The following is a 57,671-nucleotide window of genomic DNA, read 5'->3' as shown; positions in this document are numbered from 1 at the left end:
ATATGGCGATCGCTATAAAAATTCAACGACGGCCGCCCAGACCGATGACCCATATAAATTTCTTTTCCTGGGGGTGTTCCCTCCCGTACAATTGTCGCCACGGGTTTAACGGCAAAATCTTCATTTAACTCCCAAACCCAATAATTAGAAGTAAAAAATAACAATAAAGATACATAGGTTCCCCAAAATAGAACTAGCAAAAATTGTCGATCTTTTTGGCTAATTAAAACCGCTACAAAAGACATTGTTAACATCAACGCTCCGAAGGTGAATTGTAAATCCCGTTGAGGAATAAAATTAGGAATAACCCAAGAAAGCATCCCGCCAAAATAACAATATCCCAGGGCTGAAATAATGGCTAATAGAATAAACAGGGGTAAGAGTTGATCCGGCGTAGGTTTAACAAAATGTTCATACTTGCCTCGCCCCACTTTTCCCAATTTCCATAACCCAATATCCCGATCGCCTTCCTTCCAAACCTCCGCCAAATATCGCCCCACCGCCAACGCCAATACCGGATAAATCGGTAAAACATACCAGGGTAATTTAGTCGTCATCAAGGAAATTGCAGCAAAATAAATCCCAGACCAAACTATAATTAATTTAGCCCAACTTAAATTCCGATTTTGCCAAGCTAATCTTAATCCCTGGGGCAAAAATAATAGCCAGGGCCAGCCATATTTCAAAAGTTCTAATACATAATACCAAATCGGCCCGGAATGGTTCTCAACCGGTTGCCAAACTCGTTGTAAAGATTGATCGACTAAATTTCCCTGAATAAATCCCTGTCCATAATAAATCCATTGCGCCCCATACCAAACACCTACAGGTACTAAACCCAACCCTAAACCCAACCATAGATAGGGACTAGTTAATAACCGGGGCGTATCCCATAAGAGGAAGAAAAACGCGATCGCCCCTAATAATAATCCTAAGAAAATCCCCTTAGTTAAACATAATAATCCAAAGGCAATTCCCGACCCTAAAGCAAATCTTAAATCCCGTCGAGAGCGCAATACACACCAAACTAAAACTAACCATAAAAATATCACTGTGCCATCTAACATTGCTAACCGCCCTTGACGGATAACAGGCATTAAGGTTAGATAAACTAAAGCTGAAAATAAAGCCGAGGTACGATGGCGAAATAACTCTAAACCAATCCCATATAAAATAGGCACAGAAATCGCCGTTAATAAGGCAGAAGGAAGCCGCGCCATCCATTCATTTACCCCCCCCATTTGATAGGCAAAAGCCATTAACCAATGCACTAAAGGAGGCTTATTCAAATAGGGAATTCCATGCAAAGTTGGATGCAGCCAAGTTTGTTGTCCCCTGCCCATTTCCCGCGCCACTTGAGCCACTAAGCCCTCATCCCAATCTCGCAGGGGGACTCCTCCTAAATGCAGTCCATAGAGGGTCAGCGCCGCCACTAATAAACCTAAAACCCATAATAAATCCACCCAACGATCAACGGGTCGCATTTGGCGCAAAGGACTATCCCCAGTAAAAATTTGACGTGACATAGTTTCGATGTTAACTGTTGACTGTTCCCCAATTCCCGCTAAAATTAAAAGTGTACCTTTTCGTGTTGAAAGACGGTAAGTGATCGCAATGGATGTTTTAGAAATTAAACGGGAAATCGAACTGTTATCTGAGCACCTGGGTAAAACCCAGGACTATCTTTGACCTGCCTGCACTTCAAGCTAAAATTCAAGATTTAGAGCAAGTTTGTGCCCAGCCCGACTTTTGGGATGAACAAAAAACCGCACAACAAACCCTTCAACAGTTGAATGATCTTAAATCAATTGTGCAGCAGCAGGAACACTGGCGACAAGCTATTGAAGATACCAAAGCTATCTTAGAACTTTTGGAGTTAGAAACCGATGACTCCCTGTTAGAAGAAGCCACCACCACGGTTTCCCGACTTAATCGAGAATTTGATCAATGGGAATTGCAGCAACTGCTCTCGGGGATTTACGATCAACATGGTGCTATTTTAACCATTAATGCCGGAGCCGGGGGCACCGATGCCCAAGACTGGGCGGAAATGCTCCTGCGGATGTATACTCGCTGGGGGGAAGCTCAAGGATATAAAGTCCATTTAACCGAAATTTCTGAAGGGGATGAAGCCGGAATTAAATCGGTTTCTTTGGAAATTGACGGCCGTTATGCCTACGGGTATTTAAAAGGAGAAAAAGGCACGCACCGTTTAGTTAGAATTTCACCGTTTAATGCCAACGATAAGCGACAAACCAGTTTTGCTGGGGTGGAAATTATGCCAATTTTGGATAATTCTATTGAGTTGGATATTCCTGATAAAGACCTAGAAATTACCACCACTCGGTCTGGGGGAAAAGGCGGACAAAATGTTAACAAAGTGGAAACCGCCGTGCGAATTGTTCATCTACCCACGGGAATTGCTGTGCGTTGTACCCAAGAACGATCTCAGTTACAAAATAAAGAAAAAGCCCTAGCGTTGTTGAAGGCAAAATTATTAATTATTGCTCAAGAACAACGGGCAAAAGCGGTGGCAGAAATTCGCGGGGATTTAGTCGAAGCGGCTTGGGGAAATCAAATTAGAAACTATGTCTTTCATCCCTATCAAATGGTGAAGGATTTACGCACTAATGAAGAAACCACGGCAATTCAGGATGTGATGGATGGCAAACTGGATGCTTTTATTCAATCCTATTTACGTCAGGAACATCAAATCCTAGAACCCCAAACCGCCTAAATTTTAAACCCGTAGGGGCGGGGTTTTCCCGCCCACCCCAATTAATATGACAACATTAAACAACTGTTACGCCCTGATTATTGGAATTGCTAATTATCAAAAAATCAAACCTTTACCATCAACGGTTTTAAATGATTCTAAGGATATTTATAGTTTACTCACCGAACCTTCATTCTGTGGTTATTTAATTGAAAATGTAGAATTATTATTAGATGAAAAAGCCACAAAATCAGCGTTAACTCAAGCATTAACGGATTTATCTACTAAAACCAACGCCGATTCAACGGTATTAATTTACTTCTCAGGACATGGCGGTAGAATTGAATTCGGGCCGACGGCGGGAGAATATTTATTACCCGTTGATACGGTTTATACCTCCGGTGCATCCTTAGCAGAAACCGCTATTTCAGGAATTCAATTCACAGAGGCATTAAGAGCTATTCCAGCCCGAAAATTAGTGGTAATTTTTGATTGTTGTCACTCCGGGGGAATTGGTCAACCCAAAGATCCAACCATCCCGGAAATCAAAGGGGGATTACCGGATAATTATTATGATCAATTAGTTCAAGGAAAAGGTCGGGTAATCTTTGCTTCCTCCCGTGATACGGAACAATCCTATGTGACTACTGGTTCAACTAATAGCGTTTTTACTAAACATTTAATCGCCGGATTAAAAGGCGGAATTACTAGCAATGACGGATTAATTAGAATATTCGATATTTTTGAGTATTTACAACCGAAAGTTACCGGCGACCAACCCAACCAACACCCAATTTTTAAATCTGATATTGAGGAAAATTTTCCCCTCACCCTATATTTAGGCGGACAAAAAGGAGTGAGTCCGGTTTCTCCTTCTGTACAGGAAGAATTTCGCTATGATGTTTATATTAGTTATGTGGATGAAGAACCAGATTCGACCTGGGTTTGGGATGTTTTAGTGCCGAAATTAGAAGCGGAAAACTTAAAAGTTGCAGTTTCAGGAGATGTGGATTTATTAGGGGTCGCACGGGTAATTAATATAGAACGGGGTGTTAAGTTTTCTAAACGAACCCTTGTCATTTTATCGAATTTATACTTAGATAATAGTATGGCAGAATTTGAGAATGTTTTAGTTCAAAACTTGGGAATTAGAGAATGGAAAGCTCGTTTGGTTTGTGTACGAAAAGAGGACGTTGATCCGTCTAAACTTCCCGAACGCCTACAATTAGAAAAACCTCGGAAGCTGGACGATTCTCGACGCGGTGAACGGGATTTTAAACATTTAATTGACGAGTTAAAAAAACCGCTTCCGGGTCACACTGCATCGGGACTTTACGAATAATTGAAATAAATCAATAATTCTGTTATATTGTTGTTATAGAGTTGTGATTAGTCGATCCTAACCCCCAGGGTGAGTTAATAATTTGGGGGTTAAGGATTAGGAAGGTTAACACAGAACCGTCTGCGTCAACTTAATTCTAAAAGCCTTGAAATAAATTTCAGGCTTAAAACTAAAACCCGTTAAAACGGGTTAATGAAGACCGGTGTTTAGTTATCTTTAGATAGCTTTAGCTTTAAGCCCGAACTTTAGTTCCGGGCTAACGTGGGTTAAGTTGACACTAATGAATACATAACCCCCTCCTACAGAACGAGAATATCAGGGAAAGCGATCGCAAAATCATACGGAAAGTTCCTCTAATCATCAGGTAATAGAAAGCAGGTGAATCGATAGTATTAAAGACCCGCTTCACCCACGAAAAACCAGAGGTGTTGCTATGTCCAAAAAATATTCTGTATTTGTCTCCTACGCCGATGAGGATGACGCCTGGGTGGAAGGTTATTTATTAAATGCTTTAGAAGAAGCGGGGTTAACCTGTCATTCCGAGGCGATGTTTCGGTTAGGTGTTCCTCGACTCATTGAATTTGAAAGTGCGGTTAAAAATAGTGAACGAACCTTATTAGTGATTTCCCCCGCCTATTTAGCCGATAATTTTGTAGAATTTGCTAATTTACTGTTCCAATCCTACGGACTTGATACTAATTTATGGCCAGTTGTTGGGATTATTTTGCATCCTGTTCAAGAGTTACCCATGCGTTTAAAAATGTTAGAGTGTTTGGATGCAACGGATGGGAAAAAACAACAGAAAGCTATTCAACGAATTTGTGAAAATTTCCAAAAATCAGTTCCTACTTTAGTCGAAATTCCAGATTGTCCCTATCCGGGGATGGTTGCCTTTAAACAAGAAGATAGCGATCGCTTTTTTGGGCGACAACGAGAAGTTAATGATTTAATTCAACACCTAAGATTATATCCCTTTTTAGCCGTAATAGGAGCATCGGGAAGCGGTAAATCTTCCTTAGTATTTGCTGGGTTAATTCCCCAACTGCAAAAAACTAATTTATTAGGAAAAGAAAAATGGCAAATCTATTCCATGCGTCCGGGTACAACACCCATAACCACATTAACCGCAACATTAGGTTGTGATCCAAATTCAGTTGAAGCTATTACAACAAAATTCCATCCTTCCCAAAAATTCCTATTAGTTATTGATCAATTTGAAGAAGTTTTTACCCTATCTCCTCAAGAAGTAATTCCCTTTCAAGAAATCCTATTAAATCTTTATAAAAAGCCTAATTTTTATGTTGTTTTAACTGTTAGAGCAGATTTTTATCCTCAATTGATGGAATCTCCTAATATCTGGCGAGAAATTAAAGCCCATCGCTATGAAGTCTTACCCTTAGATCAAACGGGATTACAAGAAGCCATTCTTAAACCTGCGGAACAGGCGAATGTTTTTATAGAATCGGCATTATTAGAACGATTAATTACTACTGCTGCAAAAGAACCCGGAGTTTTACCTTTATTACAAGAAACCTTAGTCTTATTATGGGAAAAAATAGAACGGCGATATTTACCATTAAGAGCCTATGAAGCGTTGGTATTATCCTATCATAATAATAAATTAATCGGTATTCAGGTGGCGATCGCGCAACGGGCAGATGCTGCGATCGCTTATTTAAGCGATGAACAACAAATCATCGCCCGTCGCATATTTTTACGGTTAATTCAGTTTGGAGAAGGGCGAGCAGATACCCGGCGACAAGAATCTATAGAAGCCTTAAAAGCCAGGGGAGATAACGATCAAATCTTTGAAGAAACCTTACGGGAATTAGCCAATCGTCGGTTATTAACTTTAAGTGGAAAGGAGGATAAAACCCGAAAAGTTGATATTGCCCATGAAATTTTAATTAGCAGTTGGCCCCAGTTACAAGATTGGATTATTCAACGTCGAGAAGCCGAACAAACCCGCCGCCGACTGATAGCAAAAGTGGAAGAATGGGCGAGGTTAGGGAAGGATAAAGGGGGATTATTAGATGAATTTGAACTGATTGAAGCCCAACGTTGGTTAGAGAGTTCGGATGCAGCAGAATTAGGGAGTGATGATCAATTAGTAGCGTTAGTGGAATTAAGTAGAACTCATATAGAATCTGAACAAAGACGAGAAATAGAAGCTCAAAAACGGGAATTAGAGTTAATTCGAGAACGGTTAGAACAGGAAAAAATTGCCAATGAGAATAAACACCAAGCCTTAAAAGCTGCGAAATCCAAAAATAGAATTTTAGCGATTTCTTTAGTATTTCTAACTGGGTTAAGTGCATTTGCGGTTAATCGCATGATTGATTCTCGGATTCAAACCATTAATGCCTTAAGTAACTCAGCAAAAAGTTTATTCTCATCTGATCAACAGCTAGAAGGAATGATAGAAGCGATCAAAGCCGGAAACATGGTTAAAAAGTCGCTTTTTGTTCCCATTGGAACAAGGATTCGTGCAGCAACCGCTTTACAAGAGATTGTGGCTAATATTCAGGAAGAAAACCGTTTAACAGGTCATACAGGATCAGTTTATAGTTTAGGAATAAGTCCTGATGAGAAGATTATTGCTTCTGCAAGTCAGGATAATACAATTATTCTTTGGAATCGCCAAGGAGAAAAGTTAAGATCTTTATTAGGACATAGTGACCCAGTATCCAGTGTTCGTTTTAGTCCGAATGGTCAAACAATTGCATCTGCAAGTATGGATAAAACAGTCATAGTGTGGGGCTTACAGGGGAAAAAATTGAAAACTTTTCAATTTGATGATGGAGTCTGTAGTGTTGCCTTTAGCCCAAATGGAGAAAAACTAGCTGCTAGCAGTAAAGATGGAACAATTAAAATTTGGACAACTCAGCAATGGCAAGAACAAAAACCTTATAAATTTCTTCCTGTAAAGGACTGTAGATTTGTCATCGATTTTAATCCCGATGGTCAAGTATTAGCCCTAGCTGGCCAAAATAATAATGTACAGCTTTTAAATTTGAATGATGGCAGAATCCAAAACTTTTTAGGGCATAGTGATGCAGTCTATAACGTTGTGTTCAGTCCAGATGGTCAAATGTTAGCATCCGCAAGTTTAGATCGTACAATTAAGCTATGGAAAAAGGATGGTACTCTTATACAGACATTAAGTGGTCATACAGGAGGAGTACCAGGAATTAGTTTTAGTCCTGACAGTAAATTTTTAGTCTCTGGTAGCGACGATAATACCATTAAGCGATGGAAAATAGATGGTACTCTGATACAAACTTTGCAAGGACATAGTGGTGGAGTTACAGCAGTAAATTTTATTAATAATGGCAAAAAATTAGTCTCAAGCAGCTTAGATGGTACAATTATATTTTGGGATTTAGAGAGAAAGAATTTTAACCAAATAGGAAGCCATGATACTTGGATTAATCAAGTTGGTTTTAGTCCAGATGGTCAAATGATTGCTTCCGCTAGTGATGATAAATTCATTAAATTGTGGAGATTAGATGGAACATTAATTAAAGCAATTCCAGGGCATAAAGATAAAGTTACAAGGGTGGAATTTAGCCCTGATGGTAAAAAGATTGTTTCTGCTAGTCGAGATAAAACGATTAAAATTTGGGATATCAAGGGAAATCTAATTCATACTATAACAGGCGAAAGTGGGGATTTTCAAGATTTGAGTTTAAGCTTAGACGGTACAAAAATTGCTGCTCCTAGTGGATATAAAATTATTAAAATTTGGAGTTTAGAGAACTACCAATTATTACAAAACATTCCAGCAGATATTTCTTCAATTTGGGATGTGCAGTTTAGTTCTGATAGCAAAATGATTGCTTCTGGTGGTAAGAGTCGGGAAGTGAAGCTTTGGGCTTTGGATGGGAAATTAATCAACACTTTTCCTGGTCATAAGGATAGTATATTTGAAGTTAACGTTAGTAATTTAGATCAAATGATAGTATCAGCGAGTCGTGATAGTACCGTTAATCTTTGGAATCTTAATGGAAACAAGGTTAAAACCCTGACTGAACATCATGGCAAAGTCAGAGCCGTTAGTTTTAGTCCTAATTACAAAATGATAGCTTCTGCTGGTGAAGATGGAACTATAAAAATTTGGACAAAAGACGGAGAACTTATTGATACGTTAGAGGGAAGATCTGCTATATTAGATATTAGCTTTAGTCCTGATGGTAATAAGATAGTTGCTGCTCACCAAAAAAATCTTAGTCTATGGAATCTAAATTTGGATGAGCTTTTACCTCAAAGTTGTCACTGGTTAAAATTTTATTTGGAAAATAATTCTTCTGATCAGGAACGCCAACTTTGTCCTATTTAGCTATAAAATAATTTCAGGAATAGGATGAAAATTTTAAAATATTAATAGGAGAATATTATGTCAAGTTTCATTAAAATTGAAAAATTAAACTGTGTTCGATTAAACAATAGAAATGAATATGAATGTCAATTAGAAATATTGATAGATAGAAGTATAAAAAAATATTTACAAATGATGTTGAGTGCGGGACAATCATGGAGATCAAATGATCAATATTATCAATTTGAAAACCAAATTGAAGTTAGGATATTAGACAAAAGTGACCAGGAGAATGAATATTTTTCAGGTTTAGTAAATCTTAAACTCAATCCAGTTCATCAAAACCTAAAAGCATTTATTGATAATGAAACAGGTTACTATATTTTAGAATATAGAATTGAGTTAGAAAAACCACCAGAACTTTTACTACCTCCAAAAGTTTCAAATGGAAGACATAATTTTTCAAATGGAAGACATAATTTTCCTGATAGTATTAGGACTCCAGTACCGGAACCTGAATAATTAATGTCACTTCAACCCCGGTAAATTCCAACTTTGAACAACTTTTGTAATCGCATCCCGGGTGGCTTCCGCACCGAAACCCCAGGCCATTAATGCAAAATAATCCTTCCAGGGATTGGCTCCAAAGGTGGGATTATCAATGTATAATTGACTGAATCCGGCTCCGGCTAAAAAGATAACCGCGATCGCATAACTGGTTCCCGTAAATAACTTTAATCGGACTCCGGCTTTGGTTATTTCCGGTGTTGAATTAGTGGAATGGGTGGGAGGCGGAGAGCTAATTCCTCCCATTCCCAATGGATTCTTAGAAATACCAGATCGGGGCGAAGATTGATCATCTAATTGCTCGACTTGCTCCTTTAAATCATTTAATTCTGCTGTTAAACCCTTAAATTGTGTAAAATTAGCCGGAGGTTCAGATCCTATTTTTTCCTCTAATTTTTGAAATTGAGACAGAACAGAATTTTGTTTTTCTAAAGGAATTTTGGCAATTAAAGCCTTTAAATCTTGCTTTTGAGTCTCCAAAATCAACTGATTCATCTGTTGATAAATTTTCTCTAACTGTTCTCGAAATTGTTCGGGAGTTTCCAGTTCTGGCGCATTGTTAATCGTGGCTTCTAAGTTTCTTAATATGGCTTTTATTTCTAAATCATTAGGATTTTTCTCCTCTAACTGGTGTTTGAGTTCTTGAGCGTAATTAAATTGTTGTAACCAATCCGCTCGTCCTTTTATCCAGCGTTTCCAAATGGTTTCTGCTTGTTCTAAAAGGGCGATCGCTTGTTCCCATTTTTCCGTTTGCAACTCCATTTTAACTTCGATCAAACACGCCTCAATATATTGTTTAAATGATGTAATTTTTCCAAATTCTATATCCTCCTGCATCTGAGTTTGTAGTTGTCCTATGCGCACTAAAATTTCATCCCGGGGTCGTCCTTGGGCGCGATATACTGAGACGATAATTCCTAATCCTGTTCCTAAAAATAATACTAATATAGGAAGTAACCAAAAATCTTTAATTTGTAAAGTAATAGGAAGGGTTAATTCTCCTCCGGTATAGGTTAAACGTAAATTGCCGAGATATTCCCCACTACTGGGAGCTTGACTTAAATTAAATTCAAGCGGAACTATAATTTGATTTGATCTAATGGTTTGCCAATTTGACTTATTTGAAATAATACCCGATGCCGGAAATATGGTGACTCCATCCCGACGAGTCAAGTCTAAAGCTAAAACCCGTAAATCCTGAATTGGACTATTTGTTTGGACAAAAATTTGACGGGGGGGCTGTTTTTCTATACGGTTTCCCGCCAGGGTAATTTGAGAGGGTTGAATTGTGGTTTCAACTTGGGCATTTGCCACCAGGGGAGATAGGAAACAAAGAACAGGTAAAAGGATTCCGGCTAAATATTTTTGCATAGGATTGTGTTAAGTTTTAGATTGAGTTCGATGTAAGAGTAATCCTTCATATCCTAATCGGAAATCTTCAGGAATAATGGAAATTTCTTTGGGATTAGTTAACCCTTGGCGACGATAGCGACGAATAGCTTCTAAGGCAGCTTGATTACTTAATAAGGCTAAATCTGCCCCATTCCAACCTTCTGTTTTTGTCGCCCAATCGGTTAAATTAATATCAACTAATGGACGGTTTTTATTATGAACTTGCAAGATCGCTAAACGACTATTAATATCGGGTAAATCGACTTTTAATTGTAAGTCTAATCTTCCGGCTCTTAATAGGGCGGGATCGATGGCTTCGGGGCGATTTGTAGCCCCAATTAATAAGACTTCGGAGGTATTTTGTAGACCGTCTAATTCGGTTAATAATTGTCCCACCACGCGATCGCTGACCCCAGAATCTCCCAGATAAGCCCCCCGAATTGGAGCTAAACTATCAATTTCATCGATAAAAATAACACAGGGCGAGGCTTGTCTGGCTTTAGCAAATAACTCCCGCACGGCGGCTTCGGCGGCACCGACCCAACGGGTTAATAATTCCGGCCCCTTCACTGCAATAAAATTAGCCCGAGATTGGGAGGCGATCGCTTTTGCTAATAAAGTTTTACCCGTCCCCGGTGGCCCCCAAAGTAAAATTCCCCGGGGGGCTTTGGCTCCGGTTTGTTGATACAATTCCGGGTAAAGTAACTGACCTTCCACAGAATCCTGTAAGGTTTGTTTAATGCTTTCTAAACCGCCAATTTGTTCCCATGAAATATTGGGGGTTTCCACTTCCACCGATCGCAAAACTGAAGGCTTAATTTCCGTTAAAGCGGTGATAAAATCCTGTTGATTAATATAGAGTTGATCGGGAATGGGTGCTTCTAAAGCGGGAACCTGACGCCGTAAAGCCGTATAGGCGGCGGCTTGACAAGTGGCTTTTAAATCAGCCCCGACAAATCCCACGGACAAATCCGCAATTTCTGCTAAATTAACGGATTGTAAGGGCATCGATTGTGTTAGAATAGTCAGGATTTCTAACCGTCCATTTCTATCAGGAACTCGAAAGCGAATTTCTTGATCAAATCTCCCCGGACGTCGCAGGGCTGGATCAATCGCATCGGGGCGATTTGTTGAGGCTAAAACAATCACGCCTGGGGTTTTGGCAAAACCATCCATTAATCCTAATAATTGAGCCACTAACCGTTTTTCCACTTCTCCTTCGACTTGGGAACGATGGGGGGCTAAACTATCAATTTCATCAATAAAAATAATACAAGGGGCTGATTTCGCGGCTTTCTCAAAAATTTGTCTTAGTTTGGCCTCGGCTTCCCCATAATATTTGCCCATGACTTCCGGCCCAACAATGGCAATATAACTGACGCCCAACTCCTCGGCAAAAGCCCTGGCGGTTAAGGTTTTGCCCGTTCCTGGGGGCCCGACAAATAACACCCCACGAGGAGGTTCTAGGCCTAATTTTGCTAACAATTCAGGACGTTTTAAAGGGAGTTCTACTAATTCTCGTAATTGTTGGATCACATCTCCTAACCCTCCCACTTCTGAAATATTGCAGGGGGAATGGGAATTTGGAGGGGAAAAATTAGGGTTTTCCGATGGAGTTTGGGCCGAGGGGGGAGTAATAATCACAGAACGGAATTCGGTATTATTTCTGGGTATATTCCCCGTCCTGGGAATACTGGTGCGAGTACCAATTTGTACGTCGGTTTTAATTTCGCCACTTTTTATTTTTTCGTCTAAAGTTTTTGCCAGTTCCAATAATTGATCAAACCCATCAAATAAATTAGTCATTTTAAAACCTGATTAAAAAATAGGCTTGCGGGCGGATTTATTTAAGTTAATTATAACTGAAAAATATAATTAAAACCGCCCATAAAACCGTTAATTATTTTAACTTGAGATCCGATCTAAAGCCCGTCTTCCTCCCCAACGTTCTACAATTTTGTCGTCATAATCATCGGCAATTTCTAACACGGCATTCACGGAGGCTTCTAATTCTAATTTATCGCAGGTGGAGCCAACAATGGTATGCTCAAAAATAATATCTCCCTGTTCATCAATTCCAAAAGCTCCAAATCTCATAATATGATTTTCTCGGAGGAGAAAATGTAATAAATCGGGAGAAAGTTCGACATCTGTGACCACATAAGACCGCGCATTAATGATGGCGTCATCTTTTTCCCAAGGAAACACAAACACCTCAACTAAAGCTGAACCCATGACCATTGCCAGTCCGGGGACATCTTCTCTAGCACAAGGAAATTTGCCATATAACTCTCGCATCCAGGTGGCAACTTTGTTATAACAGGCTTCTTGTATTGCACTTTGAAATTGCATTTTTAGCGTTCTCCCTGAGCTTTTTCCTAAGTTTTAACATCTTTGGGGTCACTAGCAGGGAGGTTTGTATTATTTCTCAACAAGCTGATTGAAGATTAGATCAAATTGGTTCAGTAATCTGTAGAAGCGGGTTATCCTAGATTCTGGAAATATAGGCCGAGTTGATCGGTTACACTAAGATATAGTCAATCCTAAGTCGAGTTTGATTGGAGGAAAAACAATGGATGAAATTGCGATCGCTAATTTAATTGCTCAAGTGGTTACCGCCCTGGGTTCATTGGGCTTTTTCTTTGTCACGTTTCAAGCCTTGAAACAATTAGAAAAATAGAAAAACAGGCGCGCTTAGGCGCGTCTCAAGTCACCAAACAGGGCCAATCATTTAAGGCGAAAGAAAAACCACCCCAAATTCTTTTTTCCTTAATCATTCAAGACCAAGCTCTTGCTTTTTAAGCAGACTGAAATTGAAATCCATTTTCATCTGCATAACGATTCAAAAACCGCATAACTCTTTCAAATACGTCTTCAGAGTAAACCTCAAAGTAACATTCAACTTTAGAAAGATCTTCATTTTCTGCATAGAAGAACTTAACACCAGTGGGGGTAACTTTGATTTGTCCCTCCTCATCGCGTAACCATAAATTCGTGATTTGTTTCCGATAGGCTCTTAATCTTTCTATCGCTTGAAGACGCTCAAATAGCAAGACCACAATTTTTGTTTCGGAGTCTTTGGTTTTCCGTAGACTAATCCCACTAATTTCTTCGTCTAATCCATCGATAAACTGTACAGAGGTTGTCATAATTTTTTCCTCTGGGGACTTTGCTCCATTTTATCCTATTTTTGAGAAAAACTCAATTTTTTTAGGCTTCAGGTGATATTTAATCCTTGAATCGCTGCATCCACTTGTTTAAATAGTTCCCCAGGAGTTGAAGAATTGTATAAAATTATATCCGCCCGTTTACATTTTTCTTCTAAAGACATTTGGCTATTGATTTTAGCTTCCGCTTCTTCCGTGGTTAAATTTCGACCCGAATCAATTTTTTCTCGTTCTATCAACCTCACATACTGCTGTTGCTCAGAACAATAAACAACCCAAATCTCCGTCACTAAATCCGTCATTTCCGATTCAAAGAGTAACGGAATCACTAAAACCCCGTCAGCGTAGGGGTTACCATCGAGAGTCTGGATTTTTCGAGCTTCTAATTGTTGAATATTGTGAACAAAACAATCCCGTACAAAGGGGTGAATCTGTTGCTCTAGCCAGGTTCGCTCCGATGAGTTCGAGAAAATCAAACTCCCTAATTTCTGCCGATTTAAGTTACCATCATAAAGTAGAATCTCCCTCCCATAGCGGTTAACAATTTGTTTGAGAACGGATGAACCGGGTTTCACCGCCTCTCGCGCATATAAATCCGCATCCCAAATGGGAAGTTGGTAGGTCGTGGCGAGATAATTGGAGACGGTGGTTTTTCCGGTTCCTATCCCCCCTGTAAGACCAATTAAACGCATAATTCTGTTTTAAAATCTAAAATACTATTCATCATAGTAATAGAAATAGTTAATCTGGGTGGCTTCTGTCGAAAATAAATAGTAGATTCCCTTTCGATAATTGTTTATTCAAGGCATAAACCCTTATGCAGCCTGGACGTTTTGTTAAGTTAGTTTTCCTCTCCCTGCCTTTAACTGGATTTTGGACGGTGGGGATGAGTGGGTTCTCGGATTTTTTGAGTTATACTTTTAAACTTAATCTTCCCATAAACCGAGTTTTTGCCCAATCCATTGTTCCTGAACCTAATAGTACCAATACCCTGACCAATTCCTTTAATAATCGTGTGGATATTACGGGCGGTCAACGGTCAGGAGATGGAAGAAATTTATTTCATAGTTTTACTCAATTTAATGTTCCACCGGGTCAGATTGCCAATTTTGTTTCTAATAATTCAATTCAAAATATTTTGAGTCGTGTGGTGGGCGGACAACCTTCCTTAATTGAAGGATTAATTCAAGTCACTGGAGGCAATTCTAACCTATTTATTTTAAATCCCTCTGGAATTATTTTTGGGCCGGGAGCGCGTTTAGATGTTCCAGGTTCGTTTACCGCGACAACGGCTACAGGAATAGGATTTAATTCCGGTTTATTTAATAGCTTAGATTCCAATGATTATAACAGCCTTTCAGGAGAACCAAATAGCTTTCTTTTCTCCACATCTAACCCGGGCAATATTGTTAATTCTGGAGAACTTACGGTTTCTCAGGGACAAACCTTAAGCTTAGTTGGGGGAAACGTTATTAATACCGGAACATTGAATGCACCCGCCGGACAAATTACCATTGCAGCTATTGAGGGAAATAACTTAGTTAGAATTAGTCAAACTGGATATTTACTCAACTTAGAAATTGAAACAACTACACCCAATTATGGGAATGATAAATCCGTAATTAATCCCCTAGATTTACCTAAATTATTGACAGGAAATCCAGAGGATAATCAAGCCTCAAATATTAATATTTTACCTAATGGAACAGTAGAATTAACCGCTTCTAATCCACAATTTTCCCCTCAGGGCGGGGGTGCTTTAATTTCTGGTTTTTTGAATACAAGAAACACCAGTTTTAACCCATCTTCATCAAATTTTCCTCAAGTTAATATTATTGGCAATGATATTCATTTATTTAATGGGAAAATTGATGCTTCTGGTGCCAATGGAGGAGGAGTCGTCCGCATTGGAAGTAATTATCAAGAAAATGGTCTTTTTCCCACTGCTTCGCGGACATTAATTAATGATCAATCTACGATTATAGCCGATGCCTTAACCGATGGAAATGGCGGAAAAATAATTATTGGAGCCAACGATTCAACTCAATTTTTTGGGAATATTAGTTCTCAAGGATTTTCTGATTCTAACGCAACTCAAAGATCAGGAGGATTCGCCACTATTTTTAGTCAAAATAATCTGAATATAGCTGGAAATATTAACCTAAAAACAACTAATTCAACTCCTGGAAATTTAACAATTAATGCACCGGAAATTAATATCGGCAATCAAGACAAAACCCAAGAAAATATTACCCTATCCCAGCAAACTTTAGAAAATTTTGCCCCCACAGCAAATGTGGTGATAGAAGCTAAAAATAGTATTAATATTGCTGATTTAACTGACAATGAATTGAACTTTCCAGCTACCAGAGGAACATTAACTTTTACCGCCGATGCCGATAAATCTGGTAGCGGTGGGTTGACAATGAATTCGGGGGATACCATCCGTACTTCCGGGGCTGCAATTGTAATTAATGGGGTAAATTTACTCACAGGAAACATTATTACCCAAGGGGGAAATTTAGACCTAACTGCCAGCAGTAATGGGGGAATTATAACTGAAAACCTATCGACTTCTGCAAGTACCCAAGGCGGGAATATAACCCTTAAAAGTGATGGAGATATTATTACTGATACCCTCTCCACCCGTGCGATAGGAAATGGCACTGGAGGCAATATCAATCTTAACGCATCAAACCGCATTCAAACTAACAGTATTAATACCTCCGGTAGTGCTAAAGCTGGAGATATTAACCTCACCAGTTCACAAGGAGATATTATTTTAGAGGGAAATTCTTATAGTATTGATGCAACTTCTAGTGAAGGTTCGGGAGGGAATATTTTAGTGAATACTCCTCGAACTTTAACAACGAATTTAATAGATACTAGAGGCAAAGAAACCGGAGGAAATATTATTCTGAATGCTGAGTTAGAAGTTGCAGCTAAAGGACTACGAACCGGAACATTTAATCGTTTAGAATCTACCACGGGAAATATTAGAATTACCAGTGATGAAATTAATTTCACCGGGGGTGAAAACTCAATTCAAGGTCAGGGTCAAATTGTCTTACAACCAGCAACAGCGGCTCAAGATATTGAAATCGCAGGTCAAGACAATAACTCAGAACTCACATTAAATTTGAACTCTCGTGATTTAAACAGTTTAGAAAATGGATTTCAAGAAATTATTATCAAGGGAAATCAAGGAAACGGAACTATTTTTATCGCGGGAAATATTACATTCAAAGATCCTGTTATCATCCAATCTCCTCAAGGTATGATTGCCAGTGGAACACCGTTTCGAGAACAATTTTATACCGTTACTGGTTTAGATAATGCCAGCTTAAAACTATCGGCATTAGAAAATATTACCCTGGGAAACCTACTCACAAATGGTGGTAATCTTGCGATTACTAGTGAATCTGGAACTATTTCTACCCAACAGTTATCAACGGGAAATTCTGGCTCTGCTACGATTCATTTAACCGGAACAGACGTGAATTTATTAGGAGGAATAAATTCTGTTTCAGGTTCAGGAGTTCTAATTTTACAACCCAGTCTTAATACCCAAGCTATGACTTTAGGGGAAACAGAAAATGCCTCTAGTTTTGACATAAGTAGTCGGGATTTACAAGCCTTAACGAATGGATTTAGTCAAATTATAATTGGTCGTAGAGATAGTACGAATACCCTAACTTTAGGCGGAGATTTTACCATTTATGATCCGATTAATCTGCAAGCACAATCGATTATTGGAACAGGTCGGATTATGGGAGTTGATAATGGATCGGTCGCCTTAAGCGCCGAATCAAATATTTTAATTGGGGATATTAGTACCCAAGGGGGAAGCATTCAACTCACCAGTTCTCAAGGAGAAATTCGGACGGGAACATTACAATTATTATCAGAAAATCAAAGAAATGGAAGTATTAATATATCAGCATTAGGTCAGATTGAAACGGGGGAAATTCGTGTTATTGCCCAGGATAATAGTAATAAAAATAGCAATATTTTATTGAACAGTCAAGATATTAATTTAATCAGTCGTAATGGTGGGATTAGAGTCAATGGTCAGATTTTTAATTCATCCTTAGTGGGCGACTCCATAGCTATTGAATTATTAGCTAATAGAAACATTACCACCGGAGATATTAAAGCCTATCGAGGAATTAATCTGAATAGCATCACGGGAACAATACAGTCAGGAAACTTAAATTCAGCCGGAAGTAGCAGCGGAGGGGATATTGTTGTCATTGCAGGCGATCAAATTAATACTGGAAGAATTAATGCAAGTTCTTCTGAAGGAAAAAGTGGCAATATTTCCTTAAATGCTTCCCAAGATATTGATGTAGTTTCCCTACGGGGGGAAGGAGGAACTCAAGGAGGTGATATTGGAATTTCAACCCATGGGTTATTTAGAGCAACCGGAATTTTTAATAGTCGTAATCAAATCAACGCCAGTATTTCAAGCGTAGGGGAAGAAAAAGGAGGAGTAATTGTGATTCAACAAGGAGGCGACCATTGTAGCACGGCTGAATGTGGTAATATTCCTTTTACCGTGGGAAATCCCCTTTTAAATGGGACGGCTGGAGCGATTACCGACGGTAATTTAGTCAGTATTTTACCTCAAACTAATTCCCCCTCAAATTCCAATCATTCAACAGGAGAAACCCAGGCTGTTGTTAATCAAATTAATTCCGAATTACAAGGGACGAATCAAGAAACCAAAACCTCACCCATCCCCACTAAAACCGATAATAAAACCCCCGTTTTAACCACAACATCAGATGCTGTGTTAGAGGACACCTCGGATATCTCATCTAATCCCCAGGAACCTGTAGAAACCTTAGAAGCCCCGATTATTCCCTTAAATACTCCCACCATTCCCACGGATCAAATTGCTTCCGGTTCCGTGATTTCCTCTTTGGCTCAAATTGATACGTTTCGCGGAATTGAATTTTCCAACTATTTAGGTTCAGACTCAAAGAATACACCTCTTACGGATCAAAGTATTCGTAAAACATTAAATGAAATTTATAAATTAACCGGATATAAAACCGCCATTGTTTATGTATCCAGTCAATCGAATCAATTAGAATTAAGGTTGATTTTACCTGGAGGACAACCGATATTTAAAAGTATTCCAGTTCCGCGAGAAATGGTATTAAAAACTGCGAGAACTTTTTCCAATCAAATTCGTTCTCCCGAAAATTTAGAGGATACTCGCTATAAAGAAAATGGCAAACAATTATATGAATGGTTAATTGCACCTCTGGAAAGCCAATTAGAAGCAGAAGGAATTAATACCCTAGTGTTTTCAATGGATACGGGATTAAGAACCCTACCCTTAGCCGCCTTATATGATGGGAAACAATTTCTTTTAGAACGCTATAGTTTGGGACTAATTCCCAGTTTAAGTTTAACAGATACTCGCTATGTTAATATTAAAAACTCTAAAATATTAGCGATGGGAGCCTCTACTTTCCCCAATTCTAATCAACTGCCTCTGCCCGCAGTTCCGATGGAACTAGACTTAATTATTAATCATAACACTTGGCAGGGAAAATCATTTTTAAATGAGAATTTTACCGTTGATAATCTTACATCCCAACGCAGTAAACATCAATTTTCAATTGTGCATTTAGCCACCCATGGAGAATTTCAAACCGCCGGGTCTGACCAATCTTATATTCAATTTTGGGATCAAAAATTACGGTTAAATCAACTGAGAAACCTCAAGTTAAATCAACCTCCTGTAGAATTATTAGTTTTGAGTGCTTGTACAACGGCCGTAGGGGATGAAAAAGCGGAATTAGGGTTTGCCGGGTTAGCGGTTCAAGCAGGAGTTAAATCGGCTTTAGCGAGTTTATGGTATGTGAGTGATGCGGGAACTTTGGGGTTAATGAATACCTTTTATCAAGCCCTATCAACCAGTCCGATTAAAGCAGAAGCCCTACGACAAGCTCAACTGGCAATGTTACGAGGAAAAGTTCGTTTAGAACAGGGTTATTTAATCAATGAAACTGGAATAAACACCACCAAAATTTCCCTACCTCCAGAAATTGCTGCCCGGGGAAATGTTAATTTATCCCATCCTTTTTATTGGGCGGGTTTTACTTTAATTGGGAGTCCTTGGTAACAGTATAAATAGCAAGAGTCAACGGTATTGATCAAGATACAGCGTATTGCAGACAAGCTTTAATATTCTCTGCTTGTAAATGAGGAGTGAAAAACTATGACGGCCTTAGCTCAAGAGATTCTTAATACTTTTGATAGGTTGGCTGATGCAGAGCAACTTGAGATTGGGCTAGAAATCTTGAGGCGGCTTGTCCATTTTGACTTTCCACCATTGACAGATGAAGACTTTATCTTAAATGCTGAAGAATTATTCTTAGCATTAGATCAACAAGAAATTGATTATGAATAGTCCTGATCGTGGCGAAGTCTGGCTTGTCGATCTGGGCTATGTGGCAAAAGTTAGACCATGCTTAGTGGTTAGTATCCGGGCTCTCAACCAGGATCGAGCGTTAGCGACTCTAATACCTCATACTACAAGCCCAAGAGGTTCACGCTTTGAGGTAGATGTCAAATCTCAAAGAAATGGACATTGCTATCTCTGAGGGAGCCAATGATTGGACTTGATACCAATATCCTTTTTTCTGCGTGGGTTTGTGCATCCTAACCGAGACTTGATGAAGAAACCCGGTTTCGGCATCGGGTTGTTGTGTTACCCGAAACCGGCGATATGCCTCCCTAAAAAATGCTATTATGGGATTAATCTAAATCATTAAAAAACTGGTTTGAGAACATTTTAATTATTATGATTCAAGAAATTAATGCCATATTTGATGGTAAATCCCTGCAACTGGAATCTCCCTTAAATCTGGATATAGGTACAAGGGTGAGAATTATTGTTGAAACTATATTACCCGAAGAACAACGCCCAAAAACATTTCTTGAAACCGCTCAATCTTTACAGCTACAAGGTAATCCAGATTGGTCTCTTGAAAATTGAATGGTCAAATTAGGATAAATTAAAATGGCAATCAACACCTCTTTAGAAGAACGAATAGCAGCAGTAGAAGCAGCAATTACGGAATTGCAGAAACAAGTGGCAAATCCTCAACCGACAAATTGGCTACAACAAATTACAGGGTCTTTCAAAGATGAACCAGCCTTTGAGGAGGTGCTGGTATTAGGACGAGCAATTCGTCAAGGAGATGAGTCTGTAATGGAATCGGAAGACGAGCTATGAAATATTTATTAGATACAGACCATCTGAGCATTCTTCAACGTCAAACTGGGAAGGATTATAGCAACCTTTCAACACGCATGGCTCAATACTCACTATCAGATTTTGCGGTGTCAATTGTCACCTTTCACGAACAAATGCTTGGCTGTCACGCTTATATTAATCGCGATCGCAGCCTAAATGACATAGTGAAAGGATATGAGATGATGGCGCGACTGGTTAGTGATTTTAAAGTATTGCCCCTCATCTCATTCGATGCGGGTGCAGCCACAACATTTGAGCAATTAAAGTCACAACGGCTCCAACTGGCAAAGATGGATACAAGAATCGCGGCAATTGCACTGTCGCGTCAATTGATTCTGTTAACCCGCAATCATCGAGATTTTGGGAAAGTGGCCGGGTTAGTAATTGAAGATTGGACAATTTAATTATTATGATTCAAGAAATTAATCCCATAATTGATCAATATTGATATGGGGAAACTGTGTTTTGTTTCCTCTATAAAAATAAAGTCTTGTAGGGGCGGGTTCGCCAAAATCTTTGATTTCAACCCCGAATATTCATAAACCCGCCCCGCCTATATTTAAAGTGGGAAAGAGCGAGTTGGAGTAAAGATTATGCAATTTGTCTTTTGCATCAATAACACAGATTATTCAGCTTCCTTAGAAATTCGCAAAATTTATCAAGCCAGAAACCGGGTTTGGTGCGCTGGTTTCTGCATCCTAACCGAGACTTGCTCAAGAAACCCGGTTTCTTTAGAAGCGCGAGACAAGCGATGCAATATTGATTGGATACATAGTATAATAAAAGATTGGTGCAAAAAATTTTATGCGGAGAAAAAGTTAGATGGCTCGATATAGAGGCCCCCGTCTGAGAATCGTTCGTCGTTTGGGCGATTTACCTGGATTAACTCGGAAATCCCCCAGAAAGGCCTATCCCCCTGGACAACACGGCCAAGCCCGTCGTAAACGTTCAGAATACGCAGTCCGGTTAGAAGAGAAACAAAAACTGCGTTATAACTACGGCGTTTCCGAGCGTCAGTTATTGCGTTATGTCCGTAAAGCTCGTCGCGCCGCCGGTTCCACCGGACAAGTCTTGCTGCAAACCTTGGAAATGCGTTTGGATAATACCATTTTCCGTTTAGGAATGGCCCCCACAATTCCAGCGGCTCGTCAGTTAGTCAGCCATGGTCACGTTACGGTGAATGGTCATCGCGTTAATATTCCTAGCTATCAGTGCAGACCAGGTGAAGTAATTGGGATCAGAAATACGGAAAAATCCCGTGAATTAGTGAAAGCCAATTTACAATATCCCGGTTTAGCCAACGTTCCTAGCCATCTGGAGTTAGATAAAGCACAACTGACTGCAAAGGTAAATAGCGTCATTGAACGGGAATGGGTGGCTTTACAAATTAATGAACTGTTAGTCGTTGAATTTTATTCACGTCAAGCCTAATAGTTCCTCACCGTTCTATTTTATGTGGGGCGTTATCGACTAAAAATAACGTACCCCACCTACTTATTATTAAACCCTAAATCAAAAATCAATCAGGCTGCTATCCGCCAATTTGGGACATGGTGCGGGCATAATTTCCCGTTGTACCAGAGTCCCGTTGTTTAAAATTAATATCGGGTTTAATTCCTAATAGGTTACTCACCTTTTCTCTTAACTCCTCAAACGTCGCACCTTGACGCAGGGGAGTTTTTAAGTCGATTTGTCCGGTTTCATTTAATAAACAGGGTCGTAACCAACCATCGGCGGAGAATCTCATGCGGTTACAGCGATCGCAAAAACATTCAGACATCTGACTAATAAATCCTAATGTTCCTTTGGCTCCCGGTATTTGAAATACATCCGCAGGGCCGTTTCCCTTCACCTGTGAGGCTTCTAAACCCCATTTTTCTCGAATTTGTTGGCGTAATTGTTCTGAGGAAATCCAACCGCGATCGGCAAATAAATCGTTATTTCCAATCGGCATAAATTCAATAAATCTAACGTGCCATTGTCGTTCTATGGTTAATTTTGCTAAGTCTAATACTTCATGATCATTCACCCCAGGAATGACTACCACGTTTAATTTTAGGGGATTAAAACCGACTTGATAAGCAGCTTGTATTCCCCGCCAAACCTGTTGCCATCGGCTACGTCCTCGGTTGCCGATAATTTGATCAAAAATATCAGCATCAAGGGAATCTAAACTAATATTAATTCGTCGCAGTCCAGCATTATATAAATCCTCTGCCATTTCTGCCAATAAAAAGCCGTTGGTGGTCATCGCCACATCTTTTGTTTCAGGAAAAGCGTTAATTTGTTTAACTAATTCTACCACCCCAGGACGTAATAAAGGTTCACCTCCGGTTAAGCGAAATTGAGTAAATCCAACGGGGATAAATACCTCTCGCAACAGGGTTAACAGTTCATCCAGAGTTAACAAATTCTGTTGTAGAATATAATCCATTTCTGTGCCTTCGGGCATACAATATTGACACCGGAAGTTACAACGGTCAATCAAACTAATGCGGAGATAATCAACAGGGTTCATGGATTTTTAGGAGAATGACAGAATTTTGTTCCTTCTGTATTATGACGAATTTTTCTGTGTATTTTATCGTAGGGGTTGGGTCTTCCAACCCTCTTTATATTTTATCGTAGGGGTTGGGTCTTCCAACCCTCTTTGTATTTTATCGTAGGGGTTGGGTCTTCCAACCCTCTAAAACTATCCACAAGAATGCGCTTAAGCGCAACAACGGGGGTTAGGGGAGAATTTCTAAATTGAAACCTTTTCCAATTTGAGTTAATTGGTTGTTTTTAGCGTCATAAGTCCAGACTTTCATCTGATTATTTCCTGGGGGTAAAATTGCCGTGGGAACACGAATCATCCAGCCGGATTTTTCTAATTTAGGATTAGATAAAACTTGAACTACATCGGGTCTTGGAATATTAACTTGACCAACAGCAATTAATTGATGGTTTTCCCCTAAACTTAGATAAACTGCATCCGCAGGTTTTGATTGTTTAGGAATAATTGACCAACCACCAATTGATAAATTATCACTTTGATGAATAGGTTGGGTAGGAAAGGATTCTATATTACCATTTAAAGATTGAGTTTGAGTTAATTTTAATGGTTGATTACTACGTTTCCAAAACCAATGGGATTGCACTGTTTTATAGGGTCTATAGGTGGTTAAAACGTTCTGATAAATTAAAGAAGCGGATTCGGATTTTAACACCTCATCCCAAGGATTTTGATACCAGATTTCATTAGTTAATAAGAGGATATTGGGTTTAGTTTCATTAAGTTCTTGAATCACTTCCTGTTGAGCAACGGTAGGTTTAGCATAGAGAACATAACCATATTTAGAACAGGATGGTTTATTAAATAAATAATACCATAATCCCTCGGAAGTTAAGGTGAAAAAGCAAGATTGTTTTTCAATTTCGGGTTTGAGGGTATTCCATGCTTCTAAATAATCGGGTTTTAAAAGTTTAGAGTCGGAAATTGATAAAGATTCAGGGAGTTGCGCCAGTTTTTGGATACCTTTAAAAACATTAAAACTGGGTTCTGTTAAAATAATCACAATTAAGATAAGAACTGTTAAACTCCGTTGAATAGGAGTTAAATTAAATTGGGATAATTGCGGTTCTAGTTTATTTTTATATCCCAGATAAATTAGGTAAAATCCCAAAAATACTGTAATTAATGCGCCCTGATAGGAGTGTCCTAAATCGCTTCTATCAAGGGTAATTCTCATATAAATTGATGCAGAAGTTAGTAATAAAATAATCAGATAATTTTTTTGGATAAAGGGAGGTAGTTTTAAGCCATAATTTTTAAAGTCTAAAATCAGGTAAACTAAAACCGCACTTTGAACAAACATGGATAACCAAAAGGTTTGGGAAGTCCAGGTTAATTCTAGGGGAGGAAGGGGAATAAAGGAAATATAGCGTCCATATTTCCCCCAATATAATACTTGAGAGATAATGGCATTAATTTGATCAAAACCCAGGAATATTAGAATAAAAATAGAAGTAACAATAATCCCAATCAATGATCCTTTTAACCATAGAATAGATGTTTTTTTATTGACCAATAATGATAGAATAGAAGCACAAAGATAAACGGCGATAAAATAAATCGCTCGGTCATAAATATAGAAAAAACTACTGGGAATTGAAGCTCCAATTAACACCGATAGCCATTTTGCTTGATTGGGTTGAGTTTCAGCTATTCTAAAAAATCGTAAGGTTAAAGCTAATTGAATGATAAAACTGGTTCCCCGGCGGCCATCAAATTTATAGAAAATTCCATCGAAAACACAAAAAAGAATACAGGATATTAACCATATTTTTAATCTATTTTTATTGATTTTTGATAGATTAATTAATTCCCAAATTATCCAAAAATAGCCTAAACAGGTAATCACATTTTCTAGGTTTACGAATAACCGAGTTAAAGCAATACCATTATTTTGGGTGGCGAGATTTTTGGCTAACCAACTAGGAAGCACATCAACGCCATATCCATGAATTAAAACCGTATTGATAAAGGGTTGTTTGAGTTGTAGAAAGTTGGGTAAAAAGCCTAAAAATTCTCCTTCATGGAAAGAATCAATTAAGGTAGAATTAATTCTAAATTGGTTAAAGGGAGTATTAATTAACCAAGTTAGTAGTAGAATAGAACCAATTCCTATCCATGTATAACGGTGGTTAATAACCCTTAAAATTATTTCCAGGGGTTTTTGATTCAGATTTAAAACCAGAGTGGCAATTAATGGGGGAGTTAGGAGTAAAATGATATATTTGAGATAGTCTGTATAGGGACTAATATTCTCAATACTGGCTAAAGAAATGACCCCTGTTAGATTTTCTCCAAAGGGAATTTTAATCGAATTAACGAAGGGAACTAGAATTAACCAAGTGGCTAAAGTAATCGTAAAAATAGCGATTAAATTCACTTTAGCTTGTTGTTTTTGTTCAGACATTTTTAAGAAGGGAACAGGTAATAAAAGTTGAATATTTTATCGTAGGGGTTGGGTCTCCCAACCCAGGCGCAAAGAGGGTTGGGAGACCCAACCCCTACAGGTTTTTATCACAAATCCTACACGGATTGCTATAGTTAAGATTGCAGTTCAGAAACTTGATTATTCGATTGATTTGAGGATGAGAAAGAATATAACTTATGTCCGGTAAAACTAATCATAGCGACACAAGCCGCACTCGCTAAACGCGATATAGTTGGATGCCATCCCAATTCATTAATTAACAGTTGTAATAACCCTAAATTAGCCAATAAACTGTTTAAAGCAACCGTCGCAAACACGCCATATTGAACAAACCAGTTTTTCCAATAAATCCCAAATACAAACCGACGACTTAGCCAAAAATTGGTACTTAATCCGATAAAATAACTAATTCCCAATGCAAAAACATACCATAATCCTGAGTGAATGAGAATAGAAAAAATGAGAACATCAACAATAGTAGCCGCACCCCCAGTGAATAAATAGCCCCCAAATTCTCGTAAAGTTTTTAAAGTTTGGCGACGACGGGATAGACGAGTATTGGTAGCGGCGGTTGTGGCGGCTTCTGCACTAGCTTCTTCCACATATTCGCTATCACTATTAACATTCCAGAGGTTATGTTTACCCGGAGTTAAAACGTTCTCCGCCGCAAAAATTCCCATTAATAAACTATGGTCTTGATTATTATACTTAAATGCCCCATAGCGTCCGACTAATTGCAAGTTTTGGAAGGTTTGTAAGTAGCTTTGAATTTCCGATAAAGCCGCTTGATAATTTCCCGCATAGATAGGATAAGTCCGAGGTAAACGAACAATAAATCCATCGGAAACCGCTTGATTTTTTAATAACCCAATTTGGCGTAAGTCTTTTTCAGCTAATATTCTCAATTCATCTTCTGGACATTGCCATAAATCATCGCCAAAATTGCACCAATATTCACAACAGAGGGGAGTTTGTTCGGTATTGGCTAACATTTCCGGCGACCAGTTGGCGAAATTTGTTACCCTTCCCACTTGCACTCGGGGGTCATTAATATATAACCAATTATCGGGGAAAAGATTACCACCTTCTACGATTAAATAGACTAAAATTGTATTTCTAAATTTTAGAGATTTGGCAGCATCAATAATTGTTTCTGGAGGAGAAGATTGCAATTGTTGGACAAAATGGGTTAAAGGAATAGAGGAAATAACACCCCCACAAACTACGGTATTTTCCGTTTTAGTGATACGATTTCTCAGGGTAATATGGCTGACTTGAGAATTATGATGATGAACTTGAATAACTTCTGTATTTAATAAAATTGGTTGCTGATGCTGTTGTAAATAGTCGGCAATTTTCTCATAGAGTTGACCCGAACCCAAACGGGGAAATTGAAACTGGTCAATCAGATTTTTAACTTTGCCATCATTGCCTAAAAGGGCATTTTTAATCGCTTTTGATAAGGATAACCCCTTAATGCGTTGGGCGGCCCAGTCTGGACTAATTTCTGTACAGGGAATACCCCATAATTTTTCGGTATAACCTTCAAAAAATATCTCTGATAGTCGTTTGCCAAATTTATTTTCTACCCATTCGGCAAAATTATTAGCTTCGGGTTTAGGAAATAACCGGACGGCTAAATAAGATAGGACAATTCTTAAACTTTCAACTAACCCTAACGCCGATAAAACTTGTTTAGCTTTTAAGGGATAACTAAAATATTTTCCCCCATAATAAATTCGAGTTAGACGATTAACTGTAACTTGTTCATCGCCTAAAACTTCATCCCAAAGTTGCAAAACCGGAGCAATTTTTGTATAAAATCGATGGGGGCCATAATCTAAGATAAAGCCTTGATATTCTATACTTTTGGCTAGTCCTCCCACCTGACTATCTCGTTCAACCACCACCACGGACTGACCTTGCTTGGTTAAAGTATAGGCCGCCGCCAAACCAGCCGGGCCAGCACCTAAAATATAAATGGGTTCCATCACACCTAAATATTATCGTTTGATAAATTGTCTCTATAATACAAGATTAATTCGATAGTTTAACAAACTTACCCGATGAATACAATAATAAATCCTGAAAACGGCTAGGATTGTTGAGGGTCAGGGTGTAGCTTTGGGGTTGTACATCACCGACTTGATAGTCTTTAGTGACTAATGTATTTTTGGGTGTGGGAAAAAATAGGGTTTGGGGATTGGATAATTGAAATTGAAATTGATTGGGTTTTAGGGTATTAACTATAATTTCGTCGCTGGGTTCTCGGAGGGTATTCATCATCACTAATAAAATTTTATTTGTATAAAATCTCACAGTTTCAAAGGGTTTATCCGTGGATTTCTGTTCAAATTGAACATTAAAACGATTATCAATATCAAAAAGATACAGTCCTTGAATTAATCCGGTTCTGTATAGATAAGCTCCTCTAAAATTATCGGGAACAGTGGTAATAATCGGGGATTCTATGGGCATTTTTTGTATACTAGATAACAGACTTTCAGAAAGTTCCCCTGCGAATTTCCAGTTTTGGTTTGCGGTATTGAGAGATAATCCTAAACTGACTAATAAAATAGAGGATAGAATTAAACAGAGTTTAAAATTACTAACTAAAATAATAAAAATTAAGGCAATATAAATAGAAGTAAAACTAGACGCCCAATATAAATAACGTTCTCCTTGACTATCAAAAGGAGAAACAGAAACATTAATCGCGGGTAAAACACAAATCCAAAATCCTACAATAATTAAAAGTAAGGTTTGAGGAATATTAGACTGGAATTGATGGCGATAATAACTCACAATTACGGCAAATATAGAGATTAAAACTAAACCTATAAAAGCTAAAATCCAGAAGGTTAAACTAGAGTTAAATTGAGCCGACAAGAAACTACGCAATGGATAAATAATTATGTTATATAAAATTTGTATGGGATTAAATTTCAGATGAATGCCTTCTCCATAGCCTCCAACTAAGGTTCCTAATTTGAGATATCGCCAAATAAAATAAAATCCTAAAACTGCCATGTACCATAGAACATTAATCAAAGGTTTTTTGATAGTTCTGGACTTTTTTTGCGAATATTGATAGAATTCATAGGCGATAATTAACCCGGGAAAACTAACAATGGATTCCTTGCATAATAAGGCGGCTAAAAAGGCAATTAAGGAAATCCATAATTTTATGGGTTTACCAAAGTGTCTAAAGTTTAAATAAGTGCAAAAAGAAAGTAAGGCGAAAAAGGTAGCAATAACATCGGTGCGGGCGGAAATCCAAGAAACGGCTTCGGAATGGGAAGGTAATAATAGAAAAATAAATCCAGAAAAATAGGGAATAAACCGTTTTAGTTTTAAATCTATTCCTAAATTTAAACTCAATAAAAATGCTATACTTCCCACCAATAAAGAATTAGCTAAATGAAAGCCAAAATTTGTCAAGTGATAACCCAAAGGGTTCAAACCCCAGATTTTATAGTCTAAAAAACTAATCACTCCCAAGAGAGGACGAAAAAATAACGATTTACCATGCTGTTGATTGAACCATAACCCAAATGGCCCTAATTTAGACAATAATGCAATTAAAACAAAATCATCCGAGAGAAAAAAACTATTCAGGATACTAGAATAAGCAAGGAATCCAGTTAGGGCAATAATTCCGATTAAAAGAATTGAATAAAAAGACGATTTTGGCAAAATTTTTGTGACCATTAGGGTATTCAAAATAAATTCAGATTTTGATCCTTAAATCTTGTAGAATGACAATAGATCAGGAACAGATCAGATAAAATTAGTAAATTTCAACCCTCGTAATATATATCACATCGGTCAAAATCGTTGACCTTCGTTCCCGACGTGCTATGCTCCACATTGAGTGTGTGAATATATATTAAGAGGAGTGAATTTTATGGTCGCAACACCCGCTCGGACTCAGAACTTTAGTTCCCCGCAAAAAGAAGCCCATACCGCCCAATCTCGAACCATATCCCATTTCGGCTTTATCGATCAAGTTGGGGAACTCCCCACCACCCCATTATTTGGAACCGATGGTATCCGGGGACGGGTAGGCGGACTGCTAAACGCGCCTCTGGCTTTACAAGTGGGTTTCTGGGCGGGCCAAGTTCTCCGACATCAAGCCCACCATCCCGGCCCAGTCATATTAGGCCAAGATACCCGCACCTCCGGCAATATGTTAGCCATGGCCCTCTCCGCCGGACTAATTGCTGCGGGGTTGGAAGTTTGGCATATTGGGGTCTGTCCCACCCCTGGGGTTTCCTATTTAACCCTGACCTCCGAGGCTATTGGGGGAGTGATGATTTCCGCCAGCCACAACCCCCCAGAAGACAACGGAATTAAGTTTTTTGGAAAAGATGGTACAAAATTATCTACCGCCTTACAACAGCAAATAGAGGCGGGAATTAGAGGAAATGCGGATTTTCCGATTGTTTATAGCGACTGTGGCCAACACTATTATCGGCCAGAATTGATTAGAAATTATGCCCAATCTCTACATAGGCCATTACTCCCAGCCACGAATTTACAGGGAATGCGGGTGGTTTTAGATTTAGCCTGGGGGGCGGCAGTTCCCTTAGCAACCCAAGTCTTTACAGAAATGGGGGCGGAGGTGATTTGTCTCCACGATCAACCCAATGGCCATCAAATTAATGTTAATTGCGGTTCTACCCATTTACAAGCCCTACAACAGACGGTTTTAGAACACAATGCCGATCTCGGATTTGCCTTTGATGGGGATGCGGATCGGGTTTTAGCCGTCGATAGTCAAGGCCGAACGGTAGACGGGGATTATATTCTGTATTTTTGGGGCCAAACCCTCAGTAAAGCGGGACAACTCCCCGACAATTTAATTATTTCGACGGTGATGGCCAATTTAGGTTTTGAACGGGCTTGGCAACAATTCGGGGGCCAAATGATTCGGACTTCCGTCGGCGACCAGCACGTTCATGCCGAAATGAAACGGACAGGGGCGATGTTAGGGGGCGAACAGTCGGGACATATTCTCTGTCACCATTATGGAATTAGTGGCGATGGGTTAATGACAGCTTTGCATTTAGCCACATTAGTTAAACGTTCCGGTCAGTCTTTAGCAGAATTAGTTAATAATAGTTTCCAAACCTATCCCCAACTATTAAAAAATATCCGGGTTGAGGACGTTCATCAACGGCGCAATTGGAAACACTGTGAACCAGTGATTAAAGCTATTGAAACCGCAGAACAAGCCATGGGAGATCAAGGTCGAATTTTAGTTAGGGCCTCGGGAACAGAACCTTTAATTAGGGTAATGGTAGAAGCCAAAAGTGCCGATTTAGCCGACTATTGGGCTGAACAGTTAGTATTAGTGGTTCAGCAACATTTAGCCATTTAACAGTTGATATTATTTTAAATAAATGATTTATCGCTGGTGGGAAAGGGTTCGATTGAATTCCTATCCCCCTATGATTTGTTTGGCTTTTTTTAACAGTCCCTTGAAACTTGATCTATAATAGGGCTAAATTCACGCCCTATTCCCATGGTTATCAAAGCCAAAAAAAAGCGAAAAACCACTAAAAAAAAATCCCAATCCAAGAAACCAACATTAAGTAAAACAGAGATTAAACTTCGGCAGAAGCAAAGGTCAAAAGCGATTAAGAAAGTTATATCTTCATCGTCAGGAATTATTACTGCTGCTGCTGTTGTGGGAGTGATTTTATTTATTGTTGCTGGCCCGAAATTAGCGATCGCCGGGGGAGGAGGAATTTTAATTGTAGCCCTATCATATCTTTACCCGGATATGGCATTCTGGGGTTTTTTAATTTATTTACCATTTAGTGGCACAGTCACCTACTGGATTGGTGGAGGCAGCCCCATATTTCAACTGGCTAAAGATGGCTTTTATTTTCCCGCCTTATTTGCCAAATATAAGGAATGGAAAAGCAAGCGAATGCCGATGATTGTTCCCAAAGGATTAAAGCAACCTTTGATGGTACTTCTCGCCATTTGTGGTTTAACTTTATTGTTAGTCAATGGATTACAACAACTCAAACCTGAAGGCGGCGACAAACCGATTTTACTCGGACTAATGGGGTTAAAATCCTTTATTGGATACCTACCCTTAATTACCTGTGCCTACTATCAAATTAAAGGCAAAAAAGAACTATTATTTTTAACTCGTTTAACCCTGATTTTAGCCATAATTTGTTGTGTTTTAGGAGTCATACAATATCAATTTCTAGTAAGTGGTCGTTGTAAAGGAACCGATCACCTTACCGGGGATGATTTATTCAAAGCCACTCTGGATGCTAAATGTTTTGTCGGCGGGTCTTTAGTATTTAGTCCCTCTCAAAACATGATTCGTTTACCCGGAACCTTTGTGGCTCCTTGGCAATGGGCCTGGTTTTTAATTGCTAATGCCTTTTTTACCTTTGCTAGTGCCTTTAGCGATCCTTCTCCCCTTTGGCGAATGACTGGTTTAATCGGAATGGTAATGGTATTTATAAATGCCGTAATTTCCGGTCAACGAATTGCCTTAGCATTAGTTCCCGTTGTGACTATTATTCTATTAGTTTTAACCGGACAAGTTGCCAACTTAAAACGATTTCTCCCCATCCTAGCCGGACTAGGTTTAATCTTAGGAATTGCAGCCGCAGCCAGCCCAGCATTTTTACAAGAACGAGTCGATAGTTTTGTCAGTCGTTGGAATGCTTCCCCCCCCACGGATTTCATTTCCGAACAGTTTGGACAAAGTAGTGGCGGGCAAAAAGGGATTTTAGGAAAAGGACTAGGACGAGCTACCAATGCCGCTCGGATCTTTGGGAAAACCGCCTTAATTGAAACCTACTATCCCAAAATGATTTTTGAAATTGGGCCAATTGGAGTCGCAGGTTTTCTCTATTTAGTGACTACCATGGTCGTGATTGGGTTTAAATCCTATCGTTCCGTTAAAGATAAAAATTTACGCAGTTTTGGGGCTTGTTTTTGGGTTTTTGTGTTAATTATTAGCTACAATACTTACTATTACCCCCTAGATGTTGATCCCGTCACGGTTTATTATTGGTATTTTGCCGGGGTACTGTTTAAACTACCCGAAATTGATCGGGAAGAACGAAAAAAACTCATAGAAGCAGGTGAACTAGATCCAGATATCTAAATGATCCTGTTAATAATTAGGTGGGTGCATTTAGAGCAATTTTTTAGATAAACTATCAGATCTATCCTTGAAACCTGATATCAGGAGAAAAATTAATGAATTTACCTTTAATTTCTGTGATTATTCCTACCTATAACCGTGAACAAGTATTGCGTGAAACCTTAGCAGAAGTATTACAACAAACCTATCCTAATTTTGAAGTTTTAGTCGTCGATCAAACCCTAACCCATGAACCCGAAACCCAAACCTATTTAGAACAGTTAACTCAAGCCGAAAAAATTAAATGGTATCGTTTAGATTGGGCGAGTTTACCAGGTGCGAGGAATTACGCCGTCCGACGTTCTCAAGGAGATATTCTATTATTTATTGATGACGATGTGCAACTTCCCGAAGGATTTTTAATGGCTCATGCCCGTAATTATATCCCAGGAGAAACCGCCGCCCCCGAGAAAATTGGCGCCGTTGCGGGACGAGTTTTTGATCGGATGAAATTAAGCGATTCTGGGGGAGAATTAACCATTGAAAACTTACCTGCTGAAGCTCAAGATCCTGGTATTGCTTGGTATCATCTTGATTTAGTTCATACGATTAAACCCCAACAAGTGATTTCTGCCAGAGGATGTAATATGTCCTTCCGGCGAGAAATTTTTGAGCAATTTGGTTTAACCTTTGATGAACGATTTAAAGGTAGTGCGGTGCGAGAAGAATCGGATTTTTGTTTAAGAATAAGACAAACAGGTTATGTTATTTGGTATGATCCAGAAGCCCATTTAATTCATTTAGGAGAAGAAGCCGGAGGCTGTCATGATATGAGTACCCGTTCCGTACAATATCAGATCACATTTTATCATAATCACTTTTTTATGGGGTTAAAAAACCTAACTCCTGGTCAATGTTTCCGCTTTTTTGCTAAACTATTTGATTGTCATGTTTTAGGACATCCCCCCTGTAATAAAAGTGGTTCTCCTCTAAAAATTATTAGTCGTTTCTTCTTCTATAAATTAGGCTTAATTAAAGCCCTAGGAACCTGGATTACCTCCCTTTGGGATCAAGGACAAATCTACACCCAACAAGACCCTTAACCCGTTGTTGCGCCGTTGTTGCGCCGTTGTTGCGCTTCAGCGCAAATCTTCTAAGAGGGGCTAAAGCCCAACAACAGTAACAGGATAAAAACATTAAAAATAGAAAAAACCTATGAAAATTTTAGTAGCCAGCCATACCTATATTGTTGACTTAAACCGAGAAAAATTCAGAGCCTTAGCCCGTTTACAACCCAATATAGAAGTAACAATTGTTGTTCCTAAACGTTGGCGACCTGGAGGAGTTCAGAATAAAATTATTGAATCTGAATATTTAGATGAAGGTAACTTTAAAGTTGTTCCTATTTCTAATTTTAGTCAAAATAATCAAGGCTTACTCACCTTTGGTTTAGATTTAGTCTCTCTTTTGAAAACTTTTAGACCGGATATTATTCAAGTTGAACAGGGTTCTAAAGCCCTAACCTATAGTCAATTTATTACTTTAAATAATCTTTTGGGTTTAAAAGCAAAAAATATCTTTTTTACTTGGTGGAATTTACCTTATGATTTAAAATTTCCCGTTGCTCTCCTAGAAGGATATAACCTTAAATATACCGATGGAATTGTTGTTGGAAATCAAGATGGCAAAGATATTTTACGAGAAAAAGGATATAATAAACCCATTGAAGTTATGCCCCAATTAGGCATTGATGAACATTTATTTAAACCCGAACCTCAACCGGAATTAAGAGCCGAATTAGGGATTAAACCTGATGAATTTGTAGTCGGATTTGTGGGGCGTTTTGTTGAAGAAAAAGGATTGATCACCTTAGCCAAAGCTTTATCTGGATTAAAAGAATATCCTTGGAAATGGGTATTATTAGGTCGGGGAGAATTGCGATCGCAACTCCTAGAAATAGCTGAAAAATTGGGATTTCAAGATCGATTAATATTAATAGAAAGTGTTCCCCATGATCAGGTACAACGCTATATTAACCTGATGAATACCCTGGTTTTACCCTCAGAAACCACCTACAAATTTAAAACCCTAACCGCCGCCGGGTGGAAAGAACAATTTGGTCATGTTTTAATCGAAGCTATGGCTTGTCAAGTTCCCGTTATTGGCTCCGACTCCGGTGAAATTCCCCACGTTATTGCTGATACGGGATTAATATTTCCCGAAGGAAATGATCAAGCCTTGCAAAACAGCCTAAAACAGTTAATCACAAATCCAGAATTAGCCAAACAGTTAGGAGAAAAAGGGTATCAACGAGCCATGACCCACTACACAAATAAAGCGCTCGCTCAAGAATTGCTAATCTTTTATCAACAATTACTTACTGATTAACTATACAATCTTACTATAGCAATCCCTGTAGGGGTTTGGTCTCCAAACCCTCTTTGCGCCTGGGTTTGGAAACCAAACCCCTACGATAAAATATTACTCCCCATTTTTTTGATTTTTTTCTACAATAGTAGTGATCTAATAGAATCAACCCCTATGTATTTTACCTGGCTTGATAGTAATTCTTGGTTACTGGAAATAGGCGGAAAACAAATTTTGATTGACCCTTGGTTAGTGGGTGCATTAACCTTTGGGAATCAAACTTGGTTATTTAAGGGGGAAAGACGAAATCCCCGACCCATTCCCCAAAAGATTGACTTAATTTTATTATCTCAGGGTTTGGAAGATCATGCCCATCCTGAAACCTTAAAACAACTGAATAAAAATATCCCAGTTGTGGGTTCTCCGGGAGCCGCAAAACTTGTCCAAGAGTTAGGATATACTCAAGTTCACGCTTTGGAACATGGAGCCACCTATTGTTTAGAAAATCAGGTAGAAATTAAATCCCTTCCGGGTTCTCCTATTGGCCCAACAACCATTGAAAATGCCTATCTTTTGAAGGATTTAATAACAGAAAATACTGTATATTATGAACCCCATGGATATCATGATGCTCAGTTAAAAGAACTGGCTCCGATTGATGTTGTGATTACGCCATTAATTGATATTAGTTTACCTTTAATTGGGCCGATTATTCGGGGACAAAAAACAGCATTGGAGTTGGCTAAATTAGTCAGTCCCCAGGTGATGTTACCCACCGCAGCCGCCGGGGATGTGGTCTATGAAGGGTTGTTAGTTTCGTTATTAAAGGTAAGTGGTAATTTAGAGGATTTTCGGTCTATGTTAGCGAAGGAAAATCTATCGACTCGGGTACTCAACCCCCAGCCGGGAGAAGGTTTTGAAGTGGTATTAGAGCGGCGTCGGGTGGGTGTTTAATTCACAACCCATAGCAGGGGCGTATTCATGCGTCCTCGCTTCCTAACTGCTTTGCCTTATTCCCAAAAATCTAGGTTAAGAAGGTCATCTAAGGAGCGGGTAAATTGCCAAGTATCAGGAAATTTTGTATTTTTATATTCGGGTTGGAGTTTTTTTAGGCACTGCTGATAAACTGCATCCAGGACTTGGGGATAGTCATTCTGTAAGCTAGGAGAAATTTCAATCAAGTCTTCAATTTCGGGGCGAATGTTGCGAATTCTCCTTTCCCAGCCATGATATTCTAGGGGCATATCAACATAGTAGCGTTTCATGATATGTTCTACTAATGCCCGCATTTGTCCTTTAAAGGCATTTTTCTGGGCTTTCCCTAAAGAATCTATCTCCTCAATTAAGTTGGCAATATCTAATTGTTTAAAGTCTCGATTCTGTAAATGGGTGCTCGTTTCTTCTGTCCATTTTAAAAAGTCGCGATCATACAATAATTTTAGGGGAATTAGGGATTGGGTCATGGGTTGATTAATCCTAATTTATAGGGATTATAGGTTATTGCAACGTGGTGAGGAAGCGATCGCACTTAGTTGATCTCAACTCTATACATATACTCAAATTCTGAGGGGGATGCCATCTCAAGAATGTAGTTTCCTGTTTTAGAGGCAGAATAATTGAATGAAGTTGTCCCCAGATAGCCAAAAATGTTTTTTACTACCCTACTTTGATCATCTCGCAATGTGAAATAAACAATAGGATCATCCACGCTTCGGAATGGAACTTGAACTAAAACAGGAGTGAGGAAAACAGTATCCCCTTCATTTAAGTGAATAAAGATGGGTTGAATCGATCTACTGTTTTGATCACCCGACAATTCCTGAGTCTGTCCTTTTTTGATAGTTACCCTTTGCAAATTTAGTGTAATAAAGCCATCGTTGCTAGTCGGTATACCATCTCGTATTCGGCTATTTTGAGCTAAACAAAGGGAACCCCCGATGACAGAGGAAACTAGATAACTTGATAGAAGTAATGAAAAGAGTTTTTTCATACATTTAGAAAAACAATTACAAATTTTACTCTGTTACTTAGAAACTACTAACTTAACATTAGAATTTATAGTTTCAATCCCTGAAAGGGATTATAGGTGATTTCAACAAAATCTCTCGCGATTCTTTAGGGATTTAAGGGGATGGGGTTTCAATCCCTGAAAGGGATTATAGGTGATTTCAACCAGTTTCTCCCGTTGGTTCGACTGCTGCCATAGCCAAGTTTCAATCCCTGAAAGGGATTATAGGTGATTTCAACCTTCTGATTTAAGTAATTGCGTTGTCCCTAGCGTCCCATTGTTTCAATCCCTGAAAGGGATTATAGGTGATTTCAACACTTATGAAACCCTCAAGAATTGCCGTTGTTTCCCTTCTGTTTCAATCCCTGAAAGGGATTATAGGTGATTTCAACTTAACAGGAATAGCAAAGAAACCAATTATAACTTTAAGTTTCAATCCCTGAAAGGGATTATAGGTGATTTCAACTGGCTACAACAAAATTGGATTTGATGATCTTTCCGATGAAGTTTCAATCCCTGAAAGGGATTATAGGTGATTTCAACCAACGTTCCTGACGAAACCTTAGTAGCCTTGCCTTCGTGTTTCAATCCCTGAAAGGGATTATAGGTGATTTCAACGTAGGAGAGGATGATGACCAAAATCTTGTTCCAACAGTTTCAATCCCTGAAAGGGATTATAGGTGATTTCAACACTTTTTGAGTTTAGCAATGCTAGCAAGCTAATCCTGTTTCAATCCCTGAAAGGGATTATAGGTGATTTCAACTACTGGTTTCGGTCTGAAGTCGTTGTTCCTCTGCCAACACGTTTCAATCCCTGAAAGGGATTATAGGTGATTTCAACCGATTACTATTATCCTAATCGGGGATTTGCCTCGGGTTTCAATCCCTGAAAGGGATTATAGGTGATTTCAACTCGACAGGCAACAATAACCGTGAGCTTATCACCTCGTTTCAATCCCTGAAAGGGATTATAGGTGATTTCAACCGGAAATTTACATAAACCGCCATGTGATTCTAGCTGTTTCAATCCCTGAAAGGGATTATAGGTGATTTCAACAACCCTAATAACAGTTGTAGTTGTAATTTTGTCGTTGTTTCAATCCCTGAAAGGGATTATAGGTGATTTCAACCTCAAAGCAACTGGGTGACTGTCCCTACTAATTATGTTTCAATCCCTGAAAGGGATTATAGGTGATTTCAACATTTCTAATCCGTTTTCTTTAAAGTTATCGCCACCTGTTTCAATCCCTGAAAGGGATTATAGGTGATTTCAACACCCATTAACTTGTTCACCTTGTGTCACATAGCCAATATGTTTCAATCCCTGAAAGGGATTATAGGTGATTTCAACAATAAATCATTAGTAGACAATTTAGGAATTATTTGGTTTCAATCCCTGAAAGGGATTATAGGTGATTTCAACAAGGATGAGGGGAGCATTTTTTTTTACAAATTTATGTTTGTGTTTCAATCCCTGAAAGGGATTATAGGTGATTTCAACTTTTGATTCTCTCACTTTAGTCTGTACGGTTATGTTTCAATCCCTGAAAGGGATTATAGGTGATTTCAACTGGAAATGGTGTGGCAATCTTCCTAAAGGGATTGCTGGTTTCAATCCCTGAAAGGGATTATAGGTGATTTCAACAGAAGCGTTAAAAGATGTACAAACCTATATTAAAGTTTCAATCCCTGAAAGGGATTATAGGTGATTTCAACTAGCATTGACTGTGTTTTTCGGCGTTAAGGATTTGTTTCAATCCCTGAAAGGGATTATAGGTGATTTCAACTTGAAGCCATCGCCGTCTTGCCAGCCCAAGGGCCGTTTCAATCCCTGAAAGGGATTATAGGTGATTTCAACTCGACGAGATGGTCGATCATTTTGAAAGTGTAGGGAAATTAGGTTTCAATCCCTGAAAGGGATTATAGGTGATTTCAACTTATGACGATAAATGCCCTCACCTAATCCCATCTTTAATAGGTTTCAATCCCTGAAAGGGATTATAGGTGATTTCAACCGCAGGCTTCTGAAACCCTTGATATATTTAGTTTTCGAGGTACGATTCTGACAACCTGGATTGAATGTATCATTTCAGCCATCGACTTGTCAACAGGCAAAAACAAAAAAAAGCTGAAACCCTATCTCCATAAAGCATTCAGGAATTCTGACAACCTCCCCAGATAGTCGAGAGGGTTCAAACCCAGAACAGATAGAAGTTTCAGCCATTAATTTAGCCACCCTTTCCCAAACAGCTATAGGTTGTCGCCACTAAGCAAAAAAAATCGTACTATCGCGTAGCTGTTCACCGCCGATACGTTCCACCTTACCCTGACAACAAGCACAGAGGAAATAAAAGCGAATACTATCCGTTTCAGGGTTAATAATTTTGTTAAGACGCGATCGCAATTTCGCATATTCCGTGTTCGTCAACTCGCATTCAAACACACTGTACTGCATCCATTGACCATAGGATTTTAAGATCGAATGAATTTTAGTGCGACGTTTATCCTCGGAAATATCGTAAGACACCACCATATACATAACTATCCTAACACCAAAGGCGGATATTTTTCAATGTCACCCATCAAATATTTGGCCAACAAACGGACTTGAAGTTCAAACGCCTCTTGATAAGTACATTGTTTCCCTAAAACTGGATGTTTGAACTTAGATTGTTTTTTCTGTTCATATAATTTCAGAAAAGTTCGCCGTCCTTCATCACTTAAAAACACCGCATTGCTAATCGCTTCCGTTGTAAAATCATCAGGAGTCAACTGTCTTAAATTAATCGCACTCAACACCATTGAATCCACCACCAAAGGTCGAAACTCCTCCATTAAATCCAACGCCAAACTCGGACGACCATAATGTTGAACATGGAGATAACCCAAATAAGGATCAAACCCAACTAAATTAACCGCACTTTGCACATCATGGCACAATAAAGAATAACCAAAACTCAGTAAAGCATTCACTGGATCGGTCGGTGGGCGACGGTTGCGAGTTTGAAAACTAAAACCATCTCCCCGAATTAATTGATCAAAAGCTCCAAAATAAGCCGCACTTCCCGCTCCTTCTAAACCGCGTAAAGAGTTAATATTATTAGTAGAAGAAATAGGAGCGATCGCATTATCCAAACGAGTCACACTATCATCTAATTGCAAATCAGAATATTTTCGCCCTTGTCGCAATAACAGCGTCCGATAATTCTTCAACTTTCCGCGCACAAATCCCCGCACCAAATGTAACGCTTGTTCCGATTCTCCCGCCGCTTGCCATTGAGCTTTTCTAACAAAAATATTCTTAGTCATTTCTGGCTCCAATCGTCCTAAATAACGCCCTGTTCCCGTTAAAAAGGTTAACGGAATATGCCGTTCTAAAAGTTCCTGAACCACCGCCGGAGACACCGTAGCCCGTCCTAAAATCACGATTCCTTCAACTTTAATTAACGGCACATCCAGAATATTCTTTTTATCCGCTTTTACCATTAATCTTTCATCGGTTTTACCAATAAAAGCATCATCAACCGTAACATAAACCGTCCCCATTCTATTAACCTCCAAAAAATGATGTGGGTTTTATAAAGTTATTACTGATTTATAAAAATCAGCGAGCGAGGACGCTCGCACTACCATAATTTATTCATACAATCACCTCCTGATATCGACTTACCTTTTCGGCAATTTTCGGCAAACAAGATTCATACAAACTGCAACCCAGACAACGTTTTTGATAAGTTGCTAAAGGTTGATTACCTGTTTGTAAAAGATCGAAAACTCGATCAATAATATTAATCGCCTGTTGTCGTAATATTGGAGAAATTTCCACAGGTTGACGTTGATGAGATTGGGCATAATAAATATAGCCCTTGGTTACTATTTTTCCGGTCATTTCTTCCAAACATAACGCTTGAGCAACCACCTGCATTTCATCATTATCCCATTCCCCCTTCCGTCCCCGTTTATATTCTACGGGGTAAAATTCTCCCGATTCCGATTCAATTAAATCCGATTTTCCGATTAATTTATAACGTTCCGATTTCAACCAAATCGCCCGAACTTGCCAAATTTCCTCACGATTTTGTTCTCCAAAACTATGAACGCGATCGTGCAAACTTGTGCCTTCTATGGTATACTGATTATCAACAAATTCCCCAGCACAAAACATTCGCCAACAGCGATGGGGACAATAGGCATATTGATTCAAAGACGAAATCGGAATATAATCAATCTTTTCCATAATTCACCTAACCTTAATTCGGGGTAAAAAATCAACAAAAGTTCTTGATTGAGTCAGCGAGTGAGGACACTCGCACTGCTTTTTTTGAATCAACGTTTAAAAATTCTCCTGACCATCCCCATACCCATCGGTGTTTTGCGTCCCACCCCGCTATAAAGAGCAAAATCCGCCAAAGTATTAATCTGTTTAATTAGCACCGGGTCTACATCTCCCATAATTCTAAAATTCATCATTCCCACACAGCCAATAAACTTACTCCGAGAATCCGCTAAAATCTCCGTTCTAATATTAAAAAAACTGGGAAAAATAGGTTCTAATAGAGTCTCCTCAAACGGAATAGAACTATATTGATTCCACCGTTTTAATAACGACTTAAACACGCTATCTCGCGTGGGTAAAGCTGAATCAAAACTACTTTGCCGAAAAGCTGTTGGAGTACAAAAAATTAAATCCATTTGACGATCTTCCTCCGATGCTTGTGCATATAATTGAGCATAAGATGAAAAATTTGCCCAAGGTTGAGTTGATTGAGAAGTTCCTAAAATACTGGTAATTTGTAAGTTTCCAGGGCCTAAATGCCAAGGTGTTTTAGGATTGAGATTCAACCACAAAGAACTAAGATTTGCAAATAAAGAATCATCCAATAAAGAAACTCGCCACCAACAGGAAGTTCCTTGCGAAATCGGTTGTTTATGTTGCCAAATTAGGGTTGATTCTCGATGAGAATAATTCGGAATTTGTAGAGGACTCAAAGTAAAAGCTTTATCCGCTTTTTGTTCATGTAAATGATTCCCTAAATCGTGGTCAACGGAACTCACCAAGGTTAAAAATAACGCATGAAGATGACGTCCGGTTAAATAGTTTAAAGGAATAGTTGAAAGTGGCAAAAGATTGAGAACAAGACTATGGGGCATAATTTCACCTTGATAATCGGTAGGGGCGGGGTCTTCCCGCCCAAATTCGGGGCATAATTTCATCCGTAGGGGCGGGGTCTTCCCGCCCAAATTCGGGGCATAATTTCATCCGTAGGGGCGGGGTCTTCCCGCCCAAATTCGGGGCATAATTTCATCCGTAGGGGCGGGGTCTTCCCGCCCAAAGGGGTCTTCCCACCCAAATTCGGGGCTGGGCGAGGAGACCTCGCCCCTACGGTTATAGGGTCAATACAAATTAGTTAAAACGGTATTGCATTTGGGCTGGAATTTGCAATTTTAGACATTCAACGGTGTAATATTCCCCTCGCATTCTGATATTACGAATTAAACTAACCGGAGGCATATTAATCGTGTCATAACTCAAAACTTGATGGGTAAACATCACATCCAGAGGATTCAAAGGATAGGGAAAAATAAATTCATTCTCTTGATATCGTTTGAGTTTTGGCAGTTCTTCAACCGTTAATTCTGCCTTACTTGCCCATTTTCCTAATCGAATCCATTTTGGCAGTTTTAAGGAGTTTTCAGTAATGATAAAAAACTCAAACTTGCTTTCGGGAGCAATTTCTTTTGTTCTGCCAAAACTGGGAATATTTTTTTGGGTTTTCTCCATCTCAACATGATAGTTATTATTGGCATATTTCCAAGTATTGAGAACCGCAGTATAGTTAACTGTTCTGGCGGGAGTTATATAAATTCCCTGTTGATTTAAAGGGGTTAAATGTTGCTCATATTTGGGAATTTGTTCAGGACAGAAATAACGATAAGAATCTTCCTCAGAAACCGTTGTTTGATAGAATGGGTTATCAACTAAACCCAAAGCATAACAAAGGGCATAATTATGTACAATGGGTTCGGTTTCATAGAGTCGCCCAATTTCACGAGTGGCAAAATAAAGGCTATCATGCAGTTCTATGGTGCAACGATAGATAATCGTCATGATTTATCCCCTGTTTTTGCTGCTGCTTTTTTCTTGCTGCTAATATGTTCTTTTGCATAGGCTTTTGCTTCCCCATCTGCTTGTTGCAAAAGTTGTTTGATGCCTTCCTCGTTTCCGGTGAGGGATTTGACTTCATTTAATAAGGATTGAAAGCGATCGCCAATCAAATCAGTATGGACAATAAACTCTTGAGACATTAAACCTTCAATTGCTGTTTTTGCAGATAAAATGACCTCATCTTCGTCTAAAGGATCAGGAGAGTTTAACGTATTATTAGCTTTCATGACATCATAAATCGCCTGTGTCCACCGTAAATTACTGGTAATTTCTCCATCAGCAAATATCACCCCGATTAATTCATTTCTAACTCGACCTGTGCGGGTGGTTTGTGCGCCATAATGACGGGTGCGTAAAATGTTATTAAATACATACAAAAATCCGGCTTCTGTTGGATCTTTCAGGGTGACAATACTGGGAAAAAACACTTGCGGACGAATATGATCTTGTTGATTAATTCGACTGGTAATTTCTCCGGGTTTTGAACCTCCTTCTCCTTTCGATGCCATTGTGCCATTTTCATAGGGTGCATTCAGTGTAAAAGTCTCATGAGATTCATCAAATGCAGTAATTGAAAATGCGGTATCAACGACAACTTTTGACTTTTCTGAACCGGAATCTCCAATGGCAAATCCATAAATAATACAGTCGGGATTATTCATGGCAAATTCAACATTATATTCACATTCTTCAGCCGTCATTAATCCATAATTTCGTAATAGTTCTCGACCGACTAAACGTTCTGGTGTGGACTGTTTCCGTTTGAACATTGACAGGCGACTGATGGTATTTTTATTCTCAATTCCTGCCCGAACTCGTGCTTTATTCAATTCTCCATCAGTTTGAAATAAAGGATAGGATTCTGTAATCCGAATAGTGAGAAAATGAACATATTTTCCCATCGGTTTGTAAGGAATTTCTTTATGAAAGAATTTAGACTCAACAGTTTTTAGAAATGTCATGATCGTTCTCCTTAAATACAGGTAAGGTTTTGTAAAAAATTCCCATCCACCGTAGGGGCGGGGTCTCCCCGCCCAAATTAAATCGCGGGCAAGGAAATATTTTTTGATGTTTCTATTTCATCCCCATACAAAATCAAATCGTAGTCAAGGAAATATTTTTATTGATTCCTATTTCCTGGTTATGGGAAGGAAATGTGATGTGATTTTTGGGTGGGGGTTGGGCGGGAAGACCCCGCCCCTACGGGATATTGCTCTGATTTTGGGTGGGGGTTGGGCGGGAAGACCCCGCCCCTACGGGATGTTTTAAGGGTTAGAAAACAAGTTTTAGGAAATGGTGTTTTCCTGTGCAATTAATTCCGGTTTATTTTGATTATCTTTGTCATCCTCTAAACGATACAAAAACTCACAGGTATCTCGTAATAAATTGAGTTGACGACCTGCAAGACGAGCGCGATCGCTGGCGAAGGATTTTTCAAACACATCAACGACAAAATATTGAGCAAAATTTAAAACCGCTTGTCGTTCTTCTTCACGGTTACTAAATACCCAACGTCCCTCAGCCGTAGACGCATGAACTCGATCCATTAATTTAAACACTTCCGCCGCTACTGCCATGACTAAAGTTTCTCCTTGAAACACCGTTGAATCAGCTTTTAAAATTGTTTCTGCTGCAATATCAATGGGTTTCAAAACAGCGTTACTTTTAGGACTATATCGCTTATTTGCTCGATAAAATTTGCGATAGAGTTCCGTTAGATTTTTGGGATGATTTAAGGGTGATTTTTCACTCACAATTAATGTCTCCTTTTCAAAATTAAAGGTTGTATAAGGGTCAAAACACGGATAAAAATGATAGGTGTAGAGTTTGATTTTTTCTACTCTTGCGGTTTCAGCCCCTTGATGTCTCACCCAACGATTTAAGTAGTTGAAAACATAGAGAGGACTGGTTTCAAAATCCTTTGCCAGTTCGCTTAATTTTCCCCAGTTAGCATCATAACCTCCTTTACCTTGTTTGGCATTAACATCAAGATGAATAGCATAGGCAACGGTGAGACTATTTAAGGGAGAAGGATGTTTAATTCCATTAGCATCATCCCAACCTTCGAGAATATAATCTAACCGAAAGCGATCGCGTCCAACTAATACTCGAAATGCTTGGGGTGCACTATCTAAGAAAACGCTTTCTTCAAATTCTGAGCCATCTTTAAAGGGGGGAATGGGAGACTCCGAAACTACCGTTTTCACATCTAAAATGATGGGAAAAGCGAAACTTAACCAAGTGGGCATTACCCAAGATTCTGTATCCGTGGGATCTTTTCCTGGGGGTAATGCCATGAAATAAAAGGTCAAGGGTTGATCTTCTGGATAGGAAAGTTTAAAGGTGCGATCGCGTTTATAATTGGGGTCTGTTTCCGGTAAAGTTTTCTTGTGGTCTAACTGTTCATCCATTAAGAAAGTATCAACGGTTTGATAGTGTTCTTTGTCTAAGTTCGCCACCCAATCTTTACTAATAAAATGATTGCGGAGACTCGTATCAAAGCGAGTTTGAGCAATTCCATTATAAGCTTTTTGCAAAAACTTATTGGTTTCTGGGGTAAAGTAATAAGTGGGATAAAAGTAAAGATAGCGATATTTTCCATCTTCAAATCGTTTCCCGACAGCTTGGGTTTGATTCATTAAAATTTGTCGCAGCATTAATTCTAAACCTGCAATACTAGAAATATTGCGTTTAGCATTAGAACCCCCTAACATTTGTTTATTGGTATAAACCTGCGGCGTGAATAAAACCTCTGACTCCATTTGTTCTTTGACCGTGTAAGGAGAGTGAGAAATAGAGCAGATGAGTTGTCGCCCTCGACCAGATTTTTTAGCCGCGTTGTAGTTGGTTAATTCCCGTAAAAATACCGTTGCTTGTTCGGAAAGATTAAGTTGATTTTGCGTTGGTAATATTATAACTTGTTGTACCCAATTTCGCAAGTCATCCCAACCATCAGGAAGTTGATATTGCTCAATAATCGGTTCAATCAAATCAGCAATATGATCAATAATATTATTGCAGATTTCTCGAACATTTTCAACTCCTGGATTGCGTTCTAAATATTTAGCTGCCAAAAAATACCATTCATAAGGAACACCCCCGGTATTGCCTTTTAATCCCTTATCTTTGAGACTTTCATTAATGGATTGAATGTCTCGAATTGCAGGTAAATATTCAGTCAACTGCCAAAATTCAGCGACTTGGTAAGTAATATCTAAATCGGTAATTTCAGGCAATTTTTTATTCTGTTTTCGAGCTTGATTAATTTTATCAACGCGATCGCCCCAAATCTTACGACTGACCACATCCCCAAATTCAGCGATTTGATCAACGCGAATATCATCATCAAACTGGAAGTTATAATTGGATGATAATACCCCTTTTTTCTGAAAATCAATTAAATTATCGCTACGACTTTTAGCGACAGATTTTTTATTTCCTGATAAAATTCTTAGAGTTGCATCTAACGCAATGTGCATCAAATCTCGATCTGTACAGAATAAATTATAATATTCTGCATATTTCATCCCCTTTCCATCTCGACCAAACCCCGTTTGTCGTAACCGAAGTTGACCTCCACAAAGTTGTTTGATTTTAGTAACAACTCGATTTGGTAAATCCAAAATATTGATTTCAGGAGCATTTTTTAGAGCTAAATAAATTACCCCAGTTGGCAAATATAAAAGCGGTTGATAGTAAATACAATCCTCAGTATTAAGACTGGTATACGCCTCCATTACCGCATTATTAACAACATTGGTTAAAACCCCTCGATTTTCAGTAATACTATGATAGGTAAATCGTAATTGACCATCACTTAAAACATAAATTAATTCTTGCAAACGAGTATTATCAGCATCTTGAGGATGTTTAACAATGGATGCTAAAGAATCCGCTAAACAAGTTAGATCAGAAAGATTTCTCAAAACCCGATCTTTAAGTAAAGGATTTAAACCAAATTCTGAAAAATTCCAGTTTGTATCATAGCGACGTTGAGCATTATACGCCATACATAATAAATCATCGATATACTCTCGATAATCTTCTGAATTGTTAGGATTAATAAAATAGTTTATTCCTAACTGTTGAACTTTCTGATCAATCATTAAACGATGTTGATCTAAAGACAATTGACGACAATTTTTTGGTGCATCGGGGAACTTTTCAAAGTCATGGAGAATAAAAGCTGCGATCGCTAATCTACGTTCTTTTTCCCCAACAATTCGCTGAATAGTTGTATTTAACTGTTGTAATCTTTTCTCAATTAAATTAGCCGGAAACAATCCATTTAAAAGATGAGTATTTAACGATTGATCCGCCGCATTATCCCGTCTAACTTTCTCTTTGCCTTCCGCTTCTCGTTTTTGATCAATTTCATCAAAAAACTTACCGCCTTTTGCTGTTACTCCAATGGCAATTTTTAGCAAGTTCGGTAATACATATTCTGCAAAATCTCTCATGACCACATCATCAGGATTTTCTGCTTGAATCGCTTCTCGAAGTAATTTTAGGGTTAAGAGTTCTCGTTGACTAGGCTCAATTGTCCGATCAGAATCTCCTTCAAACCCAAAATCATCATTAAACAAATTATCGTCATTCTCGGAATTATTCATCATTAGTATCTCCCAATATTCTTGTAGGGGCGGGGTCTTCCCGCCCAATACCCAAAATCAAAGCAGGATCAAATCGATTCAGTTTTTACCATTTAGAAGGATTATTAGGGTGTAATTGGTCAATATCCCAACGGAGAGGATTGTGTAAAATATATTCCCGCAGATTTTCCAAAGATTCTTCTGTGCGAATAATATGATCATAATAATTACGTTGCCAAATTTTTACACCCATCTGATTCCGAATCTTATTAATAGATTTAGTGGTTTGATATTTGAAATAACCCACTATTTGCCCCAAAATTGGTTTCCGTAGGGGCGGGGTCTTCCCGCCCTCCCTAGAATCATCGTTATCAAAATAGCGATCGCCAATCACAAGAATTCCATGAAAATGATTGGGCATAACAATCGCTAAATCAATTTCAATATTTGGGAAATGTTCAGGAATTTTCTGCCAATATTCATACACAATATCACCAAATTCATTAGCAATCATTACCCCATTTTCTATTGTTCCAAATACACATTTTCGATCTTGGGCGCAAGTCGTTAAAAAATAAGCCCCTGCTTGGCTGTAATCATATCCGCGTAAACGAATCGATTGGCGATTATGAATTCGAGGATCAAATTTCATGGCGGAATTGTTAATGTTTTTGGATAATATTGTGTACCAATTGTTATTGATTTTTGTAGGGGCGAGGTTGTCTCGCCCTCTTAAATTGGGTTGGGTATACCGGGATTGGGTTGGGCGGGGAGACCCCGCCCCTACGGAATGGGGAAATCAACATCATGATTATCTGTACGAATTGTTAGGGATTTTTGTAGGGGCGAGGTTGTCTCGCCCTCTTAAATTGGTTTGGGTATACGAGGGTTGAGGTTGGGCGGGAAGACCCCGCCCCTACGAGGAATAAAATTAGGCAGCCATTTGGGGAAAGTCCAATGGAATTGGATATGATGATCAACATGGCTGTAAAATATCTTAAAGTCTTGAGCCAAAAACACAGAATCCCATTCAGGGATTGAAACTAAGCAATCCATACTTCTCCTCCTTGACTTTTGAATCGATAGGCGAGGGTGTCCAACAACAAGGCACTTTGACCGAAGGCGATGGAATAGGGAGCAGTGACATCATGAAAACTGTATTGATCACTGATAGGATAAATTTGAAAGTGCATAGGTAATTTTAGCCGCATCCGAACTTCCGTCACTGGACGACGCAGAATATAGGACACTAACCCTTCCTTTCTCAGTCGTTTATTAATTTCAACAGCCCAACGGTTATCGGGTTGCCAAATTTCAATTCCGGTTAACACCTGTACTTTCCAAGCATCTGCAAAAGGTTGTAAATTCCCTGGATAAGTAAATTTCCAATTCGATCTTTCCTCTCGATACCGATGTAATTTCATAAAGGCAAGGCAGTGATTAAAACGACCTTTAGGAATCGGTTGTCCTGTTTTTTCGGCTGTTTCTTTAAGTGATCGCATAAACCCTGCTTCTGTCCAAATTTCTATCTCTAAATTGCTTAAAATTCCGGGCAGATCATAGGTTTTAAAGCGGTCGCTTTCTTGAGTTTCGGTGAAATCATATAACCCACATTGTAACGGACTAGAACCCCGAAAACTACAAGCATCGTCAGCAATTGGATTTCCTTTTTTCCCTGAAAGGCGATACCATTCTTCTCCCCATCCTTTAATTTTTCCAGCAACTCTTTTTAAAGAAGTCTCGAATACTTTTTCGCATCCTTCCCAAAATTTTTCTCGACTTTCGGCATATTGTTGTTTAATTTTAGGATTGTTTAAATCATAAGCTAATCGAAAAGATTGCACTGCACCCCATCGGGAATAGTATTTGTCAAAGTCGTTGATTTGGCGGTATTTTTCCTTAATTATATTTTGCAGAAAAATTCGGTCATAAGTTCCTTCTGGTTGCAAAGGAGGGGAATTTACATCAAATAAGCGTTCAACTAAAAACTTGGGAACTAGAGCATAAGCAGTGAATTGATTAAATTGAATCTCTTGTCCGTTTTTTTCATATTTTGAATGTCGCCCTAAGCGTCCTAACCGTTGAATAAAGTTACCCGCATCTGAGGATTCAAAAATTAGGAAGTTAATTTTAAAATCTACCCCAATATCAATGGTACTGGTTCCCAAAACCAAGTCAGCAGAAAGCGATTGCTCTTTTTCTGCTTTGGCTGAAAGTCCGGTATTTTCCCCAACGGTTAAACCATAAGATTGCAATAAGTTTTGAAAGAAAGGAACTAACCGTTTCACCGCAGCAATAGAATTCAGAATAATCGCTCCTTTGCTACCGGAATGCTGTTGAAAGTATTGTAAAATTAAAAGGCTATTTTCTTGTAACCAAGATTCAGAGGCTTTTGAGGCAGATTCTAAAGGAATAAAATTTAACTGAATTTCCCCTGAAACCTTTCGCCAATGATCGGCTTCAAGTTGTTGCTGTGAGGTAATATCCTCTGGAAATTGATACTTATTTTGTTGAACTGGATCAATCAGATGACAAGAAAAGCCAGCTTCTTGTAAACGGTTAAGTAACTGAGGATTAGGGGTAGCTGATAGAAATAAGAATTTTTTATGATTACCACTACGTCGTTTTAATCCACTGGTATAACGAATCAATAACAGCGTATTGAGAACACTGGCAATTTGCGGCTCTCGGAAAACATGAAATTCATCGAAGATCAATAAATCAAAATTTCGATCAATCCGATTCCATAATTGATCAGGGTTATCATTCTGAAAAACATAAGCACCCCGATAAATATAATGAAAAATATCAGGATTGGTAACTAGAATTTCTGATTGTCCTGTGCGATTTGCGATCGCTGCTGATTTCTTTAAGCCTTCGGTTTCTGCATAAATTTCTAACTCTAAACCGCTTAACCGATTAACACGGGGTTGGTGTTTAGGTTGAAATTGTTCGAGATAATGATTAATTTGTAATTCTTGATCACGGCCGAGTTCATTAGTGGGATAAAGACCAATAGCACAATAATATTCGGGGAAGGTTTTCAAATAGGCCGCTAAACTTTTGCCATCCCCCGTCATCGCCGTATTAAAAACAATATCAATATTCGGATCACTCAACGCTTTGAAGGTTTCCGCCTGATGCCAAGCTAATGTCCAACCAGGGGGTAACGTCACCCCTGGCAACTGTTCTGAGGCTGGGCAAGAATAAACAGGCTTGAGTGTGATAGAGTAGGTATTCACAATTAAACTTTCCTGTTTTACGACAAAATATACTGACATTTACTAATATTGCACACCCATTCATAAAATACAAGTACATTTTGTGATTATTTTTGAAAATGGCTAGAAAAAAAGAAACCCTAACCCTATCTGTCCCCCCTAACTAAAGAAAAGCTCGAAGACAGCGCTCGATGCCTAAATATCAAATGAGGCGATAATCCTAGTGTATCAGGGTTAGTAGGTGCGATCGCCCTTTCCTAACTCGAAGCAGAACAGCAAATAAAGGGAAGTGATGCCACCCTCAGAATTCAACAAAAGTGTAATTGCACTTTGCGATGACCCAGCTTTAGCAGCCGTATCAAAATCAGTTTCAGTTCCACAGCTAGTATTGGCTATGGAACTGAAACTGTGAATGGCTGTCCCCAAAAACAGAAAGTGCAGATAAAGTTGGAGAAAATCTCTCCACACTTTTTCTACACTTTGGCGGGTTCTAAAAGCCTGGAAATTTAACGGGTGTGGAGGGATTCGAACCCCCGACAGACGACTTAGAAGGTCGCTACTCTATCCACCTGAGTTACACACCCAACCTAAAAGTATTTTACCTTATTCCTTCTCAATTTTTAACATAATCTCAAAAGACTTTTTCTCAAATCCCAAAAGAAAGCCAAAGGGAAAAATTCTTGATGAAGACCGCCCCTAGTCAGGCCAAGTACAGGATTATTAATCCCAAGGCCCTTTTATTTCCGTCTTGTTGGTGCCTATGTTATGATCAGTGGTGTTTTAAACAGAACTGCAACCCAGATTAATAGTAATGCAGACTGTAATGGTGCAACCAGTGTTATTCATGATCGTACCGATAAATAACATTGGGATTGGATCAGGGTGAAATTGCCAGGGGTGCCTTGACTACGCCTTTAAGAATCCGGGTTTGGAGTCTTAAAAATCTCAGTGAATCAGCACACAGCGAATTTACCGAGAGTGTCAAAGCCGGGTGCCATGACAGGAGTAGGTGCAGAAGTGTCATGTTTATATTAAAACGAGCGGATGTTGAAATAACCATGGTTCAACACCCTAACCGAGAGCAGCAGATTCCTGTTTTGAATTATCAGGGACAGACATTTCGCCTGATGAAAATGTTTGAAGCCAAACAAGCAGATGATGCCAGGGCTTTATGGCGAGATCTCACTGATAATAAAGGAAAAGCTTGCGTTTTATTAGAAGAACCAGACCGATATAGTGTCTGGGGGAAAGTCCGTTTAGACCAGCTTTTGAAGGAAGGTCACGGCCCAACGGACAGCAAATTGTCGATTCTGACTCAAGCCTGCTTGCTGCTATTGCAAGCGGTTTACTTTGATATTGAAGACTTGCTAGGCTCTAAACAAGCGGTTTCCTTTCAAAAAGATTTGACCAAAATTTTTCAAAAGTTCAAATTTCCCCAAACCGATGATTCCAAGGCTATAGAAATGCTACTGACTGTCAATCCTCTGGAGAGCCTCAAAATTCCCTCTTGGCAAGAAAATCACCTCAGCACCTTGCTGCAAGAACTCTATGAACTGGGAAAAAACTATTTTGGCAATACCAGTTTTGCGGAGGGAATAGAAGAAGTGCTAGAGGATATGGCTGATGATGATCGCGAGCAGTTTGTCAGTTGGTTGCATCAGTCATCTTTGAGCAAGCAATGGGTCATGAATTAACCCAAATATAGACTAGCTGTTCTGACCTAAATATGGGACGCTAGACTAAAGACAATTGTTTAAATGCTGAAGTTAACAACGATCAGCCTCTAAACTTGGTCTTGATTCTTTAAATTGCTAGGTATTTTAATCCTATGGGTAGCACTTCACAAGAAAAGTCCTCTTTATCTGCCACCTTGTTTTCATCACAAGGTATGGTGATTGCCGGGATTGTGTGGGCTGTTCTTGCCTTGTTATTTTTCCTGCTGTTTAGTGTAACGGTACAAGGAGAGGAGTTACCGTTATGGTACTCCATCGGAACCTATTTTTTTGAATTGGGGGCATTTCTAGCCGCCTCCCTTGTCTGTTATAGAAACTGGCAAAGTCCCCAAATGGTAAGCGGTCGCAATGTTTGGCTCTGTATTGGGTTGGGGGTATTTTTCTACTTTGTCGGGGGTGTCCTGTTTGGGGTGTGGGAACTAGCCTGGAATTTAGATCCGGCGGTTTCCATTGCCGATGGTTTTTACGTTCTCAGCTATCTTTTTCTGGCCACGGGAATGATTCTGGCCGTCGTCTCTAAACGATTGGATTTAGATATTAGTCAGTGGTTAATATTATTCGGGGTAGCCCTGGTGGGAACCACATTTGGAATGTGGGTTGCCAGCCCTAACTTATTTGGATTACTCGGTGCTCCCGAACCTGTGGCTATTGAACAATCGGTTCCTACGACTGCTGCGACCGCCCCGGGGGTTTCCGCGCCTAAAGTTGAGAAATCTTCAGCCCAAACTTCCCCCGAAACCGACTCAGAGAAGGAGACTTCTTCTGCCCCCCTCTGGGTAGAGGCAATTGATAGCAAACTTGAACCCCTGGCTTTTGGGTTCAATTTGTTCTACATCATCGGGGATGTTTTCCTGTTGATTTTAGCAACGGCTTTGATTTTAGCCTTTTGGGGAGGACGGTTTTCCCAGTCCTGGCGGATGATTGCCTTTGCCATTTTCTCCCTGTACATTGCCGATATGTATTTTAAATGGGCTGACTCCCGAGGGTCAGGAAACTATGAAAGTGGCGGTTTGCTAGAAGTGTTCTTTGTATTTACGGGGGTTTTATTTGCCGTTGGAGCGATTTTGGAGTATGACATCTCAACCCGTTCCCGTCAAAGCCGACGGAGCCGACGCACCGCTAAAGGTTAATTGATGGAATGGTTGAGGTTCCGATCTTAACCCATGGATTCATGGAACTCTCGTTCAATCCTTCTCCCCTATCAATCACTGAAGCCAGGCAGGAAATCCCTTGGTTTTGTGTGAACCTTAATCCTTCGATATCAAGTGACCCCCAACTCAATGACATCCACGAAACTTTCTGAATCGGAAAAACGGGAAATTATTAGGCTCTATCAAGACGTGCCGGAGGAAACCACTATTACCCTAGCAGAACGCTATGGAGTCAGTAGCTCAACGGTGAGACGAGTCCTGCAAAGTGCTGTTCCTAAAGATGTCTATGATCTTCTGACGACCCAGAAACAGCGTCTTCATCGTCTGGGGAAACGTTCCTTGGAAGATGTTGTGGATGGGGATGAATCTCAAGGGGAAGTTCACCAGGAAACACCCGAACCTGTAAACCGGGAATCTGCGCTAATTTTGCCTCGAAAGCGTAAGCGCTCATCTACTTTTGATGGGGAGGTTTTGAATTCTACTGCTTCTGATTCCCTAGAGCCAGATTCTCTACAAATTTCTCTCTCTAATTATCAGTTGTCAATTCCTGGCTTGGAGGGGCTGTTCTCCCCAAATCGGCTGGAAGTCAAGGGTCATGCTTTTGGGGACTATGACGCCGATGAAGATAATGATGAGGATGGAGAAGACTCTAATTCAGATCGGAGGGATGGGGAAGATGAGGAAGACGAGGAGGACTATGGAGACGAGTTTACCGATGATCAGGATGATGACGATACAGAGCCTCGGGGTCTATTTTCCCATGCTCTGGCCAGCAGAGGTTCTGTATTAGTCAAAATTCTGCCCTTAACGGAAACTGTGCTCCCGAGAACTTGTTATTTAGTGATTGACCGATTCTCGGAATTGATTGCTAAACCCCTGAAAACCTTTAGCGAGTTGGGAACGATTCCAGAGGAAGAAATCCTAGAACAAACCCTTCCTGTTTTTGATAATCACCGGATCGCTAGTCGTTTTTCTGGACGCAATCAACGGGTATTTAAAGTTCCCGATGGCCGACTCCTGAGAAAAGCGGCTCCCTATTTACAAGCTAAAGGAATTACCCGGCTCTTAATTGATGGCCAGGTTTATCGGTTTTAATCGGGGTTGATTCACACCGCCCTATTTATTTTCTGGCTGTTAATAAACCAAAACGAATCAGTCCCGTGTCATAGCCTCGACTCATCAGGGGTAAGGCTAGGGCGGCTTGAATGGTTGTGGGGCCACTCAAGAGCAAACCCAGGATGGCATTGGGGTTAAAAGCGGAATCGATCACCGTATTCCAAAAGGGGGCCACGGCCTTTGACCAGTCGGCCGTTTGAATAGGGTTAAACCCTTGATCCGTGGCGATCGCTTCATATTCGGGCAAAGCAATCACATAGGGTAAAGCATAAACCCGATAAATTTCTGCTAAGTGTCGCCGTTCCTCCTCGGTGAGTTGTCCGGCTTTTCCCCCCAAGGGACGATGACACCAAGTAGCCATTAATAAGGTGCCGCCGGGTTTCAAGACTCGATAGGCTTCGGTGCAAAACTGAATTTTATTGGGGAAGTGTTCAGCACTTTCTAAAGACCAGACCAAATCAAAGCTATTGCTCTCGAACGGCATTTCTAAGGCATCGGCAACCAAAAACCGCGTTTTTTGCTGTAAATGAGCTTCTAGGGCGCGTTCTGTGGCTCTTTTAGCTTGGACGGAACTCAGGGTAATTCCGGTGACATCCGCTTGAAATTTGTCGGCTAAATATAACGAACTTCCGCCAATTCCACAGCCGACATCAAGCATTCGAGACCCTTGTAACTCCTCTTGGTTTGTTGGAGTTAGTCCCCAATTTAGGAATTCTTCAATTAAGTCAATTTGAGCTTGACGGCGTTCTTTTTTCAGGGTTCCATCCCAGCCATAATATCCATGATGCAAATGTTCTCCCCAAATCTCCTCCCACAAACCGGAGGAAGAATCATAGAAGTGCTGAATTTGTTGATAGAGTGTTGAGTTCATCTGAATCAAAAGAAGAATTTTTGAGTCATGCCATTAGGCAAGCCTCTCTACAGTATGATTCTATTTATTCCGAATTGTCTTGTCACTTAACTTAAAGACTAACCCTAATCTCCCATGACCGTATCTCGAACAATTGGTTTAGGTTTCCTGGCGGTAATTGCCGTTGGGACAATATTGCTGATGCTGCCCTTCTCCTTGAGTGACGGAACTTGGGGTAATCCTCTAACCGCTTTATTTACCGCCACTTCTGCGGTTTGTGTGACCGGGTTATCCGTGGTGGATGTGGGCAAATTTTACTCGTTTTGGGGTCAGTTTATTTTAATGGTGCTGGTTCAGGTGGGAGGGTTAGGATATATGACTGTCACCACTTTTTTATTATTGGTATTAGGTCGAAAGTTTCGGCTCAAGGATAAATTAGCTTTACAACAATCCTTAGATGCTTCGGGAATCGCCGGGGCTATTCCTTTATTAAAATCTATTGTGGCAACCACCGCTATCTTTGAATTAACCGGGTTTTTTCTATTATTATTCGTATTTGTTCCTGATTTGGGATGGAATCAGGGATTATGGTTTGCCCTATTTCATAGTTTCAATGCCTTTAATAATGCGGGTTTTGGTCTGTTGTCTGATAATTTTATGAGCTATGTTCATTCTCCTTTATTAAACTTTGTAATTACGTTTCTGATTATTTGGGGAGGGATGGGCTATCAAGTTATTCAAGAACTTTATTTATGGATTCGGAATCGTTTTTCTCGATATCCCCTGCGTCGAGACTTTTCCATTCACTTCCGAGTTGTGACTTCTACAACAATCTTTCTATTAGTCTTAGGAACGGTTTTATTATTCTTCACTGAACATCGAAATCCAGGAACCTTAGAACCCCTTAATTTTCCTGATCAAGTGATGGCGGCTTGGTTTCAATCGGTCACAACTCGAACCGCCGGATTTAATACGATTAATAATGGAGCATTAACCGTTGGCGGGTTATTTGTATCGATCATTTTGATGTTTCTGGGTGCGAGTCCAGGGGGAACTGGAGGCGGGATTAAAACCACAACGATTCGGATTTTATTTAATGCTGCCCGGTCGGCTTTACAAGGACGAGAAGAAGTGATTTGTTATAAACGCCAAATTCCACTGCCTTTAATTTTAAAAGCCATTGGAGTTTTATTGGGTTCATTTATATTCATTTGTCTTTCGACAATTCTGATCTCTTTAAGTCAACCAGAAATTGATTTTGATCCCATTTTGTTTGAAGTTGTTTCTGCCTTTGCTACGGTGGGGTTATCAACGGGAATTACAGCTAGTTTAACCCCCTTGAGTAAACTAATTATTATTAGTACAATGTATGTGGGACGGGTTGGGGTACTGTTGTTAATGTCGGCTATTTTAGGTGATCCTAAACCCACGTCGATTGACTATCCTGAAGAAAACCTTTTAGTAGGATAAACCACTCAAATTTTACTCTGCTTGCAACAACCATAGATAATATGAACTTCTCATCTTGGAATTTTTTACGCAATCTCAGAACTGAAAAAAGACAATTTGCTGTGATTGGATTAG

General features: G+C 39.3%; 44 protein-coding genes, 1 tRNA gene and 1 CRISPR repeat array (2 of these 46 running past the window's edge). Of the genes, 21 read left to right on the top strand and 24 right to left on the bottom strand.

The window, feature by feature from the left end; genetic code table 11:
- Positions 1-1,526: the 5' portion of an ArnT family glycosyltransferase gene (locus tag AC2D3N_RS17960; protein ID WP_484691694.1), read on the bottom strand. The gene continues 172 nt to the left of window position 1, outside the view; 1,526 of the gene's 1,698 nt are visible here — the first part of the coding sequence; its start codon is at positions 1,524-1,526; the stop codon falls past the left edge of the window.
- A gap of 88 nt (positions 1,527-1,614) precedes the next feature.
- Between AC2D3N_RS17960 and prfB the strand changes: the two genes are divergently transcribed.
- From prfB to AC2D3N_RS17940, 4 genes are all read left to right on the top strand, one after another.
- Positions 1,615-2,737 (top strand): peptide chain release factor 2 gene (gene prfB / locus AC2D3N_RS17955; protein ID WP_484691693.1). Its coding sequence is split into 2 segments (ribosomal slippage): positions 1,615-1,686 and positions 1,688-2,737, totalling 1,122 coding nucleotides; the frame shifts between segments, so codons are not numbered across the junction.
- A gap of 46 nt (positions 2,738-2,783) precedes the next feature.
- Positions 2,784-4,058 (top strand): caspase family protein, encoded by a 1,275-nt coding sequence (locus AC2D3N_RS17950; RefSeq protein WP_484691692.1) that lies wholly within the window; start codon positions 2,784-2,786, stop codon positions 4,056-4,058.
- 433 nt (positions 4,059-4,491) lie between these two features.
- Positions 4,492-8,397, top strand: a complete 3,906-nt coding sequence (locus tag AC2D3N_RS17945; RefSeq protein ID WP_484691691.1) for an nSTAND1 domain-containing NTPase — start codon at positions 4,492-4,494, stop codon at positions 8,395-8,397.
- 57 nt (positions 8,398-8,454) lie between these two features.
- Positions 8,455-8,898, top strand: coding sequence for a hypothetical protein (locus tag AC2D3N_RS17940; protein ID WP_484691690.1), 444 nt, complete (start codon positions 8,455-8,457; stop codon positions 8,896-8,898).
- A 6-nt stretch (positions 8,899-8,904) separates the two neighbouring features.
- Here AC2D3N_RS17940 and AC2D3N_RS17935 read toward each other — a convergent pair whose 3' ends face one another.
- The 5 genes from AC2D3N_RS17935 to coaE form a co-directional block, all read right to left on the bottom strand.
- Entirely contained in the window at positions 8,905-10,314 is a 1,410-nt protein-coding gene (locus AC2D3N_RS17935) for a hypothetical protein (RefSeq protein WP_484691689.1), read from the bottom strand.
- Positions 10,315-10,323: 9 nt separating this feature from the next.
- Positions 10,324-12,141 carry an AAA family ATPase gene (locus tag AC2D3N_RS17930; protein WP_484691688.1) on the bottom strand — a complete coding sequence of 606 codons (1,818 nt, stop codon included), beginning with the start codon at positions 12,139-12,141 and terminating at the stop codon, positions 10,324-10,326.
- 99 nt (positions 12,142-12,240) lie between these two features.
- Positions 12,241-12,687 (bottom strand): T3SS (YopN, CesT) and YbjN peptide-binding chaperone 1, encoded by a 447-nt coding sequence (locus AC2D3N_RS17925; RefSeq protein ID WP_484691687.1) that lies wholly within the window; start codon positions 12,685-12,687, stop codon positions 12,241-12,243.
- Positions 12,688-13,133: 446 nt separating this feature from the next.
- Positions 13,134-13,484 (bottom strand): photosystem II reaction center protein Psb28, encoded by a 351-nt coding sequence (gene psb28, locus AC2D3N_RS17920; RefSeq protein WP_079680964.1) that lies wholly within the window; start codon positions 13,482-13,484, stop codon positions 13,134-13,136.
- Positions 13,485-13,552: 68 nt separating this feature from the next.
- Complete coding sequence (gene coaE, locus AC2D3N_RS17915; RefSeq protein WP_079680965.1) at positions 13,553-14,194, bottom strand: dephospho-CoA kinase; 642 nt, start codon at positions 14,192-14,194, stop codon at positions 13,553-13,555.
- A gap of 125 nt (positions 14,195-14,319) precedes the next feature.
- Here coaE and AC2D3N_RS17910 point away from each other — a divergent pair, with 125 nt between their 5' ends.
- The 7 genes from AC2D3N_RS17910 to rpsD all read left to right on the top strand — a co-directional run bounded on the left by AC2D3N_RS17910 (position 14,320) and on the right by rpsD (position 22,209).
- Positions 14,320-19,641: a CHAT domain-containing protein gene (locus AC2D3N_RS17910; RefSeq protein WP_484691686.1), complete on the top strand. Its 5,322-nt coding sequence runs from the start codon at positions 14,320-14,322 to the stop codon at positions 19,639-19,641.
- A 96-nt stretch (positions 19,642-19,737) separates the two neighbouring features.
- On the top strand, positions 19,738-19,929 hold the full coding sequence (locus tag AC2D3N_RS17905; protein ID WP_026786301.1) for a hypothetical protein: 192 nt from the start codon (positions 19,738-19,740) through the stop codon (positions 19,927-19,929).
- A complete protein-coding gene (locus AC2D3N_RS17900; RefSeq protein ID WP_484691685.1) occupies positions 19,922-20,122 on the top strand; it encodes a type II toxin-antitoxin system PemK/MazF family toxin in 201 nt (66 codons plus the stop codon). Before AC2D3N_RS17905 ends, AC2D3N_RS17900 begins: the two co-directional genes overlap by 8 nt.
- Before the next feature lie 200 nt (positions 20,123-20,322).
- Positions 20,323-20,517, top strand: a complete 195-nt coding sequence (locus AC2D3N_RS17895; RefSeq protein ID WP_484691684.1) for a hypothetical protein — start codon at positions 20,323-20,325, stop codon at positions 20,515-20,517.
- A gap of 24 nt (positions 20,518-20,541) precedes the next feature.
- Positions 20,542-20,757 (top strand): hypothetical protein, encoded by a 216-nt coding sequence (locus tag AC2D3N_RS17890; RefSeq protein ID WP_484691683.1) that lies wholly within the window; start codon positions 20,542-20,544, stop codon positions 20,755-20,757.
- Between the two features lie 77 nt (positions 20,758-20,834).
- The gene (locus tag AC2D3N_RS17885; protein ID WP_484691682.1) at positions 20,835-21,182 is read left to right on the top strand and encodes a PIN domain-containing protein; all 348 of its coding nucleotides are present in this window, start codon (positions 20,835-20,837) and stop codon (positions 21,180-21,182) included.
- Positions 21,183-21,600: 418 nt separating this feature from the next.
- Entirely contained in the window at positions 21,601-22,209 is a 609-nt protein-coding gene (gene rpsD / locus AC2D3N_RS17880; protein WP_079680972.1) for a 30S ribosomal protein S4, read from the top strand.
- A gap of 100 nt (positions 22,210-22,309) precedes the next feature.
- Here rpsD and moaA read toward each other — a convergent pair whose 3' ends face one another.
- From moaA to AC2D3N_RS17860, 4 genes are all read right to left on the bottom strand, one after another.
- A complete protein-coding gene (gene moaA / locus AC2D3N_RS17875) occupies positions 22,310-23,296 on the bottom strand; it encodes a GTP 3',8-cyclase MoaA (RefSeq protein WP_484691681.1) in 987 nt (328 codons plus the stop codon).
- 211 nt (positions 23,297-23,507) lie between these two features.
- The gene (locus tag AC2D3N_RS17870) at positions 23,508-25,739 is read right to left on the bottom strand and encodes a hypothetical protein (protein WP_484691680.1); all 2,232 of its coding nucleotides are present in this window, start codon (positions 25,737-25,739) and stop codon (positions 23,508-23,510) included.
- Between the two features lie 134 nt (positions 25,740-25,873).
- Positions 25,874-27,751 carry a GtrA family protein gene (locus tag AC2D3N_RS17865; RefSeq protein ID WP_079680975.1) on the bottom strand — a complete coding sequence of 626 codons (1,878 nt, stop codon included), beginning with the start codon at positions 27,749-27,751 and terminating at the stop codon, positions 25,874-25,876.
- Positions 27,752-27,797: 46 nt separating this feature from the next.
- Positions 27,798-29,471 (bottom strand): hypothetical protein, encoded by a 1,674-nt coding sequence (locus AC2D3N_RS17860; RefSeq protein ID WP_484691679.1) that lies wholly within the window; start codon positions 29,469-29,471, stop codon positions 27,798-27,800.
- Positions 29,472-29,667: 196 nt separating this feature from the next.
- On the opposite strand from AC2D3N_RS17860, the gene glmM reads away from it, so the two are divergent.
- The 5 genes from glmM to AC2D3N_RS17835 all read left to right on the top strand — a co-directional run bounded on the left by glmM (position 29,668) and on the right by AC2D3N_RS17835 (position 36,204).
- On the top strand, positions 29,668-31,143 hold the full coding sequence (gene glmM / locus AC2D3N_RS17855) for a phosphoglucosamine mutase (protein WP_079680977.1): 1,476 nt from the start codon (positions 29,668-29,670) through the stop codon (positions 31,141-31,143).
- 144 nt (positions 31,144-31,287) lie between these two features.
- Positions 31,288-32,904: a hormogonium polysaccharide biosynthesis protein HpsL gene (gene hpsL, locus AC2D3N_RS17850; RefSeq protein WP_079680978.1), complete on the top strand. Its 1,617-nt coding sequence runs from the start codon at positions 31,288-31,290 to the stop codon at positions 32,902-32,904.
- A 95-nt stretch (positions 32,905-32,999) separates the two neighbouring features.
- Positions 33,000-33,986, top strand: coding sequence for a hormogonium polysaccharide biosynthesis glycosyltransferase HpsN (gene hpsN, locus AC2D3N_RS17845; protein ID WP_484691678.1), 987 nt, complete (start codon positions 33,000-33,002; stop codon positions 33,984-33,986).
- Between the two features lie 112 nt (positions 33,987-34,098).
- Positions 34,099-35,271: a hormogonium polysaccharide biosynthesis glycosyltransferase HpsO gene (gene hpsO / locus AC2D3N_RS17840; RefSeq protein ID WP_484691677.1), complete on the top strand. Its 1,173-nt coding sequence runs from the start codon at positions 34,099-34,101 to the stop codon at positions 35,269-35,271.
- Between the two features lie 153 nt (positions 35,272-35,424).
- The gene (locus AC2D3N_RS17835; RefSeq protein ID WP_079680981.1) at positions 35,425-36,204 is read left to right on the top strand and encodes an MBL fold metallo-hydrolase; all 780 of its coding nucleotides are present in this window, start codon (positions 35,425-35,427) and stop codon (positions 36,202-36,204) included.
- A 56-nt stretch (positions 36,205-36,260) separates the two neighbouring features.
- On the opposite strand, the gene AC2D3N_RS17830 is transcribed toward AC2D3N_RS17835, so the two are convergent.
- The 13 genes from AC2D3N_RS17830 to AC2D3N_RS17770 form a co-directional block, all read right to left on the bottom strand.
- Positions 36,261-36,713, bottom strand: coding sequence for a DUF29 domain-containing protein (locus AC2D3N_RS17830; RefSeq protein WP_484691676.1), 453 nt, complete (start codon positions 36,711-36,713; stop codon positions 36,261-36,263).
- Between the two features lie 65 nt (positions 36,714-36,778).
- On the bottom strand, positions 36,779-37,240 hold the full coding sequence (locus AC2D3N_RS17825) for a hypothetical protein (RefSeq protein ID WP_079680983.1): 462 nt from the start codon (positions 37,238-37,240) through the stop codon (positions 36,779-36,781).
- A 70-nt stretch (positions 37,241-37,310) separates the two neighbouring features.
- A CRISPR array of direct repeats spans positions 37,311-39,273; the repeat unit is 37 nt; unit sequence GTTTCAATCCCTGAAAGGGATTATAGGTGATTTCAAC.
- Positions 39,274-39,524: 251 nt separating this feature from the next.
- Positions 39,525-39,791 carry a CRISPR-associated endonuclease Cas2 gene (cas2, locus tag AC2D3N_RS17820; RefSeq protein WP_339394373.1) on the bottom strand — a complete coding sequence of 89 codons (267 nt, stop codon included), beginning with the start codon at positions 39,789-39,791 and terminating at the stop codon, positions 39,525-39,527.
- 8 nt (positions 39,792-39,799) lie between these two features.
- Entirely contained in the window at positions 39,800-40,804 is a 1,005-nt protein-coding gene (gene cas1d, locus AC2D3N_RS17815; RefSeq protein ID WP_079680985.1) for a type I-D CRISPR-associated endonuclease Cas1d, read from the bottom strand.
- A 94-nt stretch (positions 40,805-40,898) separates the two neighbouring features.
- The gene (gene cas4 / locus AC2D3N_RS17810; RefSeq protein ID WP_484691675.1) at positions 40,899-41,495 is read right to left on the bottom strand and encodes a CRISPR-associated protein Cas4; all 597 of its coding nucleotides are present in this window, start codon (positions 41,493-41,495) and stop codon (positions 40,899-40,901) included.
- 89 nt (positions 41,496-41,584) lie between these two features.
- Positions 41,585-42,409, bottom strand: a complete 825-nt coding sequence (gene cas6 / locus AC2D3N_RS17805; protein ID WP_484693772.1) for a CRISPR-associated endoribonuclease Cas6 — start codon at positions 42,407-42,409, stop codon at positions 41,585-41,587.
- 253 nt (positions 42,410-42,662) lie between these two features.
- Positions 42,663-43,367, bottom strand: a complete 705-nt coding sequence (gene cas5d / locus AC2D3N_RS17800; RefSeq protein WP_484691674.1) for a type I-D CRISPR-associated protein Cas5/Csc1 — start codon at positions 43,365-43,367, stop codon at positions 42,663-42,665.
- Positions 43,364-44,386, bottom strand: coding sequence for a type I-D CRISPR-associated protein Cas7/Csc2 (cas7d, locus tag AC2D3N_RS17795; protein WP_079680989.1), 1,023 nt, complete (start codon positions 44,384-44,386; stop codon positions 43,364-43,366). The genes cas5d and cas7d overlap by 4 nt, the downstream gene beginning before the upstream one ends.
- Positions 44,387-44,710: 324 nt before the next feature.
- Positions 44,711-48,040, bottom strand: a complete 3,330-nt coding sequence (cas10d, locus tag AC2D3N_RS17790) for a type I-D CRISPR-associated protein Cas10d/Csc3 (RefSeq protein ID WP_484691673.1) — start codon at positions 48,038-48,040, stop codon at positions 44,711-44,713.
- 82 nt (positions 48,041-48,122) lie between these two features.
- Complete coding sequence (locus tag AC2D3N_RS17785) at positions 48,123-48,668, bottom strand: transposase (RefSeq protein ID WP_484691672.1); 546 nt, start codon at positions 48,666-48,668, stop codon at positions 48,123-48,125.
- 391 nt (positions 48,669-49,059) lie between these two features.
- The gene (gene cas3 / locus AC2D3N_RS17780; RefSeq protein ID WP_484691671.1) at positions 49,060-51,297 is read right to left on the bottom strand and encodes a type I-D CRISPR-associated helicase Cas3'; all 2,238 of its coding nucleotides are present in this window, start codon (positions 51,295-51,297) and stop codon (positions 49,060-49,062) included.
- Between the two features lie 174 nt (positions 51,298-51,471).
- On the bottom strand, positions 51,472-51,705 hold the full coding sequence (locus AC2D3N_RS17775) for a hypothetical protein (RefSeq protein ID WP_484691670.1): 234 nt from the start codon (positions 51,703-51,705) through the stop codon (positions 51,472-51,474).
- Positions 51,706-51,747: 42 nt separating this feature from the next.
- Positions 51,748-51,821: transfer RNA gene (locus AC2D3N_RS17770), tRNA-Arg, on the bottom strand.
- Between the two features lie 438 nt (positions 51,822-52,259).
- Between AC2D3N_RS17770 and AC2D3N_RS17765 the strand changes: the two genes are divergently transcribed.
- The 3 genes from AC2D3N_RS17765 to AC2D3N_RS17755 all read left to right on the top strand — a co-directional run bounded on the left by AC2D3N_RS17765 (position 52,260) and on the right by AC2D3N_RS17755 (position 55,216).
- Positions 52,260-52,931 (top strand): Npun_F0813 family protein, encoded by a 672-nt coding sequence (locus AC2D3N_RS17765; protein WP_079680995.1) that lies wholly within the window; start codon positions 52,260-52,262, stop codon positions 52,929-52,931.
- A 134-nt stretch (positions 52,932-53,065) separates the two neighbouring features.
- Positions 53,066-54,100, top strand: a complete 1,035-nt coding sequence (locus tag AC2D3N_RS17760) for a hypothetical protein (RefSeq protein ID WP_079680996.1) — start codon at positions 53,066-53,068, stop codon at positions 54,098-54,100.
- 150 nt (positions 54,101-54,250) lie between these two features.
- Positions 54,251-55,216, top strand: a complete 966-nt coding sequence (locus AC2D3N_RS17755; protein WP_079680997.1) for a hypothetical protein — start codon at positions 54,251-54,253, stop codon at positions 55,214-55,216.
- Between the two features lie 25 nt (positions 55,217-55,241).
- On the opposite strand, the gene AC2D3N_RS17750 is transcribed toward AC2D3N_RS17755, so the two are convergent.
- On the bottom strand, positions 55,242-56,108 hold the full coding sequence (locus AC2D3N_RS17750; protein ID WP_484691669.1) for a methyltransferase domain-containing protein: 867 nt from the start codon (positions 56,106-56,108) through the stop codon (positions 55,242-55,244).
- A gap of 114 nt (positions 56,109-56,222) precedes the next feature.
- On the opposite strand from AC2D3N_RS17750, the gene AC2D3N_RS17745 reads away from it, so the two are divergent.
- The gene (locus AC2D3N_RS17745) at positions 56,223-57,557 is read left to right on the top strand and encodes a TrkH family potassium uptake protein (protein WP_484691668.1); all 1,335 of its coding nucleotides are present in this window, start codon (positions 56,223-56,225) and stop codon (positions 57,555-57,557) included.
- Between the two features lie 41 nt (positions 57,558-57,598).
- Positions 57,599-57,671 carry the 5' end (the start) of a potassium channel family protein gene (locus tag AC2D3N_RS17740; RefSeq protein WP_079681000.1) on the top strand. Its footprint extends 626 nt past the window's final position, so 73 of the gene's 699 nt are visible here — the first part of the coding sequence; it begins with the start codon at positions 57,599-57,601; its stop codon lies beyond the right edge, outside the window.

The organism is Planktothrix sp. PLAVEN19ND (genome assembly GCF_057220675.1).
Note: the sequence above shows the minus strand (reverse complement) of the source record. Positions and strands in the feature narration are given on the sequence as shown.

What these genes read in the sequence shown, in the direction of transcription:
- AC2D3N_RS17950 (WP_484691692.1), top strand. Translation starts at nt 2,784, where the DNA reads ATGACAACATTAAACAACTGTTACGCCCTGATTATTGGAATTGCTAAT.
- AC2D3N_RS17945 (WP_484691691.1), top strand. Translation starts at nt 4,492, where the DNA reads ATGTCCAAAAAATATTCTGTATTTGTCTCCTACGCCGATGAGGATGAC.
- AC2D3N_RS17940 (WP_484691690.1), top strand. Translation starts at nt 8,455, where the DNA reads ATGTCAAGTTTCATTAAAATTGAAAAATTAAACTGTGTTCGATTAAAC.
- AC2D3N_RS17935 (WP_484691689.1), bottom strand. Translation starts at nt 10,314, where the DNA reads ATGCAAAAATATTTAGCCGGAATCCTTTTACCTGTTCTTTGTTTCCTA.
- AC2D3N_RS17930 (WP_484691688.1), bottom strand. Translation starts at nt 12,141, where the DNA reads ATGACTAATTTATTTGATGGGTTTGATCAATTATTGGAACTGGCAAAA.
- AC2D3N_RS17925 (WP_484691687.1), bottom strand. Translation starts at nt 12,687, where the DNA reads ATGCAATTTCAAAGTGCAATACAAGAAGCCTGTTATAACAAAGTTGCC.
- psb28 (WP_079680964.1), bottom strand. Translation starts at nt 13,484, where the DNA reads ATGACAACCTCTGTACAGTTTATCGATGGATTAGACGAAGAAATTAGT.
- coaE (WP_079680965.1), bottom strand. Translation starts at nt 14,194, where the DNA reads ATGCGTTTAATTGGTCTTACAGGGGGGATAGGAACCGGAAAAACCACC.
- AC2D3N_RS17910 (WP_484691686.1), top strand. Translation starts at nt 14,320, where the DNA reads ATGCAGCCTGGACGTTTTGTTAAGTTAGTTTTCCTCTCCCTGCCTTTA.
- AC2D3N_RS17905 (WP_026786301.1), top strand. Translation starts at nt 19,738, where the DNA reads ATGACGGCCTTAGCTCAAGAGATTCTTAATACTTTTGATAGGTTGGCT.
- AC2D3N_RS17900 (WP_484691685.1), top strand. Translation starts at nt 19,922, where the DNA reads ATGAATAGTCCTGATCGTGGCGAAGTCTGGCTTGTCGATCTGGGCTAT.
- AC2D3N_RS17895 (WP_484691684.1), top strand. Translation starts at nt 20,323, where the DNA reads ATGATTCAAGAAATTAATGCCATATTTGATGGTAAATCCCTGCAACTG.
- AC2D3N_RS17890 (WP_484691683.1), top strand. Translation starts at nt 20,542, where the DNA reads ATGGCAATCAACACCTCTTTAGAAGAACGAATAGCAGCAGTAGAAGCA.
- AC2D3N_RS17885 (WP_484691682.1), top strand. Translation starts at nt 20,835, where the DNA reads ATGGCTCAATACTCACTATCAGATTTTGCGGTGTCAATTGTCACCTTT.
- rpsD (WP_079680972.1), top strand. Translation starts at nt 21,601, where the DNA reads ATGGCTCGATATAGAGGCCCCCGTCTGAGAATCGTTCGTCGTTTGGGC.
- moaA (WP_484691681.1), bottom strand. Translation starts at nt 23,296, where the DNA reads ATGAACCCTGTTGATTATCTCCGCATTAGTTTGATTGACCGTTGTAAC.
- AC2D3N_RS17870 (WP_484691680.1), bottom strand. Translation starts at nt 25,739, where the DNA reads ATGTCTGAACAAAAACAACAAGCTAAAGTGAATTTAATCGCTATTTTT.
- AC2D3N_RS17865 (WP_079680975.1), bottom strand. Translation starts at nt 27,751, where the DNA reads ATGGAACCCATTTATATTTTAGGTGCTGGCCCGGCTGGTTTGGCGGCG.
- AC2D3N_RS17860 (WP_484691679.1), bottom strand. Translation starts at nt 29,471, where the DNA reads ATGGTCACAAAAATTTTGCCAAAATCGTCTTTTTATTCAATTCTTTTA.
- glmM (WP_079680977.1), top strand. Translation starts at nt 29,668, where the DNA reads ATGGTCGCAACACCCGCTCGGACTCAGAACTTTAGTTCCCCGCAAAAA.
- hpsL (WP_079680978.1), top strand. Translation starts at nt 31,288, where the DNA reads ATGGTTATCAAAGCCAAAAAAAAGCGAAAAACCACTAAAAAAAAATCC.
- hpsN (WP_484691678.1), top strand. Translation starts at nt 33,000, where the DNA reads ATGAATTTACCTTTAATTTCTGTGATTATTCCTACCTATAACCGTGAA.
- hpsO (WP_484691677.1), top strand. Translation starts at nt 34,099, where the DNA reads ATGAAAATTTTAGTAGCCAGCCATACCTATATTGTTGACTTAAACCGA.
- AC2D3N_RS17835 (WP_079680981.1), top strand. Translation starts at nt 35,425, where the DNA reads ATGTATTTTACCTGGCTTGATAGTAATTCTTGGTTACTGGAAATAGGC.
- AC2D3N_RS17830 (WP_484691676.1), bottom strand. Translation starts at nt 36,713, where the DNA reads ATGACCCAATCCCTAATTCCCCTAAAATTATTGTATGATCGCGACTTT.
- AC2D3N_RS17825 (WP_079680983.1), bottom strand. Translation starts at nt 37,240, where the DNA reads ATGAAAAAACTCTTTTCATTACTTCTATCAAGTTATCTAGTTTCCTCT.
- cas2 (WP_339394373.1), bottom strand. Translation starts at nt 39,791, where the DNA reads ATGGTGGTGTCTTACGATATTTCCGAGGATAAACGTCGCACTAAAATT.
- cas1d (WP_079680985.1), bottom strand. Translation starts at nt 40,804, where the DNA reads ATGGGGACGGTTTATGTTACGGTTGATGATGCTTTTATTGGTAAAACC.
- cas4 (WP_484691675.1), bottom strand. Translation starts at nt 41,495, where the DNA reads ATGGAAAAGATTGATTATATTCCGATTTCGTCTTTGAATCAATATGCC.
- cas6 (WP_484693772.1), bottom strand. Translation starts at nt 42,409, where the DNA reads ATGCCCCATAGTCTTGTTCTCAATCTTTTGCCACTTTCAACTATTCCT.
- cas5d (WP_484691674.1), bottom strand. Translation starts at nt 43,367, where the DNA reads ATGACGATTATCTATCGTTGCACCATAGAACTGCATGATAGCCTTTAT.
- cas7d (WP_079680989.1), bottom strand. Translation starts at nt 44,386, where the DNA reads ATGACATTTCTAAAAACTGTTGAGTCTAAATTCTTTCATAAAGAAATT.
- cas10d (WP_484691673.1), bottom strand. Translation starts at nt 48,040, where the DNA reads ATGATGAATAATTCCGAGAATGACGATAATTTGTTTAATGATGATTTT.
- AC2D3N_RS17785 (WP_484691672.1), bottom strand. Translation starts at nt 48,668, where the DNA reads ATGAAATTTGATCCTCGAATTCATAATCGCCAATCGATTCGTTTACGC.
- cas3 (WP_484691671.1), bottom strand. Translation starts at nt 51,297, where the DNA reads ATGTCAGTATATTTTGTCGTAAAACAGGAAAGTTTAATTGTGAATACC.
- AC2D3N_RS17765 (WP_079680995.1), top strand. Translation starts at nt 52,260, where the DNA reads ATGTTTATATTAAAACGAGCGGATGTTGAAATAACCATGGTTCAACAC.
- AC2D3N_RS17760 (WP_079680996.1), top strand. Translation starts at nt 53,066, where the DNA reads ATGGGTAGCACTTCACAAGAAAAGTCCTCTTTATCTGCCACCTTGTTT.
- AC2D3N_RS17755 (WP_079680997.1), top strand. Translation starts at nt 54,251, where the DNA reads ATGACATCCACGAAACTTTCTGAATCGGAAAAACGGGAAATTATTAGG.
- AC2D3N_RS17750 (WP_484691669.1), bottom strand. Translation starts at nt 56,108, where the DNA reads ATGAACTCAACACTCTATCAACAAATTCAGCACTTCTATGATTCTTCC.
- AC2D3N_RS17745 (WP_484691668.1), top strand. Translation starts at nt 56,223, where the DNA reads ATGACCGTATCTCGAACAATTGGTTTAGGTTTCCTGGCGGTAATTGCC.